Annotated in this window: 54 protein-coding genes; 26 read left to right on the forward strand and 28 right to left on the reverse strand. The window is 36.7% G+C overall.

Annotated features, from left to right (window positions below):
• Nucleotides 1-122 precede the first annotated feature (122 nt).
• Together ELS83_RS16740 and ELS83_RS16745 are read right to left on the reverse strand one after the other, a co-directional pair.
• Nucleotides 123-722, reverse strand: coding sequence for a superoxide dismutase (locus tag ELS83_RS16740; protein WP_171596696.1), 600 nt, complete (start codon nucleotides 720-722; stop codon nucleotides 123-125).
• A 126-nt stretch (nucleotides 723-848) separates the two neighbouring features.
• Nucleotides 849-1,451 carry a superoxide dismutase gene (locus ELS83_RS16745; RefSeq protein ID WP_171596697.1) on the reverse strand — a complete coding sequence of 201 codons (603 nt, stop codon included), beginning with the start codon at nucleotides 1,449-1,451 and terminating at the stop codon, nucleotides 849-851.
• Between the two features lie 181 nt (nucleotides 1,452-1,632).
• Between ELS83_RS16745 and ELS83_RS16750 the strand changes: the two genes are divergently transcribed.
• Complete coding sequence (locus tag ELS83_RS16750) at nucleotides 1,633-2,937, forward strand: MATE family efflux transporter (RefSeq protein ID WP_171596698.1); 1,305 nt, start codon at nucleotides 1,633-1,635, stop codon at nucleotides 2,935-2,937.
• Here the strand turns inward: ELS83_RS16750 and ELS83_RS16755 are convergent.
• Nucleotides 2,927-3,619: a hypothetical protein gene (locus tag ELS83_RS16755; RefSeq protein WP_171596699.1), complete on the reverse strand. Its 693-nt coding sequence runs from the start codon at nucleotides 3,617-3,619 to the stop codon at nucleotides 2,927-2,929. The genes ELS83_RS16750 and ELS83_RS16755 overlap by 11 nt on opposite strands.
• Nucleotides 3,620-3,727: 108 nt before the next feature.
• On the opposite strand from ELS83_RS16755, the gene folE reads away from it, so the two are divergent.
• Nucleotides 3,728-4,354, forward strand: a complete 627-nt coding sequence (gene folE / locus ELS83_RS16760) for a GTP cyclohydrolase I FolE (RefSeq protein WP_171596700.1) — start codon at nucleotides 3,728-3,730, stop codon at nucleotides 4,352-4,354.
• 160 nt (nucleotides 4,355-4,514) lie between these two features.
• On the forward strand, nucleotides 4,515-5,405 hold the full coding sequence (gene fabD / locus ELS83_RS16765; protein WP_171596701.1) for an ACP S-malonyltransferase: 891 nt from the start codon (nucleotides 4,515-4,517) through the stop codon (nucleotides 5,403-5,405).
• An 84-nt stretch (nucleotides 5,406-5,489) separates the two neighbouring features.
• Here the strand turns inward: fabD and ELS83_RS16770 are convergent, their stop codons facing one another.
• The 5 genes from ELS83_RS16770 to ELS83_RS16790 all read right to left on the reverse strand — a co-directional run bounded on the left by ELS83_RS16770 (nucleotide 5,490) and on the right by ELS83_RS16790 (nucleotide 16,503).
• On the reverse strand, nucleotides 5,490-8,465 hold the full coding sequence (locus ELS83_RS16770; protein ID WP_171596702.1) for a PEP/pyruvate-binding domain-containing protein: 2,976 nt from the start codon (nucleotides 8,463-8,465) through the stop codon (nucleotides 5,490-5,492).
• A 243-nt stretch (nucleotides 8,466-8,708) separates the two neighbouring features.
• Nucleotides 8,709-9,749, reverse strand: coding sequence for a 2-oxoacid:ferredoxin oxidoreductase subunit beta (locus ELS83_RS16775; protein ID WP_171596703.1), 1,041 nt, complete (start codon nucleotides 9,747-9,749; stop codon nucleotides 8,709-8,711).
• 2 nt (nucleotides 9,750-9,751) lie between these two features.
• Nucleotides 9,752-11,596, reverse strand: a complete 1,845-nt coding sequence (locus tag ELS83_RS16780) for a 2-oxoacid:acceptor oxidoreductase subunit alpha (protein WP_171596704.1) — start codon at nucleotides 11,594-11,596, stop codon at nucleotides 9,752-9,754.
• Between the two features lie 380 nt (nucleotides 11,597-11,976).
• Complete coding sequence (locus tag ELS83_RS16785) at nucleotides 11,977-13,440, reverse strand: RagB/SusD family nutrient uptake outer membrane protein (protein ID WP_171596705.1); 1,464 nt, start codon at nucleotides 13,438-13,440, stop codon at nucleotides 11,977-11,979.
• Nucleotides 13,441-13,458: 18 nt separating this feature from the next.
• Entirely contained in the window at nucleotides 13,459-16,503 is a 3,045-nt protein-coding gene (locus tag ELS83_RS16790; protein ID WP_171596706.1) for a SusC/RagA family TonB-linked outer membrane protein, read from the reverse strand.
• A 454-nt stretch (nucleotides 16,504-16,957) separates the two neighbouring features.
• On the opposite strand from ELS83_RS16790, the gene ELS83_RS16795 reads away from it, so the two are divergent.
• Nucleotides 16,958-17,491, forward strand: a complete 534-nt coding sequence (locus tag ELS83_RS16795; protein WP_171596707.1) for a gamma carbonic anhydrase family protein — start codon at nucleotides 16,958-16,960, stop codon at nucleotides 17,489-17,491.
• A 40-nt stretch (nucleotides 17,492-17,531) separates the two neighbouring features.
• Here the strand turns inward: ELS83_RS16795 and murI are convergent, their stop codons facing one another.
• The 8 genes from murI to ELS83_RS16835 all read right to left on the reverse strand — a co-directional run bounded on the left by murI (nucleotide 17,532) and on the right by ELS83_RS16835 (nucleotide 25,442).
• A complete protein-coding gene (murI, locus tag ELS83_RS16800) occupies nucleotides 17,532-18,359 on the reverse strand; it encodes a glutamate racemase (RefSeq protein WP_171596708.1) in 828 nt (275 codons plus the stop codon).
• A gap of 88 nt (nucleotides 18,360-18,447) precedes the next feature.
• On the reverse strand, nucleotides 18,448-18,963 hold the full coding sequence (locus tag ELS83_RS16805) for an OmpH/Skp family outer membrane protein (protein ID WP_171596709.1): 516 nt from the start codon (nucleotides 18,961-18,963) through the stop codon (nucleotides 18,448-18,450).
• A 29-nt stretch (nucleotides 18,964-18,992) separates the two neighbouring features.
• The gene (locus ELS83_RS16810) at nucleotides 18,993-19,514 is read right to left on the reverse strand and encodes an OmpH/Skp family outer membrane protein (protein ID WP_171596710.1); all 522 of its coding nucleotides are present in this window, start codon (nucleotides 19,512-19,514) and stop codon (nucleotides 18,993-18,995) included.
• 75 nt (nucleotides 19,515-19,589) lie between these two features.
• Nucleotides 19,590-22,103: an outer membrane protein assembly factor BamA gene (gene bamA / locus ELS83_RS16815; RefSeq protein WP_171596711.1), complete on the reverse strand. Its 2,514-nt coding sequence runs from the start codon at nucleotides 22,101-22,103 to the stop codon at nucleotides 19,590-19,592.
• Between the two features lie 24 nt (nucleotides 22,104-22,127).
• Complete coding sequence (gene uppS, locus ELS83_RS16820) at nucleotides 22,128-22,874, reverse strand: undecaprenyl pyrophosphate synthase (RefSeq protein ID WP_171596712.1); 747 nt, start codon at nucleotides 22,872-22,874, stop codon at nucleotides 22,128-22,130.
• A 3-nt stretch (nucleotides 22,875-22,877) separates the two neighbouring features.
• Entirely contained in the window at nucleotides 22,878-23,543 is a 666-nt protein-coding gene (gene porG / locus ELS83_RS16825) for a type IX secretion system protein PorG (protein ID WP_171596713.1), read from the reverse strand.
• A 207-nt stretch (nucleotides 23,544-23,750) separates the two neighbouring features.
• Nucleotides 23,751-24,635 carry an NAD kinase gene (locus ELS83_RS16830; protein ID WP_171596714.1) on the reverse strand — a complete coding sequence of 295 codons (885 nt, stop codon included), beginning with the start codon at nucleotides 24,633-24,635 and terminating at the stop codon, nucleotides 23,751-23,753.
• 141 nt (nucleotides 24,636-24,776) lie between these two features.
• Entirely contained in the window at nucleotides 24,777-25,442 is a 666-nt protein-coding gene (locus tag ELS83_RS16835) for a CBS domain-containing protein (protein ID WP_110361347.1), read from the reverse strand.
• A gap of 106 nt (nucleotides 25,443-25,548) precedes the next feature.
• Here ELS83_RS16835 and ELS83_RS16840 point away from each other — a divergent pair, with 106 nt between their 5' ends.
• Together ELS83_RS16840 and ELS83_RS16845 are read left to right on the forward strand one after the other, a co-directional pair.
• Complete coding sequence (locus ELS83_RS16840) at nucleotides 25,549-26,262, forward strand: pyridoxine 5'-phosphate synthase (RefSeq protein WP_171596715.1); 714 nt, start codon at nucleotides 25,549-25,551, stop codon at nucleotides 26,260-26,262.
• A gap of 174 nt (nucleotides 26,263-26,436) precedes the next feature.
• A complete protein-coding gene (locus ELS83_RS16845) occupies nucleotides 26,437-27,246 on the forward strand; it encodes an alpha/beta fold hydrolase (RefSeq protein ID WP_171596716.1) in 810 nt (269 codons plus the stop codon).
• Nucleotides 27,247-27,301: 55 nt separating this feature from the next.
• Here the strand turns inward: ELS83_RS16845 and ELS83_RS16850 are convergent, their stop codons facing one another.
• The 3 genes from ELS83_RS16850 to udk all read right to left on the reverse strand — a co-directional run bounded on the left by ELS83_RS16850 (nucleotide 27,302) and on the right by udk (nucleotide 29,928).
• A complete protein-coding gene (locus tag ELS83_RS16850) occupies nucleotides 27,302-28,414 on the reverse strand; it encodes a hypothetical protein (protein ID WP_171596717.1) in 1,113 nt (370 codons plus the stop codon).
• 89 nt (nucleotides 28,415-28,503) lie between these two features.
• Nucleotides 28,504-29,226 (reverse strand): 3'-5' exonuclease, encoded by a 723-nt coding sequence (locus ELS83_RS16855; RefSeq protein WP_171596718.1) that lies wholly within the window; start codon nucleotides 29,224-29,226, stop codon nucleotides 28,504-28,506.
• Nucleotides 29,227-29,310: 84 nt separating this feature from the next.
• The gene (gene udk / locus ELS83_RS16860) at nucleotides 29,311-29,928 is read right to left on the reverse strand and encodes a uridine kinase (RefSeq protein ID WP_171596719.1); all 618 of its coding nucleotides are present in this window, start codon (nucleotides 29,926-29,928) and stop codon (nucleotides 29,311-29,313) included.
• Between the two features lie 89 nt (nucleotides 29,929-30,017).
• Here udk and ELS83_RS16865 point away from each other — a divergent pair, with 89 nt between their 5' ends.
• The 11 genes from ELS83_RS16865 to ELS83_RS16915 all read left to right on the forward strand — a co-directional run bounded on the left by ELS83_RS16865 (nucleotide 30,018) and on the right by ELS83_RS16915 (nucleotide 39,175).
• Nucleotides 30,018-30,320 carry a Dabb family protein gene (locus ELS83_RS16865; RefSeq protein WP_171596720.1) on the forward strand — a complete coding sequence of 101 codons (303 nt, stop codon included), beginning with the start codon at nucleotides 30,018-30,020 and terminating at the stop codon, nucleotides 30,318-30,320.
• Nucleotides 30,321-30,373: 53 nt separating this feature from the next.
• Nucleotides 30,374-31,354: a type I phosphomannose isomerase catalytic subunit gene (locus ELS83_RS16870; RefSeq protein ID WP_171596721.1), complete on the forward strand. Its 981-nt coding sequence runs from the start codon at nucleotides 30,374-30,376 to the stop codon at nucleotides 31,352-31,354.
• 131 nt (nucleotides 31,355-31,485) lie between these two features.
• The gene (gene yihA, locus ELS83_RS16875; RefSeq protein WP_171596722.1) at nucleotides 31,486-32,088 is read left to right on the forward strand and encodes a ribosome biogenesis GTP-binding protein YihA/YsxC; all 603 of its coding nucleotides are present in this window, start codon (nucleotides 31,486-31,488) and stop codon (nucleotides 32,086-32,088) included.
• A 191-nt stretch (nucleotides 32,089-32,279) separates the two neighbouring features.
• Nucleotides 32,280-33,212 (forward strand): ribose-phosphate pyrophosphokinase, encoded by a 933-nt coding sequence (locus ELS83_RS16880; RefSeq protein ID WP_171596723.1) that lies wholly within the window; start codon nucleotides 32,280-32,282, stop codon nucleotides 33,210-33,212.
• Between the two features lie 115 nt (nucleotides 33,213-33,327).
• The gene (locus ELS83_RS16885) at nucleotides 33,328-33,909 is read left to right on the forward strand and encodes a 50S ribosomal protein L25/general stress protein Ctc (protein WP_171596724.1); all 582 of its coding nucleotides are present in this window, start codon (nucleotides 33,328-33,330) and stop codon (nucleotides 33,907-33,909) included.
• Between the two features lie 192 nt (nucleotides 33,910-34,101).
• Nucleotides 34,102-34,677 carry an aminoacyl-tRNA hydrolase gene (pth, locus tag ELS83_RS16890; protein ID WP_171596725.1) on the forward strand — a complete coding sequence of 192 codons (576 nt, stop codon included), beginning with the start codon at nucleotides 34,102-34,104 and terminating at the stop codon, nucleotides 34,675-34,677.
• Between the two features lie 7 nt (nucleotides 34,678-34,684).
• Nucleotides 34,685-35,062: an RNA-binding S4 domain-containing protein gene (locus tag ELS83_RS16895; RefSeq protein WP_171596726.1), complete on the forward strand. Its 378-nt coding sequence runs from the start codon at nucleotides 34,685-34,687 to the stop codon at nucleotides 35,060-35,062.
• Nucleotides 35,063-35,132: 70 nt separating this feature from the next.
• Nucleotides 35,133-35,672 carry a DUF4924 family protein gene (locus ELS83_RS16900; RefSeq protein WP_171596727.1) on the forward strand — a complete coding sequence of 180 codons (540 nt, stop codon included), beginning with the start codon at nucleotides 35,133-35,135 and terminating at the stop codon, nucleotides 35,670-35,672.
• 18 nt (nucleotides 35,673-35,690) lie between these two features.
• Entirely contained in the window at nucleotides 35,691-36,557 is an 867-nt protein-coding gene (locus ELS83_RS16905) for a DMT family transporter (protein WP_171596728.1), read from the forward strand.
• Nucleotides 36,558-36,559: 2 nt separating this feature from the next.
• Entirely contained in the window at nucleotides 36,560-38,083 is a 1,524-nt protein-coding gene (gene lnt, locus ELS83_RS16910) for an apolipoprotein N-acyltransferase (RefSeq protein ID WP_171596729.1), read from the forward strand.
• Nucleotides 38,084-38,131: 48 nt separating this feature from the next.
• The gene (locus ELS83_RS16915) at nucleotides 38,132-39,175 is read left to right on the forward strand and encodes a hypothetical protein (RefSeq protein ID WP_171596730.1); all 1,044 of its coding nucleotides are present in this window, start codon (nucleotides 38,132-38,134) and stop codon (nucleotides 39,173-39,175) included.
• A gap of 263 nt (nucleotides 39,176-39,438) precedes the next feature.
• On the opposite strand, the gene ELS83_RS16920 is transcribed toward ELS83_RS16915, so the two are convergent.
• On the reverse strand, nucleotides 39,439-40,041 hold the full coding sequence (locus ELS83_RS16920; protein WP_171596731.1) for a M23 family metallopeptidase: 603 nt from the start codon (nucleotides 40,039-40,041) through the stop codon (nucleotides 39,439-39,441).
• 303 nt (nucleotides 40,042-40,344) lie between these two features.
• On the opposite strand from ELS83_RS16920, the gene ELS83_RS16925 reads away from it, so the two are divergent.
• From ELS83_RS16925 to ELS83_RS16940, 4 genes are all read left to right on the forward strand, one after another.
• On the forward strand, nucleotides 40,345-40,914 hold the full coding sequence (locus tag ELS83_RS16925) for a hypothetical protein (protein WP_171596732.1): 570 nt from the start codon (nucleotides 40,345-40,347) through the stop codon (nucleotides 40,912-40,914).
• 106 nt (nucleotides 40,915-41,020) lie between these two features.
• Nucleotides 41,021-41,980 carry a DUF4269 domain-containing protein gene (locus tag ELS83_RS16930; protein WP_171596733.1) on the forward strand — a complete coding sequence of 320 codons (960 nt, stop codon included), beginning with the start codon at nucleotides 41,021-41,023 and terminating at the stop codon, nucleotides 41,978-41,980.
• Nucleotides 41,981-42,094: 114 nt separating this feature from the next.
• Nucleotides 42,095-42,394 (forward strand): two-CW domain-containing protein, encoded by a 300-nt coding sequence (locus ELS83_RS16935; RefSeq protein ID WP_171596734.1) that lies wholly within the window; start codon nucleotides 42,095-42,097, stop codon nucleotides 42,392-42,394.
• A 59-nt stretch (nucleotides 42,395-42,453) separates the two neighbouring features.
• Nucleotides 42,454-43,545 (forward strand): PAS domain-containing sensor histidine kinase, encoded by a 1,092-nt coding sequence (locus ELS83_RS16940; RefSeq protein WP_171596735.1) that lies wholly within the window; start codon nucleotides 42,454-42,456, stop codon nucleotides 43,543-43,545.
• Nucleotides 43,546-43,588: 43 nt separating this feature from the next.
• Here the strand turns inward: ELS83_RS16940 and ELS83_RS16945 are convergent, their stop codons facing one another.
• The 4 genes from ELS83_RS16945 to ELS83_RS16960 all read right to left on the reverse strand — a co-directional run bounded on the left by ELS83_RS16945 (nucleotide 43,589) and on the right by ELS83_RS16960 (nucleotide 49,457).
• Nucleotides 43,589-44,980, reverse strand: coding sequence for an NAD(P)/FAD-dependent oxidoreductase (locus ELS83_RS16945; protein ID WP_171596736.1), 1,392 nt, complete (start codon nucleotides 44,978-44,980; stop codon nucleotides 43,589-43,591).
• A gap of 180 nt (nucleotides 44,981-45,160) precedes the next feature.
• Entirely contained in the window at nucleotides 45,161-47,158 is a 1,998-nt protein-coding gene (locus tag ELS83_RS16950; protein WP_171596737.1) for a protein-disulfide reductase DsbD family protein, read from the reverse strand.
• A gap of 214 nt (nucleotides 47,159-47,372) precedes the next feature.
• Nucleotides 47,373-48,923 (reverse strand): Rne/Rng family ribonuclease, encoded by a 1,551-nt coding sequence (locus tag ELS83_RS16955; protein WP_171596738.1) that lies wholly within the window; start codon nucleotides 48,921-48,923, stop codon nucleotides 47,373-47,375.
• Between the two features lie 249 nt (nucleotides 48,924-49,172).
• A complete protein-coding gene (locus ELS83_RS16960; protein WP_054714163.1) occupies nucleotides 49,173-49,457 on the reverse strand; it encodes an HU family DNA-binding protein in 285 nt (94 codons plus the stop codon).
• A gap of 150 nt (nucleotides 49,458-49,607) precedes the next feature.
• On the opposite strand from ELS83_RS16960, the gene mutY reads away from it, so the two are divergent.
• The 5 genes from mutY to ELS83_RS16985 all read left to right on the forward strand — a co-directional run bounded on the left by mutY (nucleotide 49,608) and on the right by ELS83_RS16985 (nucleotide 53,794).
• Nucleotides 49,608-50,657 carry an A/G-specific adenine glycosylase gene (gene mutY / locus ELS83_RS16965; RefSeq protein WP_171596739.1) on the forward strand — a complete coding sequence of 350 codons (1,050 nt, stop codon included), beginning with the start codon at nucleotides 49,608-49,610 and terminating at the stop codon, nucleotides 50,655-50,657.
• Between the two features lie 78 nt (nucleotides 50,658-50,735).
• The gene (locus ELS83_RS16970) at nucleotides 50,736-51,164 is read left to right on the forward strand and encodes a single-stranded DNA-binding protein (protein WP_171596740.1); all 429 of its coding nucleotides are present in this window, start codon (nucleotides 50,736-50,738) and stop codon (nucleotides 51,162-51,164) included.
• Nucleotides 51,165-51,195: 31 nt separating this feature from the next.
• On the forward strand, nucleotides 51,196-52,527 hold the full coding sequence (gene gldE, locus ELS83_RS16975; RefSeq protein WP_249414473.1) for a gliding motility-associated protein GldE: 1,332 nt from the start codon (nucleotides 51,196-51,198) through the stop codon (nucleotides 52,525-52,527).
• A gap of 26 nt (nucleotides 52,528-52,553) precedes the next feature.
• A complete protein-coding gene (gene gldD / locus ELS83_RS16980; RefSeq protein WP_171596741.1) occupies nucleotides 52,554-53,138 on the forward strand; it encodes a gliding motility lipoprotein GldD in 585 nt (194 codons plus the stop codon).
• 14 nt (nucleotides 53,139-53,152) lie between these two features.
• Nucleotides 53,153-53,794, forward strand: coding sequence for a 4'-phosphopantetheinyl transferase superfamily protein (locus tag ELS83_RS16985; RefSeq protein ID WP_171596742.1), 642 nt, complete (start codon nucleotides 53,153-53,155; stop codon nucleotides 53,792-53,794).
• 67 nt (nucleotides 53,795-53,861) lie between these two features.
• Here ELS83_RS16985 and ELS83_RS16990 read toward each other — a convergent pair whose 3' ends face one another.
• The 4 genes from ELS83_RS16990 to ychF form a co-directional block, all read right to left on the reverse strand.
• Complete coding sequence (locus ELS83_RS16990; protein WP_171596743.1) at nucleotides 53,862-55,487, reverse strand: alkaline phosphatase family protein; 1,626 nt, start codon at nucleotides 55,485-55,487, stop codon at nucleotides 53,862-53,864.
• An 89-nt stretch (nucleotides 55,488-55,576) separates the two neighbouring features.
• Nucleotides 55,577-55,927 (reverse strand): DUF190 domain-containing protein, encoded by a 351-nt coding sequence (locus ELS83_RS16995; RefSeq protein WP_171596744.1) that lies wholly within the window; start codon nucleotides 55,925-55,927, stop codon nucleotides 55,577-55,579.
• 57 nt (nucleotides 55,928-55,984) lie between these two features.
• Nucleotides 55,985-56,362: a fluoride efflux transporter CrcB gene (gene crcB / locus ELS83_RS17000; RefSeq protein ID WP_171596745.1), complete on the reverse strand. Its 378-nt coding sequence runs from the start codon at nucleotides 56,360-56,362 to the stop codon at nucleotides 55,985-55,987.
• A gap of 149 nt (nucleotides 56,363-56,511) precedes the next feature.
• Nucleotides 56,512-57,612, reverse strand: a complete 1,101-nt coding sequence (ychF, locus tag ELS83_RS17005) for a redox-regulated ATPase YchF (RefSeq protein WP_171596746.1) — start codon at nucleotides 57,610-57,612, stop codon at nucleotides 56,512-56,514.
• Nucleotides 57,613-57,671 lie beyond the last annotated feature (59 nt).

A 57,671-nucleotide genomic window follows, 5' to 3' on the forward strand; every position in this document is an offset into this window, starting at 1 on the left:
CTGTTTGGATCTATAATAACAAGAGACCTCATTTGAGTTTGAATTATAAAACACCTAATTTTATACATCAAAAATCCAGTGAGGCTAGCCTCACTGGATCATATAATTAATTTATAAATGTGTCAACCTATTTTAGGACGACTCACTTCAAATCTTTTTTCGATCAGATCCCAATCAATCAATTGCCAGAAGTTTTCGATGTACTTTGGACGTGCATTTTGAGTATCCAGATAGTAGGCATGCTCCCAAACATCCATGGTTAAAATTGGTTTGTAACCATCTCTTAATGGGTTTCCAGCATTCTTTTTCTGCATAATGCTAAGTTTACCAGCTGCATCAACAACCAGCCAAACCCAACCCGAACCGAATAATGTAGCTCCAGCCTTGGTAAATTCGGCCTTAAAATTTTCGAATGATTCGAATGCCAATTGAATCGCTTCCAACAATTTTCCTTTTGGTTCTCCACCTCCATTCGCCTTAAAGGCTTCAAAGTAAAAAGTATGATTATAAACCTGTGCACCATTGTTAAAAATTCCTCCTTCGGAGTGCTTTACAATATCTTCAAGACTTGCTTCTTCGAAAGCGGTTCCTTTAATTAAATTGTTCAAATTCGTAACATAAGCCTGATGATGCTTTCCGTAATGAAATTCAAGAGTGCTCTTTGTAATATAAGGCTCTAATCCGCCTAATTCATAAGATAAGGTAGGTAGTTTGTGTTCCATATTTTATTGTTTTTGATTTTCTCTTCAATTTCACAATAAAAAATTACAAATTCAATAAAAAAACAGAAAAAGGCCGATCCCTTTAAAAAAGAACCGGCCCCAAAATCAAAAAAACAATAAACAAAACTAATCCTGAAAGCGTTTAGCCACTTCCTCCCAATTGATTACTTCCCAGAAAACTGAGATGTAATCAGGTCTTCTATTTTGAAACTTTAAGTAATATGCGTGTTCCCAAACATCCAATCCAAGAATTGGTGTTCCTTTCACTTCTGCTATATCCATTAATGGATTATCCTGATTTGCTGTTGATGAAACAACCAACTTCCCGTCGGCTTGTTTTACCAACCATGCCCAACCCGAACCAAATCGTGTTGCAGCAGCTTTAGCGAATTCAGCTTTGAAAAAATCAAAAGATCCAAAATCTTTTTCAATGGCCGAAAGCAAATCTCCAGTCGGTTGTCCACCTCCATTTGGCGACATCACTTTCCAGAATAAATCGTGATTAAAAAATCCGCCTCCATTATTTCTAATTGCAACTGAATGCTGTGAAATATTGCCTAGTATTTCTTCAATACTCTGATTTGCCAAATCAGTTCCTTCGATAGCAGCGTTTAAATTATTTGTATATCCCGCATGATGCTTAGAATGATGTATTTCCATTGTTCTGGCATCGATATGCGGCTCTAGTGCATCATATGCATATGCTAATTTTGGTAACTCGAAAGCCATATATTTTATCTTTTTCTTATGGTTGATATAGGTTTATTTGTCACTAAAAACAAATCTAATTTTTACTCAGATTAAATCCAAATTATTTTAAGACTTTTTTGTCTTTTATTTTTTGTGCTTTTTAAATATTCTTGAAAACAAGATTTTTAGCTACTTTCGTGTCCTGATAAAAAATTGAATTGTGAACAGGAAAATTTTAAATATCGCCTTACCTAATATTGTTAGTAATATTACCATTCCCCTTTTGGGATTGGTCGATTTGGCCTTAATGGGACATTTGGGTAAAGTAGACTTTATTGGGGCTATTGCTTTAGGCGGTACCATTTTCAATTTTTTATATTGGGGTTTCGCCTTCCTGAGAATGGGCACTACAGGCATTACAGCTCAGGCATATGGAGCACGAAATTTGAGTGAAGCCATACTTTCCCTTTCCAGAGCTTTAACAGTTGCACTGGTAGGTAGTATATTGATTCTGATCCTCCAAAAACCAATCGAAATGCTCAGTTTCTGGCTAATCGAAAGTGAAGAGTCGGTCGAATCCATTGCAAAATCGTACTTCTACATTCGTGTTTGGGCTGCTCCGGCAACCATTGGATTGTATGCATTAAACGGATGGTTTATTGGGATGCAAAACGCAAAAACGCCAATGCTTATAGCAGTTACAGGAAATGTCATTAATATCGCATTATCGGCATTTTTTGTGTATGGATTACTACTCGATGCCAGGGGTGTTGCCTTAGGAACACTAATTGCACAATACTGTAGCCTGTTTATTGCTCTCTTCTTTGTCTTTAAAAACTACAGTCGATTATTTAAATACTGGAGTGCGAAGGGAATGATGAAAGTGCAGGAGTTAAAGCACTTTTTCCTGGTAAACAAAGATATCTTTATCAGAACACTCTGCATTATTTTTGTTTTTACTTTTTTCACCACCGAATCGGCAAGCGTAAACAAAGAAATTCTTGCAGTGAATTCTTTATTGCTTCAATTCCTTTTTATCTTCTCCTATTTTATGGATGGATTTGCCTTTGCTGCCGAAGCCTTGGTTGGAAAATTTATTGGGGCCAACAACTCGAAAAACCTTTCAAAGGTAATCCGATTGCTATTTATTTGGGGAATTGGCATCAGTGTAATTTTCACCATTGCCTATGGCCTATTTGGCATTGATATCTTATCCGTATTAACCGATGCAGAATCGACCATTAGAATTGCAAGAGATTACCTGAAGTGGATAATTCTGTTGCCAATTTTAAGTTTTGCTTCATTCTTAATGGATGGTATTTTTATAGGAGCTACAGCTTCAAGTTACATGAGGAAAACCATGCTTGCAGCAACCATATTCATTTTTATTCCGCTTTACTATTTCTTGAATAACTCACTAGAAAATCACGGACTTTGGATTGCCATGCTGGGCTTCATGTTTACACGAGGTTTATTTCAGGCCATATATTACAAGAAAGCCGTATTGGTGCACTTTAGGAAATAGCGATTTCCGATCCTGAAAAAATCAATTCAATCTTCTCGTTTACCGATTTTATCATTGATTCGCTTGGTTCATCTGCATTGTGAGCATTTTCGATTCGATCAATAACATAGAAAAGCTGAATTAAGCTTACAGATTCTTTCTGGCAGACATAAAGCATATTTGCTCCTTCCCTGCTAATTACATCGGGATAATTTTTCACATAAGCATTTGCAATTGCATTAACCTGGTTGGGAATCGTGTTGCAAGTAATGCCACTTGCCTTTCTCAGATCTGAAAAAACGCCTGGTATCAAACTATCATTTTCCAAAATCTCATTTTTAAATGGCAATTCGTTTTTATTCCTTTGGCCAAGATCAAAGACCGAAGCAAAACTATGATCTGCTCCTATTCCAATATCTCCAAAGTAATCGTCAATTATACAAAGCATCTGATCTTTTTCAATCTGATCTTTTAAGGCATAACACTGTCCAAAATGCAATACCAAATCGTATTTATTCTTTGTAAGAGCCTGGGTATAGGAATATACCGACATGCTTCCTCCATAGCCCGAAATTAAGATATCAACAGATTGGTCATTATGAGTGAAACGGGCATAATTTTGACCTAAATTTTCTTCCAATTCGAGTTGAGAAATAAAATTTTTAAGTACCTCAAAAGTCTCTGAAACGAGTAAAATATCCATAAATGCAAGAACTTAGCTAAAACAAAGCATGTAAAAGTTTGTTATAAAGGTGAAATTATTACTTATTTTGCAAAGCAAAACAACGACTTATTAAAAACACTGTGACGAATGGAATTTTCAATTAACGGACAAGAAGATAAAGGATTCACAAAAATAGAAAAATACAATCAGGAAACTACAGAAGAACTGATGTATCATTATAAAAAAGTTTTGGAATTACTTGGTGAGGATGCAGAACGAGAAGGACTGGAGAAAACTCCTTTACGTGTTGCCAAAGCCATGCAATTTTTAACTCAGGGATACCATATCAAACCAGAAGATATTTTACGATCGGCCATGTTTAAGGAAGATTATAAGCAGATGGTAATTGTAAAAGATATTGAGGTTTACTCGATGTGTGAGCATCACATGCTGCCATTTGTAGGTAGAGCTCATGTGGCTTATATCCCGAATGGATACATTACAGGTCTTAGTAAAGTAGCTCGCGTTGTTGATGCTTTTGCGCGTCGTTTACAAGTGCAGGAGCGCTTAACAACACAAATTAAAGATTGTATTCAGGATACTTTGAATCCTTTAGGAGTGGCGGTAGTAATCGAGGCTCAGCACTTGTGCATGTCGATGCGTGGTGTTCAGAAACAAAATTCGGTTACAACAACTTCTGATTTTACTGGTGCTTTTGAAAAGGTAGCAACCAGGGAAGAATTTATTCGATTAATTTCTGCGAAAACAATTTAAAATTTATCAACCTGAAAGGGTGCATATTTTAATCCGTAAGCATAAGCAATTCTAAAATTGCAGATTGCGAACGGATTAGATATCTTTGTGCCCGAATAATTCAAAACTTACCATGATGATTGGTCATTAACTAGACCGATCGTTTAAATTGAGAATGAATATGAAAGCATATGTATTTCCGGGACAAGGTGCCCAATTTGTAGGTATGGGTAAAGACCTATACGAAAATTCGGAACTTGCTAAGGAACTTTTCGAAAAAGCTAACGAAATTCTTGGTTTCCGTATTACTGATTTGATGTTTGAAGGAACTGACGAAGATCTAAGACAAACCAAAGTTACTCAACCTGCGATTTTCTTGCACTCGGTAATTTTAGCCAAAACTTTAGGTGAAGATTTCAAACCAGAAATGGTAGCAGGTCACTCATTGGGTGAATTCTCTGCTTTGGTAGCAAACGGAACTCTATCTTTCGAAGATGGTTTAAAATTGGTTTCTCAGCGTGCTATGGCAATGCAAAAAGCTTGCGAAATGGAACCTTCAACTATGGCTGCAATCATCGGTTTAGATGATGAAACTGTTGAGAAAGTTTGTGCTGAAATTGAGGAAGTAGTTGTTCCTGCGAACTTCAACTGTCCTGGTCAGTTGGTAATTTCTGGCAGCATGAAAGGTATCGAACTTGCTTGCGAAAAATTAAAAGAAGCTGGTGCAAAAAGAGCTTTACCATTGAAAGTTGGTGGTGCTTTCCACTCACCATTAATGGAACCTGCTCGTGTTGAGCTTGAAGAAGCTATCGAAAACACAGCTTTTGCAACTCCAGCATGTCCTGTTTACCAAAACGTAAATGCAAAACCAGTTACTGATCCTGCTGAAATCAAGAAAAACCTTGTTGCACAGTTAACTGCTCCGGTACGTTTTACTCAAACTATGGTGAATATGATTGCTGATGGCGCTTCATCTTTTACTGAAGTTGGTCCTGGTAAAGTGATCCAGGGATTGGTAAAGAAAGTAGATCGTAAAATGGAAACAGCTGGTATCGATTCATACCAGGCTTAATTCATTTCAAATGATATTGAAAAGGCTGATCTATCGATCAGCCTTTTTTTATACGTAAAAAAGGAGGCTTTAAGCCTCCTTGTATTATTTAAAACTAATTACACTAGTTTGTTTTTTACCGTCCATTAAAACCTCCAATGGCTCCTTAAATCGCACATGCTTAAAGTAGTGGATTTGCTCTACTTTTTCCTGCTTATCAAGAACCTCCATGTTCACAAAATTATAGTCTGAATTGCTCTTAATTGAGAAATAACCTACATTCATTGATGTTACATTGTGGAAAAAGTGAGATCCCAGGGATGCATCCAATGGAAAATCTTCGAGACCTTGTTCAACAATTACCTTTGCATTTGAAATTTGCGACCAAAGAACTGGTATTCCAGTGAACTTATCGCGAGTACCCCAACGGCCCGGACCAAATAGGATATATTGTCGATCCTGTTCCTTCATTTTTTGATTCAGAACTTCCATCTCCTCGGCCATCTCTTCGGTTTTGGTTCTGTCGAACTTATCCAAATCCATGTAAATTACATCGCGGATATGATTTACCTTACCATTACCCATACCTTTGTTGGCAAGCATAACAAGTTTGTTGCGATCTACCTTCGACATGTCAATTTCAACGCTCATTTCCTGACGAATTAGTGGTTTAATTTGCAACAAATGGAAAGTCGGATTTCCATCTTTACCTTTCGATAAATCGACTGCATATTCGATTTCAACCGGAGCTCCCATTGCCTGCTTAAAGATATTCAACAATACGCTTAAGGCATGTGCAATTGGCACCTGGTTGTATTTCAGGATATTTGCAAAGTCAACCACTCGTGGTCCGCGCAAATTCAAATCTGGTTCTAATCTGTCATTCTGGAAATCGTAAACCGAAGCACAGTGTAGTAAATTGCCGTCTTTTTCGGCTTCAGCCAATTCGTATTTAACGGTTACTGCATCTTCTCCATCATTTACCAAATCGATATTCTCCTTCTCCATATCAATGGCATAGAAGTATTTCTGAGAATCTTTAATCTGATCTTCGATAGAAGCCAATTGCAATTTCGGGTGTTCAGGGCAAAAACGATGAGTTTTCTCTCCACCAACAACATATTTACCCAAACCAATTGCCATAACCGAGAAACCATCTTCGGGCTTCATGTATGAGAATGGATAATAGTTGTAAGATTGAGCTACACCACTAATATTTGGATAGAATTTTCCATTGTATTCCTGACCAACCACCTCCTGGATGATTACAGCCATTTTCTCCTCTTCAATCTTGTAATCGACAGCACTGAAATACGATTGTGCTTCAGGCGTAAAAATAGAAGCATAAATTAGCTTAATTGCAGTTACCAGTTGCTGATATCTTACTTCGATATCCGGATCGTTATTTGGTAGCAGATAAGTTGCATAAACACCGGCAAATGGTTGCATCAACGAATCTTCGAACAAGCCCGAAGATCTTACTGCCAACGGTTTATTAATTTCCTCGAGATACTGACGAAGTTTATTACCCAGTTTTTCAGGAATATCTCCTTTAAGGAACAATTCCTTCACCTTTTTATAGTTCTTATCCAGGTAGATTTTATCGTATAGGTTATTCTTCTCGATAAAGTTATCGTACTCATCAACTCCAATAATTGCTGTTTGAGGAATCGAAACATTGATGTCCTTTATCAGTTTCTTAAAGTAGATATTCTCGATAAAGTTACTCAGGAAAGCCAGACCACGTCCTTTTCCTCCTAATGAGCCTCTACCCATACGAACGATATAATGATTCGAATTAACGATATTTGGCTTAAATCGGATGATTCGACCTCTTAGCTGTTTAATTCTTGAAGCTTCGAACACATCCAAACAGAATTTTCTCAAATCCTTTACGGATTTAAAATCTTCGATCTGATATCTTCTTAATTTTTTTGCGACATTAATTTCTCCACGTGCCATTAACCAGGTGGAAATTCCATTTCGCTTGGAGTGGAAAAGCAAGGATTCATCAGGAACAAATCTTAGTTTCTCTTCGAACTCTTCCATCGATTTGGCAACAGCTACACGTGTTCCACTTTGGTTGCGGAAAACAAAATCGCCAAATCCAAGTTTGGTATAAATGAAGTTATAGATATCCAATGCCAGTGTATCACTGTTTTTGTTGATAAAATCAGCATCAACCTGCATGGCTCTAATAGCATTATCGGTATCGTGCGACTGCATTAAACATGGTATTCTCATGTTTTTGGCCTGCACGTATTTGATTAAATCTACACCCGAATCGTCATCCAGTTTTCCATCGCGTGCAAAGCGAACATCCGAGATTACACACAAAAGGTTTTCCAGGTATTTATCTACCACTTCAACCGCATCTTCGAATGTACTTACCAAAATTACTTTTGGACGGGCACGCATTTTCAAAATCTTGTGTAATTCATCAATATCTCCTTCATCGGAAATTACCTTCTGGGTTTGGGTCATTACCGAAGTATAAAGGAGAGGAAGGTATCTGGAGTAATATTTTACGGAGTCTTCGGCCAAAAGAATTACACGAACATCTCCACTTTTGGTATCGGTTTCAAGGTTCATTTTATCCTCGATATATTTGGTCATTGCCATAAATATCTTGGTTGAACCATTCCAAACAAATACTCTATCGATATTGTTTTTGATTTTATCGGCAGCACGATCGAAATAAGCAAGATCGCTATTGTTGTTCACCAAAACCAAAACAGGAATATCCGGATTTACCGTTTTAATTTGCTGGCTCAGTTCCAGTGGCGATTCTTTATCCAATCCAGCCATTAGAATCACCATATCGTAATGACGATTCTGGAGTGCTTCTAATGCCTCTTCGTTGGTAGCAACACTGGTAAAACGGGGGGCCGCATATAAATTCAGCTGTAAATATTCACCTACAATTTTATCGGAAAACTGTCCTTCACGAACAATTGTATATGCATCGTAATAGGTTGCAATCAACAGAATCTCCTTCACTTTGTAAGGCATCAATTCCTGAAAAATATCACGGTCGTTCTTCTTGCGCTTGTAAATTTTCGAAATCGAAATTTCTTCCATATCAGGTAATATTATTTTAGTGTGTTGTTTGTTTTGGCAATACCGATTACAAAATACTAATAATATTGCCCAATGCCTTTAATTCTATGACTTATTCAAGATGTTTTTGATCATTAAATCTCATCCTTATTCTTGAACGATGTCCACTTTTAAAAGGTTGGCGAAAATAGTTAATTTTTTTTGTAAAAAACAAAGAGGAAACTCATAGTTTCCTCTCTGATATATATACGATTACAATATAGGCTATTCAACTTCCCATGTATCACCGCTGTTCAATAGATCATCCATACATTTAATAGATGATTGTTCTTGAATATCCTTGATTTGCTGTACCATCTTTTCTTCGTAAGAAAGAGCTGCTACATCACGAATTACACCAAGTGCCACCGGATACTCTGGTGCTGTCATATTCGACAATAACCAGTGCATGTGTGGATCTGGAGTATGAGCATCGTGAATCAAAATATCCTGCTCGGTGATTCCATGTTCGCCAATGGTAACTACAACAAGTTTACCATTACCTCCCATTACCAATCCTTTGTTCTTTTCTTTACCAAAGATCATTCTTTCGCCATGGCGAAGTACCAACTGGTATTCTTCTTTGGTATTTTTATCGGTAATTAAAGAGTGAGCTCCATCGTTATAGATAACACAGTTCTGTAATACCTCAACAATCGAAGTTCCTTTGTGCTTGGTTGCATCAAGAAGAATTTCCGAAGTTAACTTGATATTGGTATCGATAGAACGTGCATAAAACTTCGATTGAGCACCTAAAGCCAACTCGGCTGGGTGGAATGGCTGTTCAACTGTTCCGAATGGAGAAGTTTTGGTTACCATACCATGCTTCGAAGTAGGAGAATACTGACCTTTTGTAAGACCATAGATTTCGTTATTGAATAACAAAATGGTCATGTCAATATTTCTACGCACCGCGTGAATAAAGTGGTTACCTCCGATTGCCAATGCATCACCATCACCCGAAACCTGAAGGATTTCAAGATCTGGATTAGCCGACTTTGCACCCGATGCAATAGCAGCTGCTCTACCGTGAATTGAATGGAATCCGTAAGTATCCATATAGTATGGGAAACGAGAAGAACATCCGATACCAGAAATTACTGCAAAGTCTTCTTTTGGTTTTCCCATTAAAGCCATTGCTTTCTGTACCGAATTCAAAACTCCATGGTCACCACATCCAGGGCACCATCTTACTTCCTGATCACTCTTAAAATCTTTTGGAGTCAATTTCTCAGGAGCTGGTTGCTTTAATAATGTATCTGCCATGATTATTTCTCCTCCAATAATTGATTAAACTTCTCTTTCAATTCTTTTACAGTAAATGGTAAACCTTGCAATTTGTTGTATTGCTCGAATTTAATATCCTGGAAGTTGCTTCTTAAGTATTCAGCAAACTGTCCGTCGTTCAATTCACAAACGATAATTTTCTTATAGCGTTTTAATACCTCTTCTGTATTCTTTGGCAATGGGAAAATATAGTTAAAGTGTGCCAATGCAATGCTCTTGTCATCAGCTTGAAGCTCACGTACTGCTGTGGTAAGGTGACCATATGTTCCACCCCATCCTACTACCAATACATCAGCATTATCATCACCTTTAACAGGAAGATCCGGAATAAAGTTAGCTACTCTTCTAACTCTTTCTGATCTGATATCGGTCATTACCTGGTGGTTTTCCGGAACGTATGATACTGTACCAGTAACATCCATTTTTTCCAATCCACCAATTCTATGTTCTAATCCTTTGGTTCCAGGAACAGCCCATTTTCTTGCTAATTTTTCTTCGTCTCTTGCATATGGCATATAATCATCACCTTCTTTTGCCAATGGCACTGTAATAGGCGAAAGATCGGCCATTTTAGGAATTCTCCATGGCTCTGCACCATTTGCAAGGAATCCATCGGTTAAAAGAATAACCGGTGTCATGTGCTCCAATGCAATTTTACTTGCACGATAAGCATACTCGAAACAGTTTGATGGAGTACTTGCTGCAATAACTGGCATTGGACACTCTCCACTTCTACCATGAATTGCCTGCATTAAATCCGATTGTTCAGTTTTTGTTGGCAAACCAGTAGATGGACCACCACGCTGAACATTTACAATTACCAATGGTAATTCTGTCATCACTGCCAAACCAGCAGCTTCGGTTTTTAATGCCAGACCTGGACCTGAAGTTGTAGTTACCGCAAAATTACCTGCGAAACTTGCTCCAATTGCAGTACAAATACCAGCAATCTCATCTTCTGCCTGGAATGTTTTTACACCTAAATCTTTACGCGCAGCTAACTCTTGTAAAATTTCGGTTGCAGGAGTGATTGGATATGATCCACAGAACAATTCCAAACCTGCTTTTTCGGCAGCTGCAATTAAACCCCATGCTGTTGCCTTGTTACCTGTAATATTACGATAGGTTCCCTTCTTAATTTTAGCAGGAGCTACACTGTAGTTGTAAGCTAATGCTTCAATTGTTTTTGCAAAGTTATAACCTGCACGCAATACTTTTTTGTTACCCTCAACAACTAAAGGGTGCTTCTTAAACTTGTTTTCGATAAACTCTTCGGTATGTGCCAATGGACGATCGAACATCCAGTATACCATACCCAGAGCAAACATGTTTTTGCTTCGAAGAATACTTTTCTGATCCAGTCCTGAATCTTTCAAACACTCTTTAGTTAAAGAAGTGACTTTAGCCTTAATCAGATTGTAATCTGATAGTTTATCATCCTGTAGTGGATCTGCATCGTAACCTGCTTTTTCCAGGTTTCGATCGGTAAAACTATCCTCGTTCACGATGATTGTTCCACTCGCTTTCACCCACTTCAAGTTTGCTTTAAGAGCTGCTGGGTTCATTGCAACCAATACATCAGCATAATCACCAGGAGTGTTTACCTCTTTATGCCCGAAATGCAATTGGAATCCTGAAACACCACCTACTGTCCCTTGCGGAGCCCTAATTTCTGCAGGGTAATCCGGGAAAGTAGCTACATCGTTCCCAAATAATGCGGAAGTATCGGAAAACTGTGTTCCTGTAAGCTGCATACCGTCTCCGGAGTCACCAGAGAATCTAATTACAACTTCTTCCTTTTCAATGACTTTTGTCTTTTGACTCATGACTGTTTTAATTTAATCTCAGATTAAATTTTTGTTTTTTTAGTTTATTGCTGTTGAACTTTATTAAACAACTTAAACAAGCGTTTAAACGTCATTTAACGTGGTAAAGGTAGCGTTTCCCCAATTTTAGACAAGAAAAGATATGAAATTTTGATTACTTTTTGCAAACGTTTGTATTATAAAAAGTTACATCAAACTTATGTATAAAAATTTGTCTGATTTTGAGTTGATTAAGTCTGAATAAGCCGTTTTTTTCAATGAAAAATTCCAATTTTTATGAAGAGTGTAGTAAAAAAGTGAAATTTTCGAAATCAACCGTATAGAAAAAGGGGCAAAGTTTACACTTTGCCCCTTTAATTTATTTGAAAGAAATATGATTATTAGCTTTCGTAACCTGGGTTTTGAACCATATTTGGATTTGCATCCAATTCGATTCTTGGAATTGGCTGAATAATTTTGTAATCAGTCATCTCAATTGTTTTGTAAGTAGTTCCCCAGTAGTCATCACCACGAGTAATCGTTAAGTTATTACGAACTAAATCGTGGAATCTATGTCCTTCTGCAACAAGCTCAAGACTTCTTTCCTCAAGAATTCTTGCAAGATTGATAGTAGCAGCAGTAACAGTAGGAACATCAGCTGGATGATCAAACAATACAGTTGTACCATCAGCATCAATTACATCTTCTGTTGGGTATGCTCTTTCAATAACAGCATTCAAATATTCAGCAGCTTTTGCAGCATCGCTAGCCAATGCAGCTTCAGCAGCAATTAAATAAACTTCTGACAAACGAATTACTCTTGTATTAGAAGTATATGAAGGCTCATTAGCTTTACCAGGGTATTTCATAACACGACCCATACGATCTAACTCATCTTTAGCCAACATTTGGTTTCTTACATCATATGTAGCAGCTTGCAATTTAGCGATAAATGGATCTGTTGCTACAAATTGTCCGTAACCATCAGGATCTGACAAATAACCAACTGATTCAAGACCACCATTATCTTCTGAAGAGTTTACAATTTCGAATAATGACTCAGACATGCCATCTTTTGCCCACTCACCAACATAGTTGTCGCGAGACATTAATGATACATTTGAATTATTAATTACTTCTTCAGCATAAGTTAATGCGTTAGCCATATCACCTTTATAAAGATATACTCTAGCTAATAAAGCTTGAGCAGCAGCTTTATTGATGTGACCTAGGTTTGCATCATTACTTAACAAATCGATACCTGCTTTGAAATCTGCAATAACTTGATTGTAAACTTCCTCAACAGTATTTCTAGACATTTTTTGGTCAAAAGCAACCAAATCAGTAACGATTGGTACACCTAATGCAGTATTAGCATCACCGTGAGTATAAGGCTTACCAAAAGTCTTAACAAGATCAAAATGAATTAATCCTCTTAATGCCAATGCTTGTCCTTTGATATCATTTCTTGCAGCAATCGCATCAGCACCTTCTGCTTCTACATTATCAATTACAGCTAATAATGAAGCAACGTTTTTCATTGCTCTATATGGACGTGACCACATTTCAGTATCCGAACTTTCAGTATAGAAAGTATAACGGTAGTAATCATCCAAACGACCAGTTTCACTAGCACGCATATCATCAGCCATTACATCAAAGTTGAAGATATACTTACCATTGTAATATGCGTCGTCACTCATTTGATCGTAAACACCATCGATAGCATATTGAGCCTGTGTTACAGTTTGAACACTTCCATCCACAGCTAATTTATCACTTGGATCCTCTTCCAACCAAGAGTCAGAGCAAGAGGTACCTAGAAGTGCAACCCCTAATAGGGTATATATAAATCTGTTCTTCATTTTCTTCTTTTTTAAAAATTAAAATCCAATGTTTACACCGAAAGTATAAGTCTTAGTAGTTGGGATTTCCCAAGTAGTTGAACCGTGTACTGGTTGTTCAACGTCTACTTCATCCTGAGAGCTAAATGTTAGCAAGTTAGTTCCAGTAAAGTAGAATTTAACATTGGATAATGAAACTTTATTCACCCACTCGCTTGGAAGACTATAACCTAGAGTTAATGATTTCAATCTTAGGTAGTCGTTATCCATGATACGACGAGATGAGTTCCAGTTTGAACGAGTATCTGAATTCCAGTAACGCTTAGGGTTTCTAGCTTTGTCACCTGGCTTTTGCCATCTGTCTAACTGATTCTCCATCATGTTAGCAGTAGGAGCATTACCATCACCCATCATGTTATATGCTGCATGATTGTAGATATCACCTCCAATAGAGAAGTTGAATAAGAAATCAAGGCTTAATCCTTTATAGCTTAAGCTATTGTTAATACCTCCTGTGAAATCAGGATCAGCACATCCAACAATTGCCTTAGCAGCTTGTGCAGGATTTTTAGTTTTAATGTGGTTACCGCTATCATCTTTAGCACGGTTACCATCTTCGTCAATTACGTACCACTGAGCAGCTCCATCATCAGGATCAACTCCAGCCCAATCTCTCAAATAGAAAGTATTATAAGCTTCACCTTCTTTTCTGATGTAAGGGAAGTCGAAAATTGGCTCACCATTACTTAACTTAGTGATTTCATTCTTGTAATGAGATACGTTAAACGAAACATCCCACTTCAATTCAGAATCTCTTAATACGTTAGCATTTAAAGTGAATTCCCAACCTTTGTTTTCCATTTCACCAATGTTCTGCCACATGCTAGAGAAACCAGTAACTCTTGAAAGAGGTACTTGCATCAACATAGACTCAGTTTTCTTTTGGAAATACTCGAAGCTACCACTGAATCTTCCCAATACACGGAAATCGAAACCTGCATTGAAGTTTTTACTTTCTTCCCATGATAAGCTTGGGTTAGCAATTTGAGAGTAATCAAGTGCTGGCTGGCTATTGTAAGCATTTACAGAGTAAAGTGCTTTGTGACCATACCATGATACTGGTAAAGTACCGTTTGTACCATATGAAGCTCTAACTTTAAGGTCATCTAACCAAGTAGCAGAAGAAATAAAATCTTCTTGAGATAATCTCCAAGATCCAGAAACAGACCAGAAGTTAGCCCATCTTTCATCAGCACCTAATTTTGAAGAACCATCACGACGAATACTAGCAGAAACATAGTACTTGTTCATGAAGTCATAATCAACTTTACCTAGGTAAGAGATCAAAGTATTAGTGTCATCCCATCCACCAACAGCGTTTGGTTTAGCAGCACCATCATTTACTTTAATACCTTCAGGTACATTGTACCCTTCAGCTTCCATAGCCCAGCTATTTTCTTCTTCAACTTCGTAACCAGCTAAAACATTAATGTGATGTTTTTCATTAAATGTTTTGTCATATGTTAAGATGTTTGAAGAAGTAAGAATCTTGTTCTTAACACTTCTTTGCCATACTTCACCTTTATTAGCTCTACCTGCTCTTGAAACTGGAGAAGAGTATACTAAGTTATCAGTGTTAATCCAGTCATATGAGAATGTAGATTTGAAAGTAAGACCTTCTAAAATCTTATATTCTACAGAAGAGTTAATAGTATTTCTCCATGTATCAGAAGAACGCTCGTTCAAGCTGTACTCACGAACCATGTTGTAGTAACCGAAAGTTGACTCTTCAGTTAAGCTACCATCAGGGTTTCTTACTAAGTCAGTTGGTAATAATAACTGACGAGAAGCAAAGAATGGGTTAGCATAGTAGAATCCACCCAAAGCAATATTTTGCTTTACAGAACCAAAAGATAGGTTTGTAGTGAAAGTTAACTTATCAGTTGCTTTGTGTTTTAGGTTTACACGACCAGTAATTCTTTCCATGTCTGAGTTACGAGCAACACCATCAGTTTGGTTTGCACTAACAGAAGCAAAGAAAGTTGTTTTTTCGTTACCACCAGAAGCAGACAACTCATAGTTATGAACTTGTCCTTTTCTCATTAATTCGTCATCCCAGTTTGTGAAATTGCCATCAGCAGGTGTTGGATAGTAGTTATTCATAACTCCATCAACATAAGCAGTTGCAGCATCACCTGATAATCCTTGTAGGTCAATAGCATTGTTCATTAAACCTTCTCTCTGCAACATGATGAAATCTTCACCACTTACAGTTTCGAAGTTGTCCATTGCTAAATCAGTCACACCATGAGAAGTGCTAAAGTTAAATCTAGTTTTACCAGACTTACCTTGCTTGGTAGTAATAACAATTACACCATTTGCAGCACGTGAACCATACAATGAAGCTGCAGCAGCATCCTTAAGTACAGTTACAGATTCGATATCTGCAGGGTTAATTGTCGACAATGGAGTAGTTGTAGATCCTTCCTCGCCTGAGTAAGTAATACCAGTAGAAGAAGTTGTTACAGGTACACCATCAATTACGTAAAGTGGGTTTTGGTCAGCAGAAAATGAACCAATACCACGAATACGAATTTCAGTTGATGCACCAGGCTGACCTGACACACTTGATACTTGCAAACCAGGAACGTTACCTGAAAGTGCTTTTTCGAACGAAGTTACAGGAGTATCCTTTAACTTATCAGAATTAACGGTCGAAGCCGAACCTGTAAACGAAGATTTTTTAGTTACACCATAAGCAACTACCATTACCTCATCTACACCAATAGATTCTGATTCCATAACTACATTTAATGTAGCTCCTGAAACAGCTACTTCCTGAGTAGTCATACCCACGAAAGAGAAAACCAATACGCTTTCACCTTCTGGAACATTTAAAGAGTATTGTCCATCGAAGTTGGTTGTGGTACCGATGGTTGTACCTTTCACGATTACGGAAACTCCGGGGATCGACAGCCCATCTTCGGCTGAGGTAACCACCCCTGAAATTTCTCGACCTTGAGCTAGAACGCCCTGCAATCCTACGAAAAATAGGATTAACATCGAAACTAAACTTTTTTTCATAAACTTTTAGTTAGTGGTTAATTAACAATTAATACACATCTATATATACACTCTAAAACCTACTTTCCCAATTAGGTTTTAGAAAGAATATGCTCCCTTTAGAATTATTCTATAAAATGAATTGGAAAATCACTTATTACCCCTATGTAATCTATTTCCAATTTTCAGATTTTTATTACCCCTAATAAATCTGAGCTGTCAAAAGTGTGAAAAATTCTTAAAATTTCAAATCATTTTTTACGTAAACCTTTTAAATCTAAATAAGAACGCCTTCGAAAACTTACAATCCATAACTTTTTTGATTAATTTAATGACAATTTCAAAAGAAAGTAGCTCATTGATATTCAGCATTATTAGTGCTATCGTTTGCGTAACTTTTTTTATAACATACTCCAATTTGGACCACCCGATCTAATTTTCATTATCTTTGTATTTATAATCAAACTAAATAAGAATGGCTTTTATTAGAGATTTAAATGGAAAAACACCAAAATTCGGTGCAAACTGCTTTCTGGCTGAGAATGCGGCCATTATAGGTAATGTTGAAATGGGGAATGATTGCAGTATTTGGTACAGTGCTGTTCTTCGTGGTGATGTTCATTACATTAAGCTAGGCAACAATGTAAATGTTCAGGATAACGCTACTATTCATGCTACATATAAAAAATCACCTACTAATATTGGCGATAATGTTTCAATTGCACACAATGCAGTTGTGCATGGTTGTACAATTAAAGACAATGTTTTAATTGGAATGGGAGCTGTAGTTTTGGATGATGCGGTTATTGAGAGCAATTCCATTATTGCTGCCGGTTCGGTTGTAACCAAAGGAACTCATGTTGAATCGGGAAGTGTTTATGCCGGTTCTCCTGCCAAAAAGATAAAGGAAATCAGTCCGGAACTACTCGAAGGTGAAATTAATCGTATTGCCAACAGCTATGCAATGTATGCTAGTTGGTACCAAACCGATGAAGAAGCTGTAAAATAAATTAAAACAAAAGCCATTGCAATTGCAGTGGCTTTTGTTTTTAGTAGTTGATATGTTCTGCTTTTAGACTTGTATTCAAAAAACGGCTCGCTTTTTCCTCGAAACTATCCACAAATTCGGTGGTATAAAATTCTCTTTCCGAATTTTTGCTGCACCTCACATCCATCTCCGGATGCCTTCTTAAATAATCTTTTAGGCTTTTTGCGACAATCTCGCCTTGCGAAATAAGATTCACACCCGATGGCAGGTATTTTCTGATCTCCTCCTTTAGCAAAGGATAATGAGTACAACCTAAAATAATGGTATCAATCTTCGGATCTTTTTGCAAAAGGTTCTCAATATTTTTCTTTATAAAATATTGGCCACCTTGGCTTGCAAATTCATTATTTTCGACCAAAGGCACCCACATCGGACAGGCTTCCTGTACAACATTTATTTCGGGATGGAGTTTTTCAATCTCTAAAGGATATGAATTAGATCGAACTGTTCCTACCGTTCCCAATATACCTACATGCTTCGTTTTTGTGAGCAGGCCTACTTCCTCCACACTTGGTCTGATAACGCCCAAAACTCGCTTGTTTGGGCTAATTTTGGGTAAATCGCGTTGCTGAATGGTGCGAAGTGCCTTAGCTGATGCAGTATTGCAAGCCAGTATCACCAATTCACAATTCATAGAAAATAATTGCTCTACCGCTTCCAATGTGTAATCGTAAACCACATCATACGACCTGGTACCGTATGGACTTCTTGCATTATCGCCTAAATAGATAAAATCATATTCTGGCAATTCTTTTAAGAGTTCATTTAGAATGGTTAATCCACCGTAACCTGAATCAAAAACTCCGATTGCTTGCTTTTTAGTAATCATCCAAATCGATTATTAAAATGTGAGTGCTTCATAAAAATAAAAAAGGTGGTATTAATATACCACCTTTTAGAATAATATCTTAAAAAGATTACTGTAGCCCAAGCTTTGCTTTTACCAATGGCATAACATCAACACTATTATCTGAGTTAAATAAGATAACTCCTGTACTAATGTCTAAAATGTAAGTAAATCCATTTTCAGCACCTACGTCTTTAATCGCTTTCGAAGCTTTATCAAAAATAGGTTTTAACAACTCGTTTTGCTTGTTTTGCAATTCTGTTTGTGCAAAACCATCAAATTCTCTCATACGAGTTTGCAATTGCTGTATTTCTTTTTGCTTATCAGCTTTGATTGCTTCAGATAAAGTAGCTTCTTGCTCAACGTAAGCTTTTACCAAAGTTTGGTATTCAACCTGCATTGCTTTAATCTGGTTATCGTATTCAGCTGCCTGAGCTTGAATTTGCTTTTGAGCTTCGTCTTTTTCAGGCATAATTGATAATAATTTATTTGAATCAATATGACCTAATTTTACTGTTTGTGCAAATAGATTAGCTCCTGTTAAAAGGAAAGTGGCTACTAATGTTACTTTTAAAAATTGTCTCATAGTATACTCAGTTAGTTTTTATTTGATATTTATTTAGTTCTTATACCTAACTTATACAGCACCTTATCACTTAAATCGAACTTTGTATTGCTGTATATTATCGTTGGCCCATTAGCACGATCAATAATCATACCATAACTTCCAGATTTCGCTATCTCCTTGATTGCCTCATAGATATCGTCCTGAATAGGCTTCATTAATTCCTGCCTTTTTTTATAAAGCTCCCCATTTCTACCAAAATATCTTTGTTGCAATTTTTGCGCAGATATTTCTTTATCATGGATCTCTTTTTCTCTTTTTTCTCTCATTTCAGATGATAGAAATACTTCATCTGCTCTAAACTTAGCGTGCAGATCCTTAATTTCAGCAGTAATACTTTCAATTTCGCCCTGCCATTGCTTCGAGAACTTATCTAATTGTTCCTGGGCATTCTTGTAATCTGGCATCTTATTTAAAATGTATTCGGTATCGACAAATCCATATCGTTGCTGGGAGTATACACTTCCAAAACCAATCACCAATACTATTATCAATAAGAATATTTTTTTCATATTAATGCCTTTTACAAACAAACCCTAAATTAAGCTAATTTAAATGAGTACCCAATACCCATTTCTTAAAATATGTTAAAATTGTTGACCAATTACGAAATGGAATTGACTACCGTTCTGACCAACCTGATAAGCTTCATCGAATCCATAAGCCCAATCAATACCCAATAATCCGAACATTGGCAGGAAGATTCTTAAACCAACTCCTGCAGATCGTTTTAGATTGAATGGTTGGAAATCTTCAAAATCGTACCAAGAGTTACCTGCTTCGGCAAAGGCCAATGCATAAATGGTAGCTGATTGACTTAATGATAGTGGATATCTAACCTCTGCAGTTAATTTCGAGTAAATGTTACCACCCAAACGTCTACCATTCGATTGAATCGGGGTTAAGGAACCATTCTCATAACCTCTTACACCAATATTATCACTACCGTACATACTGTAACCCGACATTCCATCACCACCAACTTCGAAGCCTTCAAATGGAGATCTCTTGTCTTTATCGTAGTATCCTAAGTAACCGAATTCTGCACCTGTATAAAGTACCAACTTGTCATTTTTAGGAAGCAGACCGTTGTACATTTTTCCTTTAAATACCCACTTGTGGTACTCAATCCACTTGTACTTTTCATCATCGCTTGCTCGAGAATAATCAAGATCTTCAAACAACGAGTATGGTGGCGTAAATTTTAAGCTTAACGAGAACGACGAACCTCTACGTGTATACAATGGGTTATCAATCGAACTTCTCGATAATGTTGTAGTAAAGCTAAAGTTATTTGAGGTACCATCTGAAATCAGGTAATAAGCCCAATTCTTCAGTCTGAAGTTCTGATAACTCACTTCGTTATACAAAGAGAAGTAATCATCAGGCCATTTTAGTCTTCGCGCCAAACCTACGCTGGCACCAAAAATTTTCTGACTCTGGTCTGAATCTACATTACTAAATCCGTAGTAATTACCGTAAGCCGATCTACTAAATCCTGATTGCTGAGAATAATAAATCGATGTACTTAATGAGGTTGGTTTTTTACCACCTAACCATGGCTCCGTAAATGATAAACTGTAAGAGTTATAGTATGAACCATTGGTTTGTGCACGAATACTTAGCGTTTGACCATCACCGGTTGGTAGTGGACTCCATGCTTCTTTATTAAAGATGTTTCGGATCGAAAAGTTTGAGAATCTCAAACCAACGGTACCAATAATCATACCAGCACCCCAACCTCCGGAAAGTTCAATCTGGTCGTTGGCTTTCTCTGCCAATTCATAGGTAATATCTACTGTTCCACTTTCTGGGTGTGGTTTGATATCAGGATTAATGGCCTCCGGATCAAAGTGTCCTAGCTGAGCCAACTCTCGAACCGAACGAATAATGTCCGACTTACTAAATAATTCGCCCGGGTATGTATACAGCTCACGACGAGCAACGTGTTCGTGAGTTTTGGTATTCCCAACAATATTTACTCGATCGATGGTTGCTTGTTTCCCTTCAACCATTCTCATCTCAATATTAATGGAATCCTGACCAATTACCTTTTCAATAGGATTCACGTTAAAGAACAGGTAACCTTTATCCAGGTACAAGTTACTAACTGCATCATCATCTTCTCTTAATCGCTCATTCAGGAAAGTTTGGTTGTAAACATCACCTTTCTGAATTTTTAGAACTCGTTTTAAGTCATATGATGTATATACAGTATTACCAACCCAGGTAATATCGTTAAAGAAGTACTGGCTTCCTTCTTTCAATTTTAGGTAAAGATTTACCCTGTCTTCCGATACTTGTTCTACACTATCAGATAGAATAATGGCATCGCGGTACCCCTGCTCGTTATACTTTGTAATCAGTCCAATTTTATCTTCATGCCATTTGTCTTCGATATACTTCGACGATTTAAAGAAGTTTCTTATTCTTTTCTCCTTTGAACCCTTAATAGCCTTTTTTACCTTTTTATCGGTAAGAGCAGTATTGCCTTCGATAAAGATATTGCTGATTTTAATTTTATTGTTTCGGTCCATATTGATATCCAAAATCACACTGTTTGCTTCATTTGGATCATCGCGTTGAAGAATATTTACATCAACATTATAGAAACCTTTTTCTTTAAAGTAATTCCCAACTATTGTTTCAATGTTGGCAATCATATAATCTGTAACCTGTGTTCCTTTCTGAAGTTTTAACCTGTCTTTAATTTTATTGGTTTCACTTTTCGAGGTTCCATTGTAGTTTACTTCCGATAATCGCGGTCTCTCCTGCAAGTGGATATTCAGGTAAATCTTTTTGTCGATTAACTTGGTTGCAGTAATTTGAATATCTGAAAACAAGCCTTGCTTGTATAGTTTTTTTACTGCATTTGTTACTCTTTCGCCAGGTATTTCAATCTGAGATCCGGCACGTAATCCTGAAATCTGAACAAGGACATTATTCTCCAGATGCTTTACACCCGATACACTTACTCCACCCAATTCGTATGTTTTAGGGGAAGTGTAATATAGAGTTGGATTGTAAATAGTATCAGTTTCCTGCGCCACGGCAGCAAAACTTAAAAATAGAGTAAAAATGAAAGTTAATCGTTTAATCATTACTTTGCTTATAATGGTTAATTCCTAATTATCGGTTAATTGTTCACTTGTTTTCCCGAACCTACGTTCTCTGTTCTGGTAATTGTACAAGGCTTTGTATAACTCCTCCTTATTAAAGTCGGGCCAAAAAAGTTCGGTGAAATACAATTCTGCATAGGCAAGTTGCCACAACAAGAAATTGCTAATTCTGGTTTCACCACTGGTTCTGATCATCAGTTCAGGATCTGGAATACCCGCTGTTGTCAAGTGATTCTCAAAAATAGAATCATCAATATCATCAACTGATAACTGCTGATTCTCAATTTTGCCTGCAATTGATTTAACAGCATTTACAATTTCCCATCTAGAACTATAGCTTAAAGCTAATACCAGGGTTAAACCTGTATTCACAGATGTTGTATTAATGGTTCCATTTAATTTTTCTCTTACCTCTTCAGGCAAACTATTCAGATTTCCAATTGCCTTTAATCGAACATTGTTCTTCATTAAGGTTGGAGTCTCGTTTTCGATTGCCTCTACCAATAGCGACATCAAACCGAGAACCTCATCTTGCGGACGGTTCCAGTTTTCTGTTGAAAAGGCATAAAGAGTAAGATAAGAAATTCCTAATTCGGCGACTCCTTCGACAGTTTGTCTTACCGCTTCAACGCCATTCTGATGGCCTACAATACGATGTTCGCCGCGCATTTTAGCCCAGCGACCATTACCATCCATAATTATTGCCAAGTGAGAAGGCAACTTTTCTTTTATAATTTTTTCTTTGAATGACATATATTACTTTACAAGTCGACCGTATGAATGACACTCTTCATTATCTGGAAATAGTTTATAACTAAACATGATTCCAAAGAAGGATGCCCAATCGTTATTGTGCATTAAATTGCTTTCATTAAAATTATTCGGATCATCTAAATGATCCAGGTTATCGGTGAATGTTTTTCTAAAACTCCACTCTAAGGCGGCTGTCCATCTTCCTCCCAGGTTATACTTTAATCCAGCTCCCATGGGAATTGTAAATGATGATTCGGTACTACTTGGTGCAATGTAACCAATCCCTGCCGTAACATAAGGAACCAACTTTTTGGTTCTTGATTTTGCTGGTGCCCAAAAGGGTTGAAAATTAAATTCTGCCTGTAACGACAAGTCAACCAAATCGGTATCGAAAGATGCTCCCCTGTTTTGCTGATAGAAATTTTTAGCGTCGAGATCATCTCCCTTTAAACCTGCAAACAACATACTTGCTCTTAGTGAATACCTGGAATTAAAATTGTACCTGTAAATTCCACCTATTGCAACAGAACTTGAGTAAAAGTGATAAGTCGGATTAATATCTCCCATATAGTAGGCTACACCACCATAAAAACCTAACTCTGCTTTGGTTTGCGAATATGCCGTATTACAAACGACAAAAAAAAGTATCCCAAAAATCAGTCTGCGCATAAAAACAAATTTGTTTTTCACTTGCGAACAATGCTGAAACCCTTGCACCAACTCAAAAGCCTTGCTTAAAAGAGGATGCACTGTCCCAAATTTCATTCACAAGCTACAAAAGTAACATATAATCTTAAAAATCCTTATTTCAGGGGTAAAATATAATGCCGATCGAGTTAAATTTTGTTAAAATGAAAAAGCGTATTACTTAGATTATTAATTACGTTTATCAACTCCCCACATGAGCTTATTGCGTAAGGTTGCGTAAAAACTGTGACTCCTTAATTTGAGAACTTTAATTTGAAAGTCTGATTTTTTTATTTTAAGTTCAATTGAAGACTCAAATGTACATGATCGTGAATCGAGCGAAGCCAAATAAGTTTCACTTCTTCCCTCTACCCGTAAGGTAATTTCATGATGGTTGGGAACAACAATTGGTCGCACCGTTAGGTTGTGTGGCGATATCGGCGAAATAATAAAATTTTGAGTATTTGGAATTAATATTGGACCTCCGGCACTTAATGAGTAGGCGGTTGAACCTGTTGGTGTGGAAATAATTAGTCCATCGGCCCAGTAAGAATTAAGGTATTCATTATTTAAATAAGTGTGTATGGTAATCATAGAGGCCGTATCGGTTTTATGAACTGTAAACTCATTCAGTGCATAGTTAAATTCCGAAAACAAGCCATTTTTCGAGCTTTCGAGTTTCAGCAAGCTTCTTTCTTCGATGCTATAGTTGCCAGCAAAAATATCCGCTAGTGCCTGCGGAATTTCGTCTTGCGCAATATCTGCCATAAAGCCTAACCTTCCACTGTTTATTCCAACAATAGGAATTCCTGCATCACGTACAATGGTAACAGCTTCAAGAAATGTTCCATCTCCTCCTATCGAGAAAACAAAATCGACATCCTTGTCCAGATCATGATAGCCACTAAAGTAATTGTTTACCGGTGGTTTAAAATTGATATCCCGAATCAGGAAATCATAAAAAGGCTGATAGATATCTATCTCGACCTGATGCCTGCTAAATTCTTCGAACATTAGTTTGAAGCTTTCGGTAAAACTTTCATTAAAAAGTTTACCAAATAGAGCGATTTTCATTTTGTTAGTCTTTGTTTAGTTGATTTGTACCGATTACATGATTGAATTGTTATTCATCAAAATCACACATAATCTGCATAAGCAAATATAAAAGTTTCCCTTGTTCCTGAAACTTTATCTACAAAAGATTTGGATACAAAATCAAATGTTTAAAAACCTCATAAATGAATTGTATCGATCTTCGAGCATGTCTTTCATGTCATCTTCACGAACATAAGTGGTCTTGATTGTATAATCGTAACGTAAAAATGTTTGAATTATTGAGGTAAGGTTGCTTCGATTTATTTTAATGGTAAGTTCAATCTTTCGGGAATCGGTTGCAGACTTGACGTACAGACTTAATATTTTCGCATCGTTACTTTCAATAATTCTGGAAATTTCACTGAGGGAATAATCCACCGAGTTCAAATCAAGAACGATAATACCACCCGGCTCACGCACGGAGTATATTCTTTCGATATACTGCATTAAGTCGTTTAGCGTAATCAGACCTACATAGGTTTTTTCATCTTCCAATACAGGAATCACCGTAAGCTTTAGTCTCGAAATAATTTCAATTACATCGTAAATGTGATGGTTTTCCATTACGTAAGGACTAAACAAAGACAACTTCTGCTTACCTATTGGCTCTTCGGCCTGATTAAGGTCGTAGATGTCGTTATCCGATATCAAACCCAAAAACTCATCTCCTTTTACTATTGGCAAATGAGACACACGAAAAATCTCCATCCAGTTTAGTGCCTGAATTCCAGTATCCGTTTCCCTTAAAACAGGAACTACATCAGAAATTAAATCTTTTGCGATCATAAATAGTTTTTCTAGGAATTACTTTTATTTTTGCCGATAGGTAAATAAGTTACGAATTTTTGAACTGTGTTTACCTGCCATTCTATTCAATTAAGATTCTATTAAAATGACTAGACTAAGTGTAAATATAAACAAAATTGCGACATTACGAAATGCCCGAGGTGGCAATACTCCTAATGTTTGCGAAGCAGCTGTGAATTGCGAAAGATTTGGAGCTGAAGGAATTACAGTTCATCCTCGTCCGGACGAAAGACATATTCGTTACCAGGATGTTTTAGATTTAAAACCTTTGGTTACAACAGAGTTTAATATAGAAGGTTACCCTTCGCAAGATTTTATCGATTTGGTTCTTAAAGTAAAACCTGAACAGGTGACTTTGGTTCCTGATCCACCGGAAGCAATTACTTCGAATGCGGGTTGGGATACAGTTAAAAATAAAGATCTTTTAATCGATATTATCTCTCAATTTAAAGCAGCTGGAATTAGAACTTCTATTTTTGTTGATACCAATTTGGCAAATATTGAAGGTGCTGTAGCTACAGGAACCGATCGTATTGAATTGTATACAGAACCTTACGCTACTGAATATCCTAAGAACAAAGAGGAAGCTGTTCGTCCTTTCGTGATTGCAGCAAAAAGAGCTCATGAATTGGGACTTGAAATTAACGCAGGTCACGATTTAAGCCTTGAAAATCTTCAGTATTTCTACCAGGAAATTCCTAACCTGGCTGAGGTTTCTATTGGTCATGCCTTAATTTCCGACGCTTTGTATTTTGGTTTGGAAAATACCATTCAGATGTACAGAAAATGTTTGAAATAAAACATTCATGATATATTTATTAGAAGGGCGCCGGCAGGTGCCCTTTCTTTTTGCAATCTAAAGATCTGTTATATCTTTATACGGATTTGTTTCTAAAGTGGCGCTTTGTTTGGGCGCCTCTAGAAATCTATCGGCATAATACCTACAGCATTATTATTAAAATGATATTTCTTTATGAAATTGAATTATAGAAAAATTGGAGAAGGATATCCATTAATCATTGTACATGGTTTGTATGGCTCTTCAGACAATTGGTTAACTGTTGCCAAAGAGCTAGCCAACAATTTTGAAGTCTTTATTTTGGATCAAAGAAATCATGGTGCTTCGCCTCATTCAGATTCTCATACTTACGAAAATCTGAAAGAAGATTTGCTTGAGTTTATGGATGAGCACAATATAGATAAGGCCACACTAATTGGCCACTCGATGGGTGGAAAAACCGTAATGTTTTTTGCGGCTGATTATCCGGAAAGAGTAAATCAATTAATTGTTGCTGATATTGCTCCCAAGAATTACACGAAAATTTCCGATTACGCTCCTCAAACCATCGATCACGAAAACATAGTTTCTGCCATGTTGAATTTCGATTTATCAGTTTATAAAAGCCGAACCGAAATCGATCAAAAACTATCTGAAAATATCAAAAGTGAGCGCGTTCGACAATTTCTTTTGAAGAATTTAAAACGAGATGATAATAAAGAATTTGTCTGGAAACTAAATATTAAAACCATAAGTGAGTTTTTGCCACAAATAATGGATGGCATGGATAAGGAACAATTTCAGAAGGGCAAAGGAATTACAGGTTTTCCTGTACTTTTTATTAAAGGTGAGAATTCAAACTACATTACCGATGATGATCATCAACTGATTCGAACTATTTTTCCTTATGCCGAAATCACCACCATTCCTAAAGCCGGGCATTGGGTTCATGCAGAACAACCCAGGTTATTGGTAAAAACCATAGAGTATTTTGTTTTAGATTAACCGCATAAAAAAACTCCGCATGATGCGGAGTTTTCTATTTAAATTGATCTTTTTACTACCAAACACCTGCTTTAAACACATAGCGTGTTACTGCTTGTATGTTAATCTCTTTGTTTGAAGAGTTATCCGGGTGAATATCATCCTCATACTTAAAGCCTGATATTTTCACATAGTAATCTTCACCAACCTCCAATTCCGACAAGGCTTCTAATTCACTGGCAGTAGATGCATCAATTACAATCTGCTTATCCTCACCTGCATCTGCAGACTGTCTTGTACTTCTAAATTTAGGCAGATATTCATTTTTATTCTTGTCCAGAATTTCTACATAGTAATAAATGTTATCCTCATCAATTGCTTTCCAGTTAATACTTACACTACCACTCTGACTTGCATGAGTGGCTGTAATGGAAAAGTTATCCAATGCTTTAATGGCAGAATCGTAAAGCTGATCTTCCAACTTATAATTCTCATTATTTGCTTTTACAAAGAATTTAACCGTTTGATTGCCGTCAAAATCTTCGAAGTATTCATCCCTATCGGCTTCTTTTAAATAGTAAACTTTTTTTCCTTCAAAATTCGTAAAATCTTCCATTTCGATACTGGTAGAAGCATCAGGCAAAACTCGCACCTCACTAATCTGATCACCAAAAACCGCATACTCTAACTTATAATCCGACTCATAAGTTCCATTCACCAATCTTAAATCATTTACAAGATATGCATCCGCAGAAATATCATTAATGGCCTCGATATCGGTATAAAATTCCCTTGTTCCGTTAGAGCTATTCAATTTTAAATAGTTGTTTTTCGAGCTCGATTGAATGAACCATTCCTGGCGATTATTCGCATCGATGGATTCATCTTCAATCACCAATTGGTTATCTACTAATGACCATTCTCCCACAACCTGGTCTCTGCGACCACTAAATTCTTGTTTTTTTAACACACCTCCACCTTCAAATCGATACACAATTAAAGCATCGTCGCGGTTATAGTCTGCCGACAAATATGGATTCGCATACCAGTATTTATTCGTTAAATCTGATGATTTGAATTCAAATTCCTCCTCATCACCTCCTCCACTACTGCCGCCACATGAAAACAAGGAAAGCGATCCCACCAATAACAGGGCAAACGAAAAGTTCTTATAAATTGAATGATTCATTCTTTTAATATTTTTCAGGTTTAGATTTTTATCTGTATTCGAATTGTTAAACACGAAAAAAGTTAAATTATTGTACAATAACAAAGTTATTACAACAATATTCTTTCAAAATTTTCTTCGGGAATTAAAGGTTCTCCCTGGTAGCGTAAAAACAATTGTGCTGTAGCCAATATATCTTTTTCACAGTAAATCGCGATTCGTTCTAAATCATTTTCTTTCCAGTACACTTCACCTACCATCGAACCATCAATATCATCTTTTGGTGTTGGAATATTAAATACCTCGCACAATAAAGCCAAAGATGTATAGTGCTTGTAATCGCCAAATTTCCACAATTCCATCGTATCAATAAACTGAACTTCCCACGGCTTTTTCCCTGCAATATCAAGAATATCAGGCAAAGTAATACCGTTAATCAACATTCTACGGGCGATATACGGAAAATCAAATTCTTTCCCATTGTGTGCACATAAGTTGCGATATGGTTTGCTGCAAAATCGAGTCAGCATATCGGCAAACTCTTCCAACAACAGTCTTTCATCATCGCCATAAAACGATTTTGCAACAAATTTGCGTCCTCCTTCTTTATAGGTTATCATTCCTGTTGATATGCAAACAATTTTACCAAACTCTGCATAAATTCCTGCTCGCTGATAAACATCGGCAGGAGTCTCGTCTTCTTTTCGAAAATAATTGGATTTCTTTTCCCATAAATCCTGCAGTTTAGGTGAAAGTTGTTCGAAATCCTCGGTTCCCGAAACTGTCTCTATATCAATAAAAAGTAAACTATCGGCTTTGATTTTATTAAGCATGGCAATGATTTATCATAAACAAAGTGAAAAGGTATAAAAAAAGGAGACTCAAACAAAGCCTCCTTTCAATATCTTATTCACAATTTATAATTTCACAATCAGGTTCTTCTCAATAAAATGAGTCAGAATATTAATTGCAACCACATTGTTTCCTCCTTGTGGTACAATGATATCTGCATAGCGTTTCGAGGGTTCGATAAATTGCAGGTGCATTGGTTTTACGGTTTTTTCATAGCGATCCAAAACCTTATTCACCGAACGCCCGCGCTCAACAATATCTCTTTTTATTACCCTGTTCAATCGATCATCGGCATCGCAATCAACAAAAATTTTCAAATCCATTAATTCGCGAAGTTCAGGGTGTGTTAATGCCAAAATACCTTCAACAATGATTACTTCCTTCGGCTCAACCTTAATGGTTTCTTCAGATCGTAGGCAGGTTAAATACGAGTAGATAGGCTGATCAATAGCCTCTCCTTTTTTTAATTTTGCAATATGATCAACCAGCAATTCGAACTCAATAGATCTTGGATGATCAAAATTGATTTCCTGGCGCTCTTCCAATGGCAGGTGAGCATTATCTCTATAGTATGAGTCCTGTGGCAATACAGCAACTTCTCCTTGTGGCAGCTTTTCTATTATTTTTCTAACAACCGTAGTTTTACCTGATCCGGTACCTCCTGCAATTCCAATAATCAACATGTTGTATGATATTTAGATGTTTGCTGCAAAATTGATACTTTTGCAATAATTCGGCAAGCAAATTACTAATTATTTAAAAAAGAATTGAGATGATCAAACACATTGCAATGTTTAAGTTCAAGGCTTTCGGGTCTGAAGAGGAGAAGAAGAAGTACCAGGAAAGATTAGTAAAAGCATTTGACGGATTAGATAAAATCATTCCGGAAATCAAGTTTTTGCAAATCGGTTTCGACCAGTTAAAATCAGATGCATCCTATGATTTTATTGTGAATGTTGATATTGAAAACCTGCAAGCCTTATCGGTATACGCCACACATCCTGATCACGTAAAAGCAGTTGAAGTAATTAAAGAAATGGCGATTGACCGTAAGGTAATCGACTACGAATTTTAATAGATTCCAAAAGCCATAAAAAACATCAATCAAATTATTTAATCGTACAAAAAATGAGTTTGTATCCTTTAAAATTTAAGCCAATCCTAAAAGATAAAATTTGGGGTGGCAGCAAATTAAAAACAGTTTTGAACAAAGATTTTTCTCCTCTGCCTAATGCGGGTGAGAGTTGGGAAATTTCGGGAGTAGAAGGAGATATTTCCCTTGTAAGCAATGGTACGCTTGCAGGGAACAATCTTGAAGAGTTAATTGAAGTTTATATGGGCGACCTTGTTGGCGATCATGTTTACGACAAATTCGGAATGGAATTTCCTTTGCTAATTAAATTTATCGACGCCAACGATGTATTATCGATTCAAGTGCATCCTGACGACGAGCTATCAAAAGAAAGACACAATGCTTTCGGAAAAACCGAAATGTGGTATGTCATCGAAGCTGATAAAGGATCCGAACTAATTGTAGGCTTCAACCAGGAGGTTGATAAAGCAAAGTATGTTGCCAAGCTTGATGAAGGAAAATTGGAAGAAATACTGAACAACGAACCTGTAGAAAAAGGAAGTTGTTTCTTTATTCCTGCCGGTAGAGTTCATGCCATTGGAAAAGGCATTTTACTTGCCGAAATTCAGCAAACCTCTGATGTTACCTACCGCATGTACGATTGGAACAGAACCGATGACCAGGGAAATCCACGCGAATTGCACACCGAATTAGCGGTTGATGCTATTGATTATAGCTTCGAGAAAAAATACAGAACAGACTACGAAACCAAATTGAACGAAACGAAAGAATTGGTTCGCTGTCCTTATTTTACAACCAATACTCTCGAATTCGATAAGCAAACCGAAAAGGACTATTCACAATTGGATTCATTTGTAATTTACATGTGCCTTGATGGTGATTTTACCATTGAAAGCGAAGGTGGGATTACCACTGAAGTTGCCAAAGGTGAAACCGTCTTAATTCCAGCTGCCCTGGAAAACGTGATTCTATTCCCAAAAGGAAAAACTGAAATTCTTGAAGTATATATCAAGTAATTTTCTTAACATATTTAAAACCCTCTTCTGGCTTTTGTTAGAAGAGGGTTTTATTTTGTTGAAACTAAAATGATTTTATTTCGGAATATATAAGAATCTGTATACCTTTGCGGTCGAAAACGGAGAACCAAATGAATATTACTGCAGCAGAATTTGTGATGTCTAATTCGGATGTAAAAAAATGTCCGAAACCAGATAAGCCAGAGTACGCTTTTATTGGGCGTTCGAATGTTGGAAAATCATCCTTAATTAATATGATTACCAACAATAAGAACCTGGCCAAAACATCTTCCAAGCCTGGAAAAACTCAACTTGTAAACCATTTCCTGATTAATAAGGACTGGTATCTTGTAGATTTACCTGGCTATGGATTCGCAAAAGTTGCAAAAAATACCAAACAGCGCTTTTCGCGATTAATTTTTAAATACATCGAGAGCAGACCCAATTTAGTCACTCTTTTTGTACTAATTGATTCGCGTCATGAGCCTCAGGCAAAAGATACTGAGTTTATGGAGTGGTTGGGTATTAATGGAATTCCTTTTTCGATCATCTTTACCAAAGCCGATAAGCTAACCAAACGAAAACTTAGCGAAAGTATCGACACCTATAAGAAAGTGATGCTTGAAACATGGGAAGAAATGCCTCCCTATTTTATCAGCTCATCATCTTCAGGCTTAGGCAAGGATGAAATCTTAGATTATATCGAAGAAACCATAAAAATGACAAGGGAATAAATCCCTAAAATCATATACAAGGAAGATCTCTATTTAAGAAATCTTCTTTTTATTTTAAATAGGCATAGACCTAAGAGAAATTAATTGGTCAAAATATTAACTGTTAGGAAATTTAATACATTTTTTTGCTGCAATAATTTTTAAATTTGCATTGTAAAAACTTATCTGATTTATAAACAAATAATACATTAATGAAAGCCCCGATTAAAATCTTTGCTGGTTCCAATAGCGAACACCTGGCAACAAAAATTGCAGATGCTGCTGGTTTAAAAGTTGGAGAATCTAGCATTATTCGATTCAGCGATGGAGAATTTGAAACTGCTTACGAAGAAACAGTACGTGGTGCACACGTATTTATCGTACAATCAACTTATCCTCCTACTGACAATTTAATGGAACTATTGTGGATGATTGATGCAGCAAAAAGAGCATCGGCCTACAAAGTTTGCGCTGTAATCCCTTATTTCGGTTTCGCACGTCAAGACAGAAAAGATCGCCCAAGAGTTGCAATTGGTGCAAAATTGGTTGCTAACCTTTTAATGGCTGCTGGTGTTGACCGTGTAATGACAATGGATTTACATGCTGACCAAATTCAAGGATTCTTTGATGTACCTGTTGACCACCTTTATGGTTCTTCAGTTCTTCTTCCTTATATCGAAGAATTAAAGCTTGATAACCTTGTAGTGGCATCTCCTGATATGGGTGGTAGTAAAAGAGCAAATGCCTATGCAAAATATTTAAATGCAGGTTTAGCAATTTGCCACAAACGTAGAGAGAAAGCAAATGTAGTTGGAGAAATGACTGCAATTGGTGAAGTTGAAGGCAAAAATGTTGTAATCGTAGACGATATGATTGATACTGCGGGTACCATTGCAAAAGCTGCAAATATGTTGAAAGAAAAAGGTGCAAAAAGCGTTCGCGCCATTGCGTCACATCCAGTACTTTCAGGACCAGCTTATGAAAGAATCGAGGAATCGGCTTTAGAAGAGGTAATCTTTACCGACTCTATTCCACTAAGAGGAGAAAGTCAAAAGATTAAATCTTTAACCATTGCTGATATTTTCGCGAAAACAATTCAGAATGTTTACAATTGCGAATCAATCAGTTCCAATTTTATTTTATAATTATTATCTTTGCGCGGATTTTAGGTAAAACTATTATAAACGTGTGATGGGATATCAATAGAACTTTTTTACCGGGTGATGACATTGGTATTGAGTAACACAAAATAATTTTCAAATGAAAACATTAGAATTAAAAGGTTCTTTAAGAACTGACTTAGGAAAAAAAGCGACTAAAGCTTTACGTAGAGCAGAAATGGTTCCTTGTGAATTGTATGGTGGTGAAGAAAACATTCACTTTGCAATTAGCGAGAAAGACATCAACAAATTGCTTTATACTCCAGAAACTTTCATCGTAAAATTCGACGTTGAAGGTAAAGTGTTTACTGCAGTAATGAGAGAAGTTCAATTCCACGCTACTAATGATAAAGCACTTCACGCTGATTTTTTCCAGGTTTTCGAAGACAAAGCTTTCGAAGTTCAGATTCCAATTAAGGTTGAAGGATTCGCGAAAGGTGTTCAGGCCGGTGGTAAATTGGCAGTGAACTTGAGAAAACTAAAAGTAAAAGGTTTAATGAAAGATCTTCCTGAATTCTTGCCTATCGATGTAACTGAATTAGGTCTTGGTAAGAGTACTCAGATTAGAGAACTTGCTTTCGATAACCTAGAACTATTGAATGCTAAAAACGCCGTAGTTGTACAGGTTAAGCTTACAAGAGCTGCTCGTGCTGCTGCACAGGCTGCAACTACAGAAGAATAATTTATTCTCTGGCAAAAAATATAACCTCCCGGGCCTTTGGCATGGGAGGTTTTTTAATACCAAATTTTCTGATATCAATACACATCCATAGATTCAAACAATTATTCTAACTTTGGATTTGTTATGATTCAATTCCTGAAAAACATATTGGGGAAAATATCTTCCCCTAATAGTGATAAAAAAAATGATCCAATGAAATATCTGGTTGTGGGTTTAGGCAATATTGGCGCAGAATATCACAATACCCGTCACAATATTGGCTTTAGTATTTTGGATGCATTGGCAGAAACCGCAAAAATTGAGTTTAAAGATGCTCGATACGGTGCCATGACAGAATACAAATTTAAAGGCAGGACTTATATTCTGGTGAAGCCAAGCACCTATATGAACCTTAGCGGAAAAGCCGTAAACTACTGGTTGCAAAAAGAAAAAATCCCAGTTGAAAACATGATGATATTGGTGGATGATCTTGCTCTTCCATTTGGAACTTTACGCTTAAGGCCAAAAGGCAGCGATGCCGGACATAATGGTTTAAAGCACATCAACGAAACTTTGGGGCATCAAAGTTATGCTCGCCTTCGATTTGGTATAGGCGACGATTTTCACAAAGGCCAGCAGGTTGATTACGTTCTGGGAAAATGGACCGATGAAGAAAAGGAAAAACTACCGGAACTATACAAAATCTGTATTAACATGATTAAAGGAATGAGCACCATTGGTATCCAACGTACAATGACTGCTTATAACACCAAGAAAAACGGTAAATAATAATAGTATGGACGAGAAGGTAAGAGTTGACAAATGGATGTGGGCGGTACGAATTTTCAAAACACGCAGCATGGCAGCCGATGCTTGTAAAAAAGGTAAGGTTACTATAAACGGTGTTAGCATTAAACCTTCGCGCGAAGTAAAACTGAACGAAAAAATTGATATTCGAGTTCCTCCGATTATTCGCAGCTACCAGGTAAAAGCAATTTCGGGCAAAAGAATGTCGGCCAAATTAGCTGTTGATTTTGTAGAGGATGTTACAGCTCAAGATCAACTTGACTTGCTAAATGCTACCAAAACCTATGGGTTTGAACAAAGACAGAGAGGAAGCGGTCGTCCAACGAAACAAGAGCGTCGATTAATAGATAAGCTTAAAAAAGGCTAAACACGCCAAAATAATAATCTGTAAAAGCTTAATAATGCTTATAAAAACAAGCACAAACTGATAATTCATCATGATCATAGCACAAGAAAAAAGAAAAACCAACTTAGCCGAATACATTTTATACATGTGGCAGGTAGAAGATATCTTAAGAGCCTACAAATTCGATATTGAAGCTGTGGATAAAAACATCATTTCGCAGTTTAAACAGGATGAAGCGAAGCATCAGGAAATCAGAGCATGGTACGAGAACCTGATTGAAATGATGAAGCTTGAAAAAGTGGAAGAACGTGGTCATTTGCAAATTCTAAAAAACAATGTGAATGAATTGTTCGATTATCACATGCACCTTTTAAACAACAAAAAGGATGCAGCCTACATTGGTTTATTTGAAAAAGCTGCTGGCAACATTAACGAATTTCGCCAAAAATCGCAGGCAAAAGAAGAGAATAATGATATTGAAGTCTGCCTCACTGCTTTATATGGCATTTTAATGCTAAAACTTCAGCAGAAAGAAATCTCTAAAGAAACGATAGCAGCAGTAACCACATTTAGCCAGTTAATTTCAGATTTAACTGCCAAGTACAAAGCCTTCGAAGAAGAAAAAGAATAATTCAAGCCTTAAATATTTATGGAAGGATCGAACAAAAAAAGCAATTGGTTTTTACTTTTACTGGTATCATTCATTTGGGGAAGCCCATACATATTAAGGGAAATTGCCTTAGAAAGCTTTAGCCACGATCAGGTTGCTGCATTTCAGGTTTTTCTCTCCTTTATACTCTTTCTTCCATTAATATTTAAGAATCTCAAAAAACTTGGCAAGAATAATTTTATTCCATTAATACTATCGGGTTTAACCGGTAACATTGGTCCTTCGTACTTTTTTGCCAAAGCTCAAACCTTAATAAGTTCCTCTATTGCTGGTATGCTTACTGCAATGCTGCCAACAATCACTTTATTAATGGCAATCCTGCTGTTTAAAAACAAAACCAACATAAAAATAATCGGTGGTATTGTTCTAGGTTTTGCAGGCACATTAATTATCATTTTTTCAGGTGAATCTCATGGAACTACACATATAATGGGCGTTTTCTATGTTTTTATGGCCATGGTTTCGGTGGCTGCCAGTATTAACATTATAAGCTTTGCCTTACCAAAATTAACGGGAACCGAAATTGCATCTTTGGCTTTTCTTTTTGTAGGGCCAAGTGCGGGATGTTATCTTTTATTTACAGATTTGAGCGCACCTTTAATGGCCGAAAACTTTACAAACAGTGCATTAATGCTGGCTTTACTTGCCAGTCTGACTTTTGCCGGTGTAATGTTCTACAATCGCCTCATCAAACAGTCATCACACGTTTTTGCAGCCTCAATTGCCTATCTTATTCCAATAGTCGCAATTTTCTGGGGAATTGTAATTGGTGGCGATCATATCAGTTTAGCTCAAATCGCATCAATTATCATTATCTTAGTGGGAGTTAATCTAACACATCGATAATTGTGAATAAAAACCTACTTCTTGCCTTAAGTTCTGGAATATTACTCGGAATTCCCTTTTGCATTCCATCATTATTCTTCCTGATACTTTTTGCATGGATTCCTCTCCTGTTTTTGGAGTCGAAACTTAGTAAGCATCACAATCCATACCTGATTTACAATTACTCATTTCTGGCTTTTAGCTTATGGAATATCATGGCCTATTGGTGGGTGGCCCAGGCACACTTTTTAGGTGCAATACTCATTATTTTAATTAATTCTCTTCTGCTTGCGCTGATATTTTGGTTCATCAGCAAGGCCAGAAAAACACTGCGAATCTCTATTTTATTTCCATTCCTGATTATTTGGTTGGGATTTGAATATTTCCATACAATTTGGGATTTGGCATGGCCTTGGCTAAACCTGGGCAATTCATTTGCATCGGCACCATCCTGGATTCAATGGTACGAATTTACCGGAACCAGGGGAGGAAGCTTATGGATCATCCTGATCAACTACAGCATTTTTGAAATCATCCGAAGAGAAAAAAGTTTTAAATATTCTCAAATCGTCATCTTACTCATACTTTTCGGAATCCCATTATTATACTCTTCAATACTTAATGATATTAAACCAGCAAAACTTGATGGCAATAAATCATTTGCATTGATACAGCCAAATCTGGATCCTTACACCGAAAAATTTGCACCCGAAAACGAAGAAAAGCACTTCGATGAATTTATCAGAATTGCCGATTCTATTTGCAGAAAAGACGCTCCTGATTTTCTGTTCGGCCCGGAAACTTTAATTCTTCAATCTATAGATGAAAACCATCCATCGGCTTCACAACATTACCAAAAACTGATGGATTTAAAGAACCAATATCCGAAAACAAAATTCTTGATAGGAGTTCATTCTAAGATTGAAAACGAGTCGTTTAATTCTGCACTTCTGCTTTCCGATTCAGTTCCGCAATTCTACCACAAAACCAAGTTGGTTCCCATGTTCGAACGCATTCCTTTTGACAAATACCTGGGATTTCTCGATAAATATTCGCTCGAAATTGGTGGTTACAATGGCACTTACAGCAGTAGAAATGAAACCAATTATTTCATAGAAAAGGGAACTGCCATTATTCCTATCGTTTGTTTTGAATCTATATTTGGCGACTATTGTGCACAACGAATACCAGAAACCAAAGGCTTTATTTGCATGATAACCAATGATGGCTGGTGGAAGAATACTGCCGGATACCTTCACCACTTTAATTTTAGTCGATTACGTGCAATCGAAAGCCGACGAGAATATGTTCGTGTGGCCAACAATGGGATATCTGCCCTTATCGATTCCAAAGGCACGATAATTGCTAAAACAAGTTGGTGGAACAAAACAATACTTTCGGGAAATGTGAGTTTACTATCTGGAACGACTTTTTACACTGAGCATGGAGATTTTATCGGCAGAATTTGCCTGTTCTTTGCCATACTTCTCTTAATCTTTGTTAAAATTCGCACATACACGCACCGAATATCCGGAAGAAAATATTAATTCCACTATTTTTGGAATGAACAATTGAAAATTTAAAACACACACAATATGCAACGTTTATTACTTGTATTATTAGCTGTTTGCACAATATCGGGAACAAGCTTGGCAGCTAAACACAAAAAAATTGACAAAACTTTTAAGTCGGTTGAGAATTTAAAAATTGATGCTCACCACGGAAAAGTCCAGGTTAAAAACTGGGATAAGGATGAAATTCGTTTCGAAATTGTAATTACTGTTGATGGTTCAAATGAAGACAAAAACGAAACCATGGCCGATAATATCAATATCGATTTTACCGAAGGTGGTCAACAACTGGTAGCTCAAACTGTTTTGGGCGATTTCTTTTCCATTAAGAAGCTTAGCAATTCATTATTTAATAAGGGGAAAATTAAGATTTCGTATACAGTTCAAATGCCCGCATCTGTAAACCTTGAAATTATCCAGAAAAATGGAGATGTTTTTGTGGACGATCACAATGCGAAATTTAGACTAGACCAGAATGGAGGAAACTTTACTGCCAACAGCCTAAGTGGCAATAACAATTTGAAGCTTTCAAATGTAAATGTAAAAATCAATCAGCTTGCAAATACAGAGTTGGATGCGGCAGGTTCGGAAGTTGAAATTGAAAATGCAGATAAAATTTCTGGTGAAAGTCGCGACTCGGAGTACAACATACAGGTAATCGACAATTTGAACATTAAATCGTCGAGAGACAAGTTTGATATCGAAGAAATTGAAAGCCTTTATGGTACTTCAAATTTCACGAAAATTGAAATTGCTCAATTGGGCGATGAAGTAGATTACGAGTTGAAATTTGGTCACATAAACATTTTCAACATCAACAACATGTATTCATTCATCAAGCTTGATTCGAAATATGGGAATATTGGCCTTAGTTTCATGAAAGGAAGTAATCTGGATTACGAAATCAACCACAAATCGGTAAAATTCGATAATTCGAATGATTTCACTTTAAAGAATGAAGAAACTGCCGATAAGAACACCTATGTAGCAAAAGGGAAAGTTGGATCGAAAAAATCAATTTCGAAATTGAACATTCGAGCGAATAATTGTAAGATGAGATTGGACTAAAAGTAAGATGATAATAGATAAACGGCCATCTCCATTTGGACATGGTCGTTTTTTTATCCAATTATTAATTATTCAAGAGTACAAAACTCAATATCAAGGTTGCCCAAAATATCAAACTAAAAAGAATTTCCTTAAAACTTACTTCTATGCCAATTTTGTACTTACCTCCAGAAATCAACCAAAGTATAATGAAACCTGGAGCTCTAAAAAAAATGTAAACTAAAGCTTCTTCCATATATTAGAATCAATTCAATGAGTTGATCTTATTTTAATCGTTCATTTAAAAAGTCAATCGGATCATAAAAATACTTGTACAAATCTTCCCTCGTGTAGCAGATTAATGAGTAAGATGCGAATAATCTGTTAGGCTTCGATTCTGTTCTTTCCAGGCGAACAGGTTTGATTTTAAGAACTTCCAAATGAACATGATCAAAATGCCATCCGTATCGATCCAATTCTTCTTTGTTCATAAATCGAGCAATTGGTCTTTCCGGCGAAACCTCATCAAACAATCCAACTTTAATTCCTGCTACATGTTCGTAAACTGTCCAGAATTTCCCACCTTTATCATGTTCAATAATTAACTGAGCATAAGGACCATCTTGTCGTTTGCTGATTACAATTCCCTCACAAATTGGATAAATGGGTTCATCAATATAATTTGAACCTGGCCTCTTTATATCCACTCCAGTATGATAATGAGCAGGAACACTCTTTCGCTCCTTTCTCATCAATCCGAACTCTCCAATATTTGTTAGCTCTATTTGATCTATCGCTTTTCTGTCGTAAGCTTTAACAGGAAGCTTATACTCCAGGTCTCCCCACAAAGTCATGAGAAACATTAGTAAAAAATATTTACAAGACATGATTTATTTTCTTAGATACTCTGATTTAGACATATACTTTTAAATCTCCTTCTGATATGATCTGAGAATTCAAACATATGAAATTAAAAACAATCGAACGATAACAAAATTATTCTTCCTTAAAAGATAAGTAAATGCAAATTGCTATTACTGTAAATGAAGAATTAGATACTCACAAAAAACATGACGTTTTATCACTAAGGATTTGAATAAAATAGCAGTCTAAATAAGCAGTTTTAACATCTTTTAAGTCCGGGCACAAGTTCCTTTTTACTATATTCAAACGAATCAAATGAAACAAACATGAAAAAAATTGCGGCTTTAATCGTACTTGCTTTGGTTTTTACTACTGCATTTGCACAGAAAAATCTGAAAAATAGATTTGAAAAAGACCTGATTAATTATACCACTGCTTTTAACAACAAGGAATGGAATACAGTAACCGATATGATGTATCCTCGCATATTCGAAAAGATGAGCAAAGACAATATGATCATGCTAATGGAAGGCATGGACAATATGGGCGTAAAAATGACAACCGATTTTAAATACATAGATCGAATATCGGAGGTTGTTGAATCGGGTAATGAAAAATATTGCAAAATCCATTATTATGGCGTGGTTAAGGTGAAGCTTTCAGGTTTAATGTCGCAAGGTTCTGGTTTGGTTCAGCCTAAATTCGAACAGGAATTTGGAAAAGAAAATGTGAAATACAACGAAGAGAGCAATTCATTTACCATTCAGGCCCGCCGATCGATGTTGGCTGTTGCCAATAAAAATTCAAGCAATTGGAAATACATCGATATTAACTCTCCACAGGCAAAAGGACTTCAAACATTAATTCCTGAACATGTAAAGAGAAAGTTGCAATAAGTAAAATAAATTGTTTTAAGAAATATTGAACTATTGGAATATATACAGATTTCAATTATATTAGAATTACACGAAGAGATGAAAAGAACAATTTAAACAACACACTATGAAAATATACTTCTCAGGATCGATCCGAGGCGGACAAGAGGACGCTGATATCTACAAACAAATTATCGATGAATTAAAAAAATACGGTAATGTTTTAACTGAGCATATTGGCTCAAAAATTCAGGAAAGCAATTTAAGCGACGAAGAAATTCACGATCGCGATTTAAAGTGGGTCATGGAATCGGATGTGGTAGTTGCCGAGGTTACCACGCCATCGCTTGGAGTTGGTTATGAAATTGGCCGCGCTGCAGAATTTAACAAACCCATTATTTGCCTGTATCGAAAAAATGGCAAAAAGCAAGTATCGGCAATGATTGCTGGCTGCTCGCAGATTAAAAGTTTCGAATACTCCAGCCTCGAAGATGCAAAGCAAGTTTTAAATGAACAGTTCCGCGATATCAATAAAGATTGGAGAAATATCAATTATCTAAAAGATGGGTCGCCTGTTCAGGTTAAAGCCTACAATTGTCTTACAAAGCTTGGAATACTGGACTCTCTTGCCGAATACAATCCAACCTTAACGGGTACCATTCCTATTGGAATTTCTGTTAAAGAAAGCGATTTGGATATTGCCTGTAGATTTTTCGATGCCGACCGATTCGAACGTGTGGTAGAATCGATTTTTGGAAAGCAGGAAGGATTCAAAATCGAACAAAAAGAAAAAGCAGGTTATTGGGTGGTAATTGCCAACTTTAATTTCGAAGGGTTTGATATTGAAATTTATGGTTCGGCATATCCGGTAACGGCTCAGAACTCATACCGACACATGTTGCTAGAAGATCGTATTTTAAAACTTCTTGGAGAAGATTTTAACAAAGAAGTGGTTAAATTAAAGGAGTTGGGTACAAAAACCGAACCTGCCTTCACCAAACTTCTCAAGATCGAAGGAGATCCATTTTCGTCACTATTAAAGCTCGAGGCTTATAGCGATAACGAAATCAAAAAACTTTGGAATTAAAAAAATTACATCCTTGATGTAAGAGGTTGATTTACCCTAAAATAAGTATGCTTAATCAAATCAATATCCGATTTTAAATGAGGATATTTATTTTAGGGCGGGAGAACGATAAAGATGAGCAAATTAAATTGTTGGGAATACTTTAAGTGCGGTAGAGAAATTGGAGGCGAAAACACCCAGGAATTGGGCGTTTGCCCTGCAAGTACTTCTGCCGCAAATACTGGTATTAATAACGGAGTTCGAGCTGGAAGAAGCTGCTGGACTGTTGAAGGAACTCTTTGTAATAAAAGCATTCAGGGTGAGATAGAAGAAAAACTACTGGGGTGCATTAACTGTAGCTTTTTTAAGTTGGTTGACGACGAAGAAGGAAGAGCATTTGTACTATTGGATGAAGCCATTGTAAGAAAAAGGTAGTAGAAGAAATTCCGCTTCTGTTATCTTGATTATATAGTTGCAATGTAAACAAAATATAGATGGAGTTTACGGATTTTTTTAAAAACCAGGTTTCGATTGAGACTCTTGTGGAGTCGATGTCGGAAGGTGTTGTCTTTATTGATAATAGTGGGAAAATTGTGTTCGTAAATTCAAAAGCCAATCAACTATTCGACTACAAGGAAGAGGAACTTATTGGTAAGAAAATAGATACCCTCATTCCAGATCGATTTCGATCGGTTCACAGTTCTCACATCCAATATTACTTCAAGAATCCAAAAATTCGTTCGATGGGAGATTCAAGCTCCAAACTCCTGGCTAAAAAGAGATCCGGAGAAGAGTTTCCTGTAGAAATCAGTCTAAGTTTTCTAAACTCGAATGGCACCAGTGTAGGAATGGCATTCATTACCGATATTTCACCAAGGGTAAAGGCCGAAAATGAGTTGAAACAACGCAATGTTGAACTCGATGCATATGCCCATACGGTTGCTCACGACCTGCAAGCCCAATTAAATAGTATTATAGGTTTTGGCGAATTGCTTCGAATCAAAGAGGATTTGAGCGATGAAAAGCGAAAATACTATGCCGAGCTAATTGTAAAAAATGGCTCCAAAATGAGCAGTATCATCAAAGAAATTCTACTCTATGCCAGTCGTGGTAAGGAAGAGTTAGAAATTTCTGAATTAGACATGAATTCTATTGTTTCAGAAGCTATTGACAGGATACCAAATCAGATCAGAGAAAAAGTTTCATTTCACATTCAGGAAAATATGGCACCGGCCTATGCCTATGCTCCACTTATCGAAGAAGTTTGGTACAACTACATTGCCAATGCAATGAAATATGGCGGTAATCCACCAAAAATAGAAATTGGCAGCTCATTAAAAGAGAATGGCTATTGTAAATATTGGGTAAAAGATAATGGTAAAGGACTGAGCGAAGAGCAAATGAAACACATTTTTTCTGATCCTAAAAAACTTGGAAAAAAAATCATAAAAGGCCATGGACTTGGGCTTTCTATTGTTCAACGAATTGTAAACCGATTTGAAGGCTGGGTATATGTCGAAAGTACACTAAAGGAAGGAAGCACATTTAGCTTTTACCTGCCAAGCGAAGTTAATAACAAAGCCTGATCATTTCAATAATCAGGCTTGTGTTTATTTATGAGTATTTTTTTTACAATTGTTTCAGTAATTCCCTGGCAATTACAACTCCGTTTACCGAAGCCTGCATTAGCCCGCGAGTAATTCCCGCTCCATCGCCACCTAAATACAGGTTCTTTACCGATGTCGACTGGAAACTTTCATCCACTTTCGTGATATTGCTGTAAAATTTCACCTCTACACCATATAGTAAGGTTTCATCAGACGCCAAGCCTGGTGTCACCTTATCCAAGGCATAAATCATCTCTTCAATATCCTTTAAGATACGATGTGGCAAAACCAAACTCATATCTCCAGGAACGGCATCCTTCAAGGTTGGAATAATATTATTTCGATACAAACGCTTGGATGTTGTTCTTCGTCCACGAACCAAATCGCCAAAACGTTGTACCAAAATTTGGTTATTGGTGAGCATATTTGCCAAGCGTGCAATGTGTTTTCCATACTCAATTGGAGCTTTAAATGGCTCGGTAAATTTTTGAGAAACCAGTAAGGCAAAATTAGTATTATCGCTCTTTAGGTCTTTGTAACTATGACCATTCACCACTGCCAAATCGCCATCGTAATACTCCGACGAAACAAATCCGCCAGGATTACTACAGAATGTTCTCACCTTGTCGTCGAAGGTTTGGGTATAGTGAATCAACTTTGCTTCGTAAAAATTTTCATTGATATCCTGCATGATTTCATTTCTACACTCTACTCTTACCCCTATATCAACAACACCAACTTCGGTAGAAATACTTTCCTTGCTGCATTCTTTCATCAACCAATCGGCTCCATCTCTACCCACCGAAACCATAACCAAATCGGCATAATAGCTTCCTTTACCATTTTTCACACCCTTAATTTGGTCTCCATCCAGAATCAGATTTTCAACAGCACAATTAAAATGTACCTCTACTCCCTTAGCGGTTACATACTCGTATAATTTTCTATACAAATCCTGCGCTTTCTCGGTTCCCAAATGTCGAACTGGGCAATGAACCAATTTTAGGTTCGACTCAATCGCTTTGCGACGAATATTCTCCATTGCTGGAGTCAGTTTCTCACCATGAATATCGGTTGCTGCACCAAATTCCAAATAGATATCGTCTGTGTAAGATATCAGGTCTATGGTTTCTTCCACACCCAGGTATTCGGGTAGTGTACCGCCCACTTCGTGCGACAATGACAATTTACCATCAGAGAATGCTCCTGCTCCTGCCCAGCCTGTAGTTATGCTACAAGGTTTACAATGCACACAAGTTCCACCATTGGTATGTTTCGGACAAGATCTTTTGTCCATTCCTCTTCCCTTTTCAAGGATTAAGATTTTTAAGTCGTCTCGATTTTTTACTAGTTCGTAAGCACAAAAAATACCGGCAGGACCGGCTCCGACAATAATCACATCGTATTTTTCCATACGTAATTTAAATTTTTAAAAGATTAAAGCGGCTTACCATTTTTTCGAAAGGCAAACTTTCAAAAATAGCCATTCTTTTTCAGGCTGAAAACAGTTTAAACTTATAATGAGTATAAATATCAGGCAATAAAAAACCGGAACAAACTGATGTTCCGGTTGGTACTTGAATTTCTTCAATCCTTATCTTTTAGCAAATTCCTTCTTCCCATTTTCAAGGAACTCCAGGAATCTATCTGCATTCAGGTCGTAGGCTCTTGGTTCTACCAGGATATTTTCCTCGTGATCCAACAGTACATAGTAAGGTTGCGCATTTACACCGAACCTGGTAATTTGAAAATCTGCATATTTTTTACCCAAAGTTTTTTTCACCTTTCCGTCGTAGCTCGATGTTACCCAATCTTCCTCTGGCAACTTTTGTTTATCATCTACATATAAGGCGATGATTATATAATCTTCGCGAAGTACTTTCTGCACCCTTGCATCGGACCAAACATTGGCCTCCATCTCGCGACAATTTACACAACCATGGCCTGTAAAATCGATAAAAATAGGCTTGTTCTGTTCTTTTGCACAGGCCAATCCTTGTTCAAAATCGAAGTAGCCTTGTAAACCATGGGGCAAATGCAATTTGTCGGCATACTTAGGCGTTTCGCAAATTTCACTTTTGGCATCTTTAAAGCTTGCACCAGACTGATCTCTTACAATTGCAGCCAGATCGAAATCGTGGGTTGTTTGAGGTGGTAAATAGCCCGAAATCGCCTTTAAAGGCGCACCAAACATTCCTGGAACCATATACACTACAAATGAAAACGAACAAATGGCAAGCATCAATCTTGGTACAGAAATATATTTTAAGTCGCTATCGTGACTGAACTTTAATTTACCCAGTAAATAGAATCCCATTAGGGTGAAAATTACAATCCAGATGCCCAGGTAAATTTCCCGGTCAAGGAGTCCCCAATGGTAGGTTTGATCGGCGATACTTAAAAACTTCAATCCCAAAGCCAATTCTAAAAATCCCAGAACTACTTTAACCGAGTTTAACCATCCTCCCGATTTTGGCAGGTTGTTCAACCATGAAGGAAAAATAGCGAATAGCGTAAACGGTAAAGCAAATGCAAGCGAGAATCCAAACATACCGATTATTGGCTCAAGCACCTCTCCTCCTGCCGATTTTACAAGAATCGACCCTACAATTGGCCCGGTACAGGAGAAGGACACCAATACAAGCGTAAAGGCCATAAAAAACGACCCGGCCAAACCTCCCTGATCTTCTTTCGACACCGATTTATTCACCAGCCAGCTTGGCATCGTAATTTCAAACATGCCAAAAAATGAAAAGGCAAAAATGAAGAAAATGGCAAAAAAGATTACGTTAGGAATCCAATGAGTACTTAACCAGTTGGCAAAATCGGCACCTAAAGTAATGGCTACAATGGTTCCAATAATGGTGTAAATTCCAATAATAGAGACTCCATAAAAAACAGCATTAAAAATGGCTTTCTTCCTGTTTTCTGAGCTGTGCATAAAAAATGAAACTGTCATCGGTATCATAGGAAACACACAAGGCGTAAGTAAGGCAATCAACCCAAAAGTAAATGCAATAAAAAACAAGGACCACAAGGAAGCATATTCCTTACGGGGATTTTTCATTGGATTTAGCTTTTCCCTTTCGGTTTTAACATCCTGTTTTTCTACCTCATTCGAAACCGTACTTCCTTCGTTCACAGAAAATTCAAAGTCTGGCGTAAACAGCACACACTCCCCTTCTCTACAAGTTTGATATTCCATCTCTCCCGCGACCACAAAAGCTGCATCAGAGAGAATCTTAATTTTCTGTTTTAAGATGGCTTCGTGTTCGAAATACTCAATATCCATTTCGAAAATCTCATCGAATGTTTTCTTGGCTTTTGTAATTTCTTCAACGGCCCCAATTCGTTCGTAATTTTCAGATTCTTCGAAAATAAAACTTAAACGAACAGGACCTCCATCTTCAAAATTTTGCGAATACAAATGCCACTCAGGATCGATCTGAGCTTTAAACACAAGATAAAGCTCAGTATCGTTTATTTTTTCGGTAGAAAATTTCCAGGAAACAGTTTCTAAAATTTGAGCTTGCAAACTAAAGAAACCAGTAAGGAGAATTCCCAGAAGTAAGGTGAGAAATTTTTGTTTCATCTGTTTATAATTTGCTTTTAACACCAGATGGAACCTTCCATAATAAAACAATCATTCTGTTTATGTTTCAAAATGATTTGGGCATGGAAGTCTCATTTGGTTTAGTTTTTTTACTGATAACGCATATAAAATTAGCATTATAAGCAAATTACACAAAACCATTAAATCCTCTTAACACTTATTTAAGAGGATTGATTCATATGGTATAACAGAATTATAATTCGATTTCCTGGTTATTCTGATCAAAAATCTTGTAACCTAATAAATCGTAGGAAGGAATCTCTTTAACCGCAAGTTTAATTCCCAGTTTCGATTGCCACTCTCTTCTTAGTGTTTTCCAGAATCCTTTATTAATGTAGGCAGCTACAAAAGGATGCACCTTAAGTGTAAGTTTCTTTTCACCTCGCTCCGATACTGATTTTAGCTTTTCCTCAATCTGGTCGGTTAAGAGTACAGCTGGTGAAATTTTTCCCGAGCCCAGGCAGGTCGGACAAGTTTCCTGAATTTCAATATTCATCTCAGGGCGAACACGCTGACGTGTGATTTGCATCAAACCAAACTTACTCAAAGGCAAAATGTTGTGCTTGGTTCTATCCTGCCCCATCACTTCCTTCATACGTTCGAACACCTTTTGGCGATTCTCGGCAGAATGCATATCGATAAAATCGACAACAATAATTCCACCCATATCACGCAAGCGAAGCTGACGAGCAATTTCATCTGCAGCAGCAAGGTTTACTTCCAAGGCATTTGTTTCCTGGTCGTTTCCTGCTTTCGAACGGTTTCCACTATTTACATCAATAACGTGGAAAGCCTCGGTATGTTCAATGATTAGGTAAGCTCCATTTTTAAATGAAACCGTTTTCCCAAATGACGATTTAATTTGTTTATCAACACCCAACTGATCAAAAATTGGCATATCACCTGTAACATGCTTTACAATTTTTGATTTTTCGGGAGCAATTCCTGCAATGTAATTTTTGATATCTTTTGCAGCACTGGCATCGTTTACGTAGATATTTTCAAACGAAGAGTTCAAAATATCTCTTAAAATGGCAGTGGTTCTATCCATCTCCCCCAGCACCAATTTTGGTGGTTGCATATCCCTGATATGCTGGAAGCTTCCTTCCCATTTTTCTACCAAAGATCTTAGTTCCTGATCTAACTCAGCAACACGTTTTCCTTCGGCTACAGTTCTTACAATAATCCCATAATTTTTAGGCTTAATGCTTTGAAGCAGCTGTCGTAATCGGTTTTTCTCTTCGGTTGATTTAATTTTCTGAGAAATGGAAACTTTATCAGAAAAAGGAATCAGAACAATATTTCGTCCTGCAATGGATATCTCCGAGCAAAGTCTCGGACCTTTTGTAGATATTGGTTCTTTGGCAACTTGTACCAGAATGTATTGTCCCGATTTCAGAACATCAGACATTTTACCATTCTTGTCGATATCCTGTTCCAATCTCATTTTAGAGATAGAAAGGTTACGACCTTTTCTTGCCAAAGCCTGTTGCAAGAATTTATTTAGTGAACGGAATTGATGTCCAAGGTCAAGATAATGCAAAAATGCATCTTTCTCATACCCCACATCAACGAACGCAGCATTTAACCCGGGCATAATCTTCTTTACCTTCCCCAAATATATATCACCTACCGCAAACTGAAGATTACTTTTTTCTCTGGTTAACTCAACCAACTGTCGGTTGCTTAGCAGAGCAATTACAATTTCATTAGGGTTTACATCAATTACAAGCTCGTTACTCACTATTTAAATTCTTCTTATTTTTACTAAAGTTAATCAGTTCTTACAAATAGATAAACCTAAAGTACTAAAAAGTTCTTTAGGTTTATTTATTTCGTTCTTACAAACAAGCTATAAGAAAATTATTTCTTCTTCTTATGACGGTTTTTTCTTAGTCTTTTCTTACGCTTGTGCGTAGCCATCTTATGTCTTTTTCTTTTCTTTCCGCTAGGCATAACTTCGAATTATTTAATGAATTTTTAAAATCTAAAACTACTTTACGTTAGTTTTCACTTTACTTACGAAAGTTTTCGCAGGCTTGAAAGCTGGAATAAAGTGCTCAGGGATTATAATTGTAGTGTTTTTAGAAATGTTTCTTGCAGTTTTCTCTGCTCTTTTCTTAACGATAAAACTTCCGAAACCTCTCAAATACACATTCTTTCCTTTTACCAATGAACCTTTAATAGTATCCATGAAAGCTTCTACAGTTTTCTGAACTGTAATTTTCTCAATTCCTGTGTTTTTAGAAATCTCGTTAACAATATCTGCTTTAGTCATCTCTTAAAAAATCTTTAATTATCAATTATTTACAACATCATTTCCTCAAATCAGAATGCAAATATATAAGATTTCCAGTTATTAACGAAATTGAAAACAAATATTTTTACGCATTTTTGAAAAAAATTGAATCATACATTTTTTTTCGAGATGCTTAATAACCAAATCATAAACTGGTATTGCGAGAATAAACGCGATCTTCCGTGGCGAAAAACCAAGGATCCATATTTAATATGGATTTCTGAAATCATGTTACAACAAACCAGAGTTGCCACAGCAATTGACTATTATTACAAATTTACGGAAAGATTTCCAACTGTAAGTGATTTAGCCCAGGCTGATGAGCAAGAAGTATTGAATTTATGGCAGGGCCTGGGATATTACTCCAGAGCCAGGAATCTTCATCATGCTGCTAAAACAATTGATACCTTATATAAGGGTGTATTTCCGAATACCTATAAAGAGATACTTAATTTAAAGGGTATTGGTGCATATACTGCAGCAGCAATATCATCTTTTGCCTTTAATTTGCCTTATGCTGCCATCGACGGAAATGTTTACCGAGTACTTTCCAGGTTATTTGGAATTGATACTCCTATAGACAGTACCGAAGGGAAAAAAATATTTCAGGAATTGGCACAGGAGACAATGGGCAATGCAACTCCTGAAATTTACAACCAGGCCATTATTGAGTTTGGCGCCTTGCAGTGTACACCCAAATCGCCAAATTGTTCCATTTGCCCGGTCAATTCGAGCTGTTTTGCATCAAATTCGAATATTGTTGATCAATTCCCAAAAAAGAGCAAACAAATTAAGCCTAAGAATCGCTATTTTTACTATTTGTTCCTATCTTGTTCTGGTCGATTTGCTATTGAGAAGAGAGAAGGAAAGGACATTTGGAAAAACATGTACCAATATCCTTTAATTGAGAGCAATACAAAGCTGTCAACCGATCTGTTGATTCAATCAGATCAATGGAAAGAAATTTTTAATTCCAACGATTTGGTAATACAGTCAATTAGTGATAATATCGTGCACAAATTAACACATCAGAATATCAATACAAGATTTATCCATATTGAGATCAGTGCTGATGAATTGAAAAATTATGAAAGGTTTATTTTTATCAACAAAAAAGAAGCTGAACAATACCCGCTTCCAAAACTGATTGATAATCATATAAAATATCAGGATTTTTAAAATAAACCAAAGTGATATTATGATACAAATTAAAAGTTTGTATCTTTATTGTATTGTTAACCAAAAAATTTAAATAATATGTCAGTGAATAAAGTAATTCTCGTAGGAAATGTAGGGAAAGACCCGGAAGTGAAGTATTTCGACAATGATGTAAGTGTATGTAACTTTCCTTTGGCAACTAGTGAAACCTACACAAAAAACGGCGAAAAAGTAACCCAAACCGAGTGGCATAATATTGTGCTTTGGCGCGGATTGGCGAAAGTTGCCGAAAATTACGTAAAAAAAGGAATGCAATTGTATATCGAAGGTAGTTTACGAACCAGATCATGGGAAGATCAGGATGGAAATAAGAAATACATTACAGAAGTAATGGCTTCGAACATGCAAATGTTAGGTAGAAAAGGTGACAACGAAGGTGGTGCTCCTCAGGCTAGTTCTGAGATGAATCAACCAACAGCAGCTGCCGATAGTTCTGCGGAGGAAGAAACAGATGATCTTCCATTCTAATTAGACGAGTGTTAACTAACTATAGAAAACATTGGAAGCAGACAGTTTTTCGACCCTATTTGTAAACAATTCTGATATTGTTTTTCATTCTTTAGATATAAGTACCATTATAAGTATACTTGTAATGGTACTTCTTTTGTTTTGTTCGGCACTGATTTCGGGTTCTGAAGTTGCTTTGTTTTCATTATCGCCTCAACAAATTAGCGGTATCGAAGCAGAAGAAAATCAGAAAAACCGCCGATTGTTAAAATTGCTGAGGATGCCAGAGGAATTGCTGGCAACCATTCTAATCGGGAATAACTTTGTAAATGTTGGTATTGTAATTCTATCCAGCTTTATTACCAATTCAATTGTTGATTTTTCCAACGCACCAACCATTGGCTTTTTGGTGCAGGTGGTAATCATCACTTTTTTACTTTTACTTTTTGGAGAGATTATTCCAAAGGTATATGCCACCCAAACCTCGGTAAAGTTTTCGAAGTTCATGGCTTTTCCATTGTATTATATGGAGAAGATATTCAGACCCATGTCTGCGATTCTGATTAAATCGACTTCGATTGTAAACAAGAGAATTTCCAAAAAACAAAATATTTCGATGGGCGATTTATCGCAAGCTCTGGAGTTAACTGCTGACGAGATGAGCGATGAAATGGAAATTCTGGAAGGAATTGTAAATTTTGGAAACATCAATGTTGTTGAAGTCATGAAATCGCGTGTTGATGTTGTTGCGATTGATGTTAGAACTGGCTTTGGAAAACTTAAATCTATACTAATAGATTCCGGATACTCCCGAATTCCTGTTTATGATGGGACATTCGACAATGTAAAAGGAATTTTATACGTAAAAGACCTGCTTCCTCATCATCACAAACCAAACACATTCCGCTGGCAATCTATTATTCGTCCACCCTACTATGTGCCCGAAACCAAAAAAATTAATGATCTTCTGGAAGAATTTCAAACGCAGAAAAATCATATGGCCGTTGTAGTAGATGAATATGGCGGAACATCCGGCATTATCACAATGGAAGATATTTTGGAAGAAATTATTGGTGATATCACCGATGAATCGGATGAAGAAAAAGAAACCTTCACACTTGAAAAGGATGGCACCTATGTTTTCGAAGGAAAAACGCTATTGAACGATTTTTTCAAAATTACAGAATTAGATTCCGACCTCTTTGAAGATATAAAAGGAGATGCCGATACCTTGGCTGGGCTTCTTCTTGAAATAAAAGGTGAAATCCCTCAAAAGAAAGAAGAATTCTCTCATCAGGAATTTAAATTTATCGTGGAAGCGGTAGACAATAGAAGAATCAAAAAAATTCGATTTCTGCCTCCAAAAGTAAAATCAAGCAAATAAAATTTATCGTTCTGAATATTATAAAAATGAAATTGAATCAATTCGTTTACTATACTCTTTTTGCAGTCTTGTTTCTTGCAATGGTTTCGTGTAAAAAGAAATACACTCCTAAACCAAAGGCTTATTTTCGTATCGATTTACCAGAGAAACAATACGAGAACTGGAACAATGATTTCCCATACAGTTTCGATAAATTATCTATTGCGGATGTGCAGGCAGACAAGAGCAAAGGTGCCGAAAAGTACTGGTTGAATATCCAATACCCAGATTACAAGGCAACCATACATTTGAGCTACAAAAAAGTTGAGGGTAATATTGAAGAATATCTGGAAGATTCCAGGAAAATGGCCTATAAACACAGCATTAAAGCTGATGCCATTGGTGAACAGGCATTCCACAATAAAACTAAGGATGTGTATGCCTTAATTTATAGAATTAAAGGAAATGCAGCCTCATCGGTGCAATTTGTAGCTACCGACAGTACCCATCACTTTTTACGTGGTGCACTTTATTTTAAGGAGCATCCAAACCAGGATTCTTTGGCTCCCGTAATTCAGTATATCGATAAAGATATGGTAAAGTTGATCGAAACTTTAGAGTGGAAAAAATAATAGATTGAAGCAAAATGCCATTCTCTAAACACCTAGAAATCTGCGAAGGCTGCAATCTTTACATTTGGAAGATTGAAGAAGAGGTAGATGTATTGAAAAATCTCGTGAAACTTAGCGAGAAAGAAAAGGTCAAATATGATTCTTTTAAAAGCGAATCGAGAAAAAAAGAATATTTAGCCACAAGGTTGCTTGTTCAGAAATATATTGGCTCCAATCTAATTATTGAGAATAACGAACATGGCCGACCTTTTTTGCTGAATTCCGATCTGAATATCAGCATTAGTCACACCAAAAATTTTGCCGCCATTTTTGTTTGTAAAGATGCTAAACCGGCTCTTGATATGGAGTACCTTTCCGATCGGGTTCATCGAATTGCCAGAAGGTTTCTGTCGGAAACAGAGGTGAAAAACATTTCCAAAGATCATAAAACACTGCATCTTTATCAACATTGGTGTGCAAAAGAGTGCTTAATTAAGTTTTATGGCAAAAAGGATGTGCATTTAATCGATGAACTAAAAATCCATCCTTTCCAGGCAGGTCAGGAATCATTTACTGGTGAAGTTTGTCGCAAAGACTTTTCAAAAACCTACACTTTTAAGCACATTCTGTTCGATGGGTACTTGCTTGTTTACGCTGTAGATTTTGGAAAGCATTAATTGAATGGGAATCCGTTTTCTGTTCGGAATCCCAACCAATCACTGTTCACCACTTGCTGATTTCTGTCTATTGTGTAAGTTCTTCGATAGGATTACCGTCGCAACCCGAAGGTGTTGAAATATTTAAGAAGCCTGAAATTGTTGGTACAATATCCTCTACAAAAATGGTTCGGGAAACAGTACCTCTTTTAATTTTCCATCCAAACCAAAATAGTGGAACCTGGTTGGTATAACTGTATTGGGCAATTTCATCTCTTTCATCTTTCATTTTGTGCATCCAGCCTGGTTCAAGGGTAATTAAAACATCACCCGAACGCTTTTGATTGAACGAACGTTGAACCTTTTGCATTACCCCGTGAGTATAATTGGCAGTAATTAAACTGCTGGCCGGAATTGTACTGGCCACACCTGTAAATTGAATCAAAAAATTTGCGGCTTTCAATTGCATCTCTTCCAAAGATAGTTTCGAATCTTCAATCAACTGATGGTTTAAATAAACCTGCTGTGAATCGTATCCTAAAATCCAATCTCCACTTCCATACAAAACATTCAAATAAGATTTCAAAAGTGCCATGGCATTGTATGAACTGAAATATCCGTTAGGAATATTTTGTGCTTTTAAATTTTCTGGTGTGTAGTTGGCCGATTGATCTGCCGTTAAAAATACCAGGACATTTTCCAGGCCAATCTGCTCATCCAGGAAATCCAAAAAGTGTTCAATCTCTCGGTCTAACCTGATAAAATTATCAATCATCTCGGCAGCAAATGGAGAAAATTCCCGATGCTTATAATCAAGGCACGAAAAAGTGATTGCCAAAAAGTCGGTATCATCATCGCGCCCTAAATTTTCATTGATAATGGCTGAAATTGCAAAATCCTTCACCAACATATTTCCAAATGGAGTGGCTTTGATAGCCTTATAACCGTAGGTTCTTTTTTCTTTATTCAAATCATAGTAAAAATCAGACGACAGTCCTACTTTTCCAAGTATCTTTTCAGAGATTCCCGGCTTATCCTGTCCATCGAAAGGAGTCCAAATTCGGTCCATATAAAAATCAGCAAAATTCTTATTATTGAATTCGCTCACCCAATTGTAAATGGTATCCTGATAATGTGAGGAGGTGATAAATTTGCCTGAGAAGTTATCCATCCAATAAGCTCCATCGGCCGCATGACCAGCAGAAAACAGGGCTGCTTCGGCATTTAATCCTACTCCTATTACTCTTGAATGATGGTTGAACAGCTTAATCTCATCGCCTACTGTTGGGGCCAAGAGGTTTTTGGGAGATTTTCCTTTCTCTTTCGATTCAACTCCTACCAGCTTTGCAGTTTCATCCTCTTTTGCAAGATTTAATTCTCCAGATAAACGATCGTACCACCCATGAGAAATAATACCATGATATGCAGGAGGAGTTCCTGTAAAAATGGTAGCATGATCGGGACCTGTTTGTGAATACAGATAGCTAAACTTGGTATTCTTACAGTAAGTTCCCTGGTTCATTAAACGTTTAAAACCCTTGTCGCCAATTAAGTTTGAAAATCGGAAGTAATAGTCAGGTCTCAAATGATCCACAACAATACCTACAACCAATTTGGGTTGTTCCGAAGGTATTTTTCTGGTTCTTTGCGCGTTTACTAATAAGGTATTTGTGATAAAAAATATCAGTAATATGATTCCGATTCGTCTGTTCATCCTGTAAAAATGTTGGCGTTAAAAAATTGTCCGCAACAAATATAGTGGATTCACACCTATTTAGGGAATTGTTGTGCAGGTTTAGATGTTTATTTAGATTGAGCTTGGTAACGGATTACATCCACTTGCTCCATGGTGATCATTCCTCCTCCACCCGATTTTTCGATTAGCAATTCCAGAATGTGCAGAAAGCCCTCTACTTTTTCTGTAGAATCAACAATTTCAACAATAATTGGCAAATCGTCGGCAAGCGAAAAGATTTTTGAGCTGTGAATTCTTGTGCTGGCTCCGTATGACATGATTCCCCGATGTACTGTAACACCAGCCAAACCATATTTTTTGGCACCATAAACTATGGCTTCATACAGTGGGCGCTGATATACCCTATCGGCCTCTCCAATAAATACACGAAGTAATTTTGCTTTTCCTTTTAGTTTCATTTTGATAGATATGAGCTTTCAGATCTTAGATCTACGCACCTCTATCTAATCTCTGAACTAAAACAACTTGTGAATCTGGGTACCTAAATACACCGCCAGGAGACCAAGAAAAACGCTTCCTCCCAGATACATAGAAAGATACAAAAAACCGCTGTCTTTTAAAAGATTCAATTTATCGAAAGCAAAAGAAGAAAAAGTGGTAAACCCGCCACAAAAACCTACGGCAAGAAACATCCTCACCTCAGGACTAATTAAATTATCGCGTTCGGCAAGAGAGTAGACCACTCCAATAATAAAGCTACCCACTATATTTACAGTCATGGTGCCTATCGGGAAAATTGTATCGAATAAGCGATGTAATCCCTGACCGATTAAAAAACGAGAAACACTTCCCAAAAAACCTCCCATACCAATTAGCAGTAGCGTACGTAACATCTTACAATAATTAATAATGAACAATTCGTAATGAATAATATGGATTTATTCGTAGGGCAAAGGTAGTGTTATTGTTTTAATTATTAGTGAAGCACAAAAAATGGCCACTCATAATTGAATGGCCATTTACTATATCGCTTTGATGAAAATTATACATTAAAACGGAAGTGCATAATGTCACCATCCTGTACAACGTATTCTTTCCCTTCAACATTCATTTTACCAGCATCCTTACAGGCACTTTCCGAACCAAGATCAACGTAATCGCTGTACTTAATAACCTCTGCTCTAATGAAACCTTTTTCGAAATCGGTGTGAATTACTCCTGCCGCTTGTGGCGCTTTTGCACCTTTCGGATAGGTCCAGGCACGAACCTCTTTTTTACCTGCAGTAAAATAAGTCTCTAATTCCAACAAGGTGTATGCTGTTTTAATCAACTTATTCACGCCTGGTTCTTCCAAACCTAAATCTTCCAAAAACATTTGCTTCTCTTCGTAAGTTTCCAGTTCCGAAATATCAGCTTCAATAGCTGCACCAATTAAAAGAATTTCGGCATGTTCGTCTTTAACAGCTTCTTTTACTGCTTCAACATATTTGTTACCTGTTTTTACAGCTGCCTCATCAACATTACAAACATAAAGAATAGGTTTTGTTGTAAGTAGGTAAAGGTCTTTTGTAACTTCTTCTTCCGATTCAGTTAACTCTACAGTTCTTGCAGATTTACCTTGCTCTAAAGCTTCTTTATAGCGATTTAGAACCTCAACCAGTTTTTTAGCTTTCGCATCTTTACCGGTTTGAGCAATCTTAGCTGATTTTTGGATGCGTGCTTCAACCGTTTCCAAATCCTTCAACTGTAATTCCGTATCAATTGTTTCCTTATCGCGAACCGGATCAACATTTCCATCAACATGGGTAATATTATCGTTCTCGAAACAACGTAACACATGAATAATTGCATCTGTTTCGCGAATGTTAGAAAGGAATTTATTCCCTAAACCTTCACCCTTGCTGGCTCCTTTTACCAAACCTGCAATATCAACAATCTCAACAGTAGCTGGCTGTACTCTTTCAGGATCAACCAAATCAGAAAGTTTAATCAATCTATCATCTGGTACAGTAATTACACCTACATTGGGTTCAATTGTACAAAAAGGAAAGTTAGCCGATTGTGCTTTCGCATTCGACAAACAATTAAACAAAGTTGATTTACCTACATTTGGTAAGCCCACAATTCCGCACTGTAATGCCATGGCAATTCTATATTATTTTGATTTGCTTATAATTCTATTTTCAAAAATCTGTGCAAAAG

It is taken from the genome of Marinifilum caeruleilacunae, assembly GCF_013141825.1.
In the GTDB taxonomy this organism is placed as follows: domain Bacteria; phylum Bacteroidota; class Bacteroidia; order Bacteroidales; family Marinifilaceae; genus Marinifilum; species Marinifilum caeruleilacunae.

Excerpts from the sequence above, each read along its gene's own strand:
- ELS83_RS16785 (WP_171596705.1), bottom strand. The coding sequence starts at position 13,440 with ATGAAGAACAGATTTATATATACCCTATTAGGGGTTGCACTTCTAGGT.
- ELS83_RS16775 (WP_171596703.1), bottom strand. The coding sequence starts at position 9,749 with ATGGCAGATACATTATTAAAGCAACCAGCTCCTGAGAAATTGACTCCA.
- ELS83_RS16855 (WP_171596718.1), bottom strand. The coding sequence starts at position 29,226 with ATGCTTAATAAAATCAAAGCCGATAGTTTACTTTTTATTGATATAGAG.
- ELS83_RS16790 (WP_171596706.1), bottom strand. The coding sequence starts at position 16,503 with ATGAAAAAAAGTTTAGTTTCGATGTTAATCCTATTTTTCGTAGGATTG.
- murI (WP_171596708.1), bottom strand. The coding sequence starts at position 18,359 with ATGATTACTAAAAAGCAAGCAATCGGAGTTTTTGATTCAGGTTACGGT.
- ELS83_RS16830 (WP_171596714.1), bottom strand. The coding sequence starts at position 24,635 with ATGAAAATCGCTCTATTTGGTAAACTTTTTAATGAAAGTTTTACCGAA.
- udk (WP_171596719.1), bottom strand. The coding sequence starts at position 29,928 with ATGTTGATTATTGGAATTGCAGGAGGTACCGGATCAGGTAAAACTACG.
- pth (WP_171596725.1), top strand. The coding sequence starts at position 34,102 with ATGAAATATCTGGTTGTGGGTTTAGGCAATATTGGCGCAGAATATCAC.
- ELS83_RS16960 (WP_054714163.1), bottom strand. The coding sequence starts at position 49,457 with ATGACTAAAGCAGATATTGTTAACGAGATTTCTAAAAACACAGGAATT.
- porG (WP_171596713.1), bottom strand. The coding sequence starts at position 23,543 with ATGCGCAGACTGATTTTTGGGATACTTTTTTTTGTCGTTTGTAATACG.
- ELS83_RS16880 (WP_171596723.1), top strand. The coding sequence starts at position 32,280 with ATGAAAGCCCCGATTAAAATCTTTGCTGGTTCCAATAGCGAACACCTG.
- crcB (WP_171596745.1), bottom strand. The coding sequence starts at position 56,362 with ATGTTACGTACGCTACTGCTAATTGGTATGGGAGGTTTTTTGGGAAGT.
- ELS83_RS16795 (WP_171596707.1), top strand. The coding sequence starts at position 16,958 with ATGGCTTTTATTAGAGATTTAAATGGAAAAACACCAAAATTCGGTGCA.
- ELS83_RS16920 (WP_171596731.1), bottom strand. The coding sequence starts at position 40,041 with ATGTCTTGTAAATATTTTTTACTAATGTTTCTCATGACTTTGTGGGGA.
- ELS83_RS16930 (WP_171596733.1), top strand. The coding sequence starts at position 41,021 with ATGAAAATATACTTCTCAGGATCGATCCGAGGCGGACAAGAGGACGCT.
- ELS83_RS16745 (WP_171596697.1), bottom strand. The coding sequence starts at position 1,451 with ATGGCTTTCGAGTTACCAAAATTAGCATATGCATATGATGCACTAGAG.
- ELS83_RS16755 (WP_171596699.1), bottom strand. The coding sequence starts at position 3,619 with ATGGATATTTTACTCGTTTCAGAGACTTTTGAGGTACTTAAAAATTTT.
- ELS83_RS16845 (WP_171596716.1), top strand. The coding sequence starts at position 26,437 with ATGAAATTGAATTATAGAAAAATTGGAGAAGGATATCCATTAATCATT.
- ELS83_RS16805 (WP_171596709.1), bottom strand. The coding sequence starts at position 18,963 with ATGAGACAATTTTTAAAAGTAACATTAGTAGCCACTTTCCTTTTAACA.
- ychF (WP_171596746.1), bottom strand. The coding sequence starts at position 57,612 with ATGGCATTACAGTGCGGAATTGTGGGCTTACCAAATGTAGGTAAATCA.
- ELS83_RS16835 (WP_110361347.1), bottom strand. The coding sequence starts at position 25,442 with ATGATCGCAAAAGATTTAATTTCTGATGTAGTTCCTGTTTTAAGGGAA.
- ELS83_RS16850 (WP_171596717.1), bottom strand. The coding sequence starts at position 28,414 with ATGAATCATTCAATTTATAAGAACTTTTCGTTTGCCCTGTTATTGGTG.
- ELS83_RS16905 (WP_171596728.1), top strand. The coding sequence starts at position 35,691 with ATGGAAGGATCGAACAAAAAAAGCAATTGGTTTTTACTTTTACTGGTA.
- bamA (WP_171596711.1), bottom strand. The coding sequence starts at position 22,103 with ATGATTAAACGATTAACTTTCATTTTTACTCTATTTTTAAGTTTTGCT.
- ELS83_RS16865 (WP_171596720.1), top strand. The coding sequence starts at position 30,018 with ATGATCAAACACATTGCAATGTTTAAGTTCAAGGCTTTCGGGTCTGAA.
- ELS83_RS16970 (WP_171596740.1), top strand. The coding sequence starts at position 50,736 with ATGTCAGTGAATAAAGTAATTCTCGTAGGAAATGTAGGGAAAGACCCG.
- folE (WP_171596700.1), top strand. The coding sequence starts at position 3,728 with ATGGAATTTTCAATTAACGGACAAGAAGATAAAGGATTCACAAAAATA.
- ELS83_RS16925 (WP_171596732.1), top strand. The coding sequence starts at position 40,345 with ATGAAAAAAATTGCGGCTTTAATCGTACTTGCTTTGGTTTTTACTACT.
- ELS83_RS16740 (WP_171596696.1), bottom strand. The coding sequence starts at position 722 with ATGGAACACAAACTACCTACCTTATCTTATGAATTAGGCGGATTAGAG.
- ELS83_RS16885 (WP_171596724.1), top strand. The coding sequence starts at position 33,328 with ATGAAAACATTAGAATTAAAAGGTTCTTTAAGAACTGACTTAGGAAAA.
- ELS83_RS16985 (WP_171596742.1), top strand. The coding sequence starts at position 53,153 with ATGCCATTCTCTAAACACCTAGAAATCTGCGAAGGCTGCAATCTTTAC.
- gldD (WP_171596741.1), top strand. The coding sequence starts at position 52,554 with ATGAAATTGAATCAATTCGTTTACTATACTCTTTTTGCAGTCTTGTTT.
- ELS83_RS16915 (WP_171596730.1), top strand. The coding sequence starts at position 38,132 with ATGCAACGTTTATTACTTGTATTATTAGCTGTTTGCACAATATCGGGA.
- ELS83_RS16945 (WP_171596736.1), bottom strand. The coding sequence starts at position 44,980 with ATGGAAAAATACGATGTGATTATTGTCGGAGCCGGTCCTGCCGGTATT.
- ELS83_RS16870 (WP_171596721.1), top strand. The coding sequence starts at position 30,374 with ATGAGTTTGTATCCTTTAAAATTTAAGCCAATCCTAAAAGATAAAATT.
- ELS83_RS16840 (WP_171596715.1), top strand. The coding sequence starts at position 25,549 with ATGACTAGACTAAGTGTAAATATAAACAAAATTGCGACATTACGAAAT.
- ELS83_RS16990 (WP_171596743.1), bottom strand. The coding sequence starts at position 55,487 with ATGAACAGACGAATCGGAATCATATTACTGATATTTTTTATCACAAAT.
- ELS83_RS16900 (WP_171596727.1), top strand. The coding sequence starts at position 35,133 with ATGATCATAGCACAAGAAAAAAGAAAAACCAACTTAGCCGAATACATT.
- ELS83_RS16950 (WP_171596737.1), bottom strand. The coding sequence starts at position 47,158 with ATGAAACAAAAATTTCTCACCTTACTTCTGGGAATTCTCCTTACTGGT.
- ELS83_RS16940 (WP_171596735.1), top strand. The coding sequence starts at position 42,454 with ATGGAGTTTACGGATTTTTTTAAAAACCAGGTTTCGATTGAGACTCTT.
- ELS83_RS16780 (WP_171596704.1), bottom strand. The coding sequence starts at position 11,596 with ATGAGTCAAAAGACAAAAGTCATTGAAAAGGAAGAAGTTGTAATTAGA.
- ELS83_RS16810 (WP_171596710.1), bottom strand. The coding sequence starts at position 19,514 with ATGAAAAAAATATTCTTATTGATAATAGTATTGGTGATTGGTTTTGGA.
- mutY (WP_171596739.1), top strand. The coding sequence starts at position 49,608 with ATGCTTAATAACCAAATCATAAACTGGTATTGCGAGAATAAACGCGAT.
- ELS83_RS16995 (WP_171596744.1), bottom strand. The coding sequence starts at position 55,927 with ATGAAACTAAAAGGAAAAGCAAAATTACTTCGTGTATTTATTGGAGAG.
- ELS83_RS16770 (WP_171596702.1), bottom strand. The coding sequence starts at position 8,465 with ATGGAAGAAATTTCGATTTCGAAAATTTACAAGCGCAAGAAGAACGAC.
- ELS83_RS16895 (WP_171596726.1), top strand. The coding sequence starts at position 34,685 with ATGGACGAGAAGGTAAGAGTTGACAAATGGATGTGGGCGGTACGAATT.
- ELS83_RS16935 (WP_171596734.1), top strand. The coding sequence starts at position 42,095 with ATGAGCAAATTAAATTGTTGGGAATACTTTAAGTGCGGTAGAGAAATT.
- fabD (WP_171596701.1), top strand. The coding sequence starts at position 4,515 with ATGAAAGCATATGTATTTCCGGGACAAGGTGCCCAATTTGTAGGTATG.
- yihA (WP_171596722.1), top strand. The coding sequence starts at position 31,486 with ATGAATATTACTGCAGCAGAATTTGTGATGTCTAATTCGGATGTAAAA.
- uppS (WP_171596712.1), bottom strand. The coding sequence starts at position 22,874 with ATGTCATTCAAAGAAAAAATTATAAAAGAAAAGTTGCCTTCTCACTTG.